Genomic DNA, 57,671 nt, shown 5'->3' on the forward strand with positions numbered 1-57,671 from the left:
CAAGAAGCAAGCTTCTTGGTTTGGGCTCTTCCCGTTTCGCTCGCCGCTACTAAGGGAATCGAATTTTCTTTCTCTTCCTTCAGGTACTTAGATGTTTCAGTTCCCTGAGTCTGCCATCAAAACGCTATGAATTCACGTTAGGATACTGTTCGATTAAAAACAGTGGGTTCCCCCATTCGGAAATCTCCGGATCAAAGCTTACTTACAGCTCCCCGAAGCATATCGGTGTTAGTGCCGTCCTTCATCGGCTTCTAGTGCCAAGGCATTCGCCATGCGCCCTTAATAACTTAACCTAATTGATTCCAATCTGCTGCGTAATACTTTGTCAGCTACACTTGTTCGAATGCTCATGTACGTATGTACACTCCGCTTCTCACTGCGTTTGCTTTCGCGTCTTACTTGCATCTTGAAATAATTTTCACATAAGTTATTAAGCCTAAAAAATTAAAACTTAATAATTCAAAATCTATAAAAGAAATTTGTGTTTGTGTTACTTTCAATGTCGTTTTATCCAGTTTTCAAAGAACAAGTTTTACTCTGCGACGAGTAATCGCAGGAGCAAGGTTTGAAGATCATTTGCATGAGCCTTCAAAACTAAACAGCAAGTAAGATAATCTGTAGAAGACCAAAGGTCTTTTCCGTTATATTCCTTAGAAAGGAGGTGATCCAGCCGCACCTTCCGATACGGCTACCTTGTTACGACTTCACCCCAATCATCTATCCCACCTTAGGCGGCTGGCTCCTTACGGTTACCCCACCGACTTCGGGTGTTACAAACTCTCGTGGTGTGACGGGCGGTGTGTACAAGGCCCGGGAACGTATTCACCGCGGCATGCTGATCCGCGATTACTAGCGATTCCGGCTTCATGCAGGCGAGTTGCAGCCTACAATCCGAACTGAGAACGATTTTATGAGATTAGCTTACCCTCGCGAGTTTGCAACTCTTTGTATCGTCCATTGTAGCACGTGTGTAGCCCAGGTCATAAGGGGCATGATGATTTGACGTCATCCCCACCTTCCTCCGGTTTGTCACCGGCAGTCTCCTTAGAGTGCCCAACTAAATGATGGCAACTAAGAATAAGGGTTGCGCTCGTTGCGGGACTTAACCCAACATCTCACGACACGAGCTGACGACAACCATGCACCACCTGTCACCAATGTCCCCGAAGGGAAAATCCTATCTCTAGGACGGTCATTGGGATGTCAAGACCTGGTAAGGTTCTTCGCGTTGCTTCGAATTAAACCACATGCTCCACCGCTTGTGCGGGCCCCCGTCAATTCCTTTGAGTTTCAACCTTGCGGTCGTACTCCCCAGGCGGAGTGCTTAATGCGTTAGCTGCAGCACTAAGGGGCGGAAACCCCTAACACTTAGCACTCATCGTTTACGGCGTGGACTACCAGGGTATCTAATCCTGTTTGCTCCCCACGCTTTCGCGCCTCAGTGTCAGTTACAGACCAGACAGTCGCCTTCGCCACTGGTGTTCCTCCAAATCTCTACGCATTTCACCGCTACACTTGGAATTCCACTATCCTCTTCTGCACTCAAGTTCCCCAGTTTCCAATGACCCTCCACGGTTGAGCCGTGGGCTTTCACATCAGACTTAAGAAACCACCTGCGCGCGCTTTACGCCCAATAAATCCGGACAACGCTTGCCACCTACGTATTACCGCGGCTGCTGGCACGTAGTTAGCCGTGGCTTTCTAATAAGGTACCGTCAAGGTACGTTCATTTCCTAACGTACTTGTTCTTCCCTTACAACAGAGTTTTACGATCCGAAAACCTTCATCACCCACGCGGCGTTGCTCCATCAGACTTTCGTCCATTGTGGAAGATTCCCTACTGCTGCCTCCCGTAGGAGTTTGGGCCGTGTCTCAGTCCCAATGTGGCCGATCACCCTCTCAGGTCGGCTATGCATCGTTGCCTTGGTAGGCCGTTACCCCACCAACTAGCTAATGCACCGCGGGCCCATCCTACAGTGACGCCGAAGCGCCTTTCAACTTCAAAACATGTGATTCGAAGGATTATCCGGTATTAGCCCAGGTTTCCCTGAGTTATCCCGATCTGTAGGGCAGGTTGCCCACGTGTTACTCACCCGTCCGCCGCTAAATCAGAGAAGCAAGCTTCTCGTCATTCGCTCGACTTGCATGTATTAGGCACGCCGCCAGCGTTCGTCCTGAGCCAGGATCAAACTCTCCATAAAAGTAGTTTGAAAGCTCATTTGCTTTGCTAGCGTTATCTTTTGATAACAATTGCTTATTCACTTAACGTGATAAGACTTGTTTGTGATTATCTTCTTGCTTGTTTAGTTTTCAAGGTTCATTCACTAACTCGCGTTAGCGACTTTAATATCTTAACAAAACTTCAAGTTGTTGTCAACATATTTTTTATTTTTATTTTTCGTTGTTTTGTTAACAACTACTTTATACTACCATTTATACTTCTAAGTTGTCAATAACTTTTTTAACATAATTTTCGAAGTATTATTTCGTTGCTTTCAACGTTGTCTTAACGACATATATAAATATAATATATGCCGTTAAGAAAATCAAGAGTTTTTCTGAAATAATTTCAAAAGTTTTTTACCATCTACTATATAAAGTAGAATACCAACAATTACAATACTTCCACCTATGTACTGTGTAGCGATTAATTTCTCTGCAAATATAAAGTAAGCTAAAATAGATGCGCCTACTGGTTCAAACAAAATAGCAATTGAAATCGTATTAGCAGATACATATTTTAAAGCCCAGTTAAATAAGTTGTGCCCCAATAAATTTGGTACGATGGCTAATAACCCAAACCAGAACCAATCCATTGGTCTTGTAACAATAAAAGTTTCCCCTTTAATCCATACATAAAGAGCTAATGTAATTGTACTAACTGTGTAAACAATCATTGTGTATGTTGTCAAACCTACTCGTCTTCTCACATCTTGTCCAAATAACATATAACCTGTTACAAATGCACATGCAATTAAAGCTAATATATCACCGTAAAAGGCTGTACCCCCTACTTTAAAATCTCCCCAACTAATTAATACACTACCTCCAATAGCAATGGCCATTGCTAAAATCCCTTTTGTACCTACTCGATCTTTAAAGAAAAAATATGTACCAAAGACAGCGAATAAAGGCTGTAACGTTACTAATACAGTTGAACTCGCAACAGATGTATAGTTTAATGACTCAAACCATAAGATAAAATGAAATGCTAACAATACGCCTGCAATCGAAGAAAAAATCCAATCTCTTTTAACAAGCTGTTTTAATTCGTGTACATGACGGTTCAAAAATAACGGTAACATAATCAATACGGACAAAAACATACGATAAAAAGCTGTAGTACCAGCTGTTGTATCTGCTAACTTTACAAAGATTGCTGAGGCAGATACAGAGATGACACCGATAAAAATAACTATTAATGGATGCACTATTGGTTTCTCCATGATGTATAACACCCACTTCCTCTATATAACTTTTTCCATTTTATAGTACAATAACCTAAAACACTCATCTATCATATCATAGGTAGTTATGTTGTACGATGCTTTATAAATACTTATTTGAAAGAGTTGATTTTATGGAGTTTTTTGCAGATACAGCTTTTGTTTTAGAATCTACATTAAAAATGGCAATCGCTGCAATATTAAGTTTAATCATCGGGGTAGAGCGTGAATTAAAGAAGAAGCCTGTCGGTTTAAAGACATCACTTGTAATCGCAACATTTAGTTGTCTGTTAACAATTATCTCTGTACAAGCTGTTCATCAAGCAACGCCAGTTCCTGGTATTAACATTACAATGGATCCTCTACGTCTCGCTGCACAAGTAGTTAGCGGTATTGGTTTCCTTGGTGCTGGTGTTATTTTAAGAAGGACTGATGATACAATTAGTGGCTTAACAACTGCTGCTATGATTTGGGGCGCAGCGGGTATTGGTATAGCAGTAGGTGCTGGATTTTATATACCTGCGATTTTATCTGTCCTTGTAGTCTTACTTGGAGTTGAAGTCATTGCACCCATCTTTACAAAGTTCGGCCCGGAACGTCTTCGCTTGCAAGACGTCCAAGTATTGATTCGTTTGGAGAGTATGGAAGATATCGAAAAAGTGATTGATTATCTGGAAAGCAATGAGTTCATTATGGAGAAGTTAAAAATTAAGGACTTAGAATATCCAGATCATGTTGTTTACCATGAAATTAGTGTTCAACTCTCATTCGTTGAAAAAACAGATACTTTTGCTGTTTATAAAAAATTCAAATCACTTCCTTTTATTAATCATATTGAGGTAACTATTCTATAAGAAGAAAGAGGTTTCATATGAAAGAAATATTCCATTTATTAAAACAAGGTAATAAACCTTCTTTACTGGCTGCTATCGTCAATTTAGTTTTAGGCATTGTAAAAGGAGTTGCTTTTTTCTTTACAGGTAACGTTGCGATGTTCGCTGAAATGATGCACTCTCTCGGAGACGCAGCCAATCAATTTTTTGTATTTATTGGTTCTGCCCTTTCAAAGAAAGCACCTACTCCAAAATTCCCAACTGGATTTGGTCGCGTTGTTAATCTCGTCTGTCTAGGTGCCGTATTAATTGTTGGTATTTTAGCTTATGAAACAATTGTAGAAGGAATTAATCATATTATTCACCCAACAACTTCTACAGGTTTATGGATTACAATCTCGGTTTTAGCAGTCGGGGTTCTACTAGAAGGAAGTGTATTAATAAAAGCTGCAACTGAGATTGCACAAGATGCTGGAGAGAAAACAAATCCTCTAACAGCTATCCCAAAAGCGCTTAAACATTTAAAAAATGCGAAGCCTGCAACGAAACTCGTCTTTATGGAAGACTCTGTTGCTACAGGTGGTGGTGTCATCGCGATTATCTCAGTTGTGATTTCTCACTTAACTGGATTTGAGGCTGCTGAAGGTATTGCTTCTATCTTAATTGGTTTAATGATGTTCTATGTTGTAGGTACTGTATTTTTAGAAAATGCACGTGGTGCAATCGGAGAAACAGATGAAGAAATGTTGAACCATATCGCTTATCTTGTATCAGATGATCCAAACATTCGTGACATTAAACGACTAGAAGTCATTAAAGAAGGTGAATTCCTACATGTGGAACTCATGGCAGAGGTTGATCCTACTTTATCTTTTGCATATGTCGATGATATTCGTGATCACTTAATGGAGATCTTACTCGCACAAAAGAAAGTATCACGTGTCACGATTCTTTTTGATGAAGATGATGGCGTAACAAATTGGCGACATATTGGCGAAAGACCTGACCAACTGAAAACGAAGGACTAGGAGGTTCATATGAGTCGAACATTATTAATTAGTGATATTCATGGTGAGTTATATCTTTTTAAAGAACTACTAGAACAAGTAAAATATGATGATGCTAAAGATCAACTTATTTTATTAGGTGACTATATCGACCGTGGTCCTGCTTCAAAAGAGGTACTCGATTTTATTATGACGTTAAAAGAGAATGGCGCAAAAGTATTGATGGGGAATCATGAGCAAATTATGCTCGATGTATTTGAAAAAGAGAATAAATACGAGTGGGATTTTTGGCTTTATACTGCGGGTGGTTTGGCAACGATGCGTAGTTATGGATTTACTGAAAAAGATTTAAAAAAAGCTGGCGATTTACATGACTTTTCTTTACACAATTTTTTATGCGAAGATCTTATCAAACATTTAGAGTTTATCCGTCATCTTGATACGTCGATTGAACAAGACAATTATATTTTCGTACATGCAGGTGTTGATCCACATATCCCTTTCAATCAAAATACGAAAAAGAGTCTGCTTTGGATTCGGGATGAATTCCATCAAAAATATGAAGGACAAAAAACAGTTATTTTCGGCCATACCCCTACAAAGCATTTACATCAAGATCGCTTGAATAATAAAATTTATTTTGGTGAAAATCGTATTATCGGCATCGATGGTGGTGCAACTTTCGGTGGACAATTGAATTGTCTAGAGCTCCCTTCTCAAAAAGTCTATTTTGTTCAAAAATAACAAAATAGTTCATTTCCCTTTTTAGTAAAATGAAAAACCGGAATCGCGACACAACGCGATTCCGGTTTTCTTATATTCATATGATTGTTTTGGGAACAATTATACCCAGCCACGGAAGCGAGATGCTTCTGCTGTTTTACGAACACCTACCATATAAGCTGCTAAACGCATATCAATATTACGTGAAGTGGCTACAGTATAAACATTATCAAATGCTTCTACCATCTTTTTAAGTAACTTTTCGTTTACTTCTTCTTCTGTCCAGTAGTAACCTTGATTGTTTTGTACCCATTCAAAGTAAGAAACTGTTACGCCACCAGCACTTGCAAGTACATCTGGTACAAGTAAAATGCCACGCTCATTCAGAATTTTCGTTGCTTCTGAAGTTGTTGGGCCATTTGCTGCTTCTACTACGATACCTGCTTTAATACGATGTGCGTTTTCTGCAGTAATTTGGTTTTCAATCGCTGCTGGTACTAGAATATCACATTCTAATTCTAGTAATTCTTTGTTTGAAATTGTATTTTCAAATAGAGTTGTTACGGTTCCAAAGCTGTCGCGGCGATCTAATAAATAATCAATATCTAAACCTTCTGGATCATAAAGTGCACCGTAAGCATCTGAGATACCAACTACTTTTGCACCTAAATCACTCATGAATTTAGCTAAGAAGCTACCTGCATTACCAAAACCTTGGATGACAATACGTGCATCTTTAATATCAATGTTACGACGTTTTGCGGCTTCTTCAATGACGATTGTGACACCTTGTGCAGTTGCTTTATCGCGTCCTAAAGAACCACCTAATACAATTGGTTTACCTGTAATGAATCCTGGAGAGTTGAATTCATCCATTCGGCTGTATTCGTCCATCATCCATGCCATGATTTGAGCATTTGTGAAAACATCCGGTGCTGGAATGTCTTTCGTTGGTCCTACAATTTGACTTGTAGCTCGTACATAACCACGACTTAAACGTTCTAGTTCACCCATTGACATTTGACGTGGGTCACAGATTACGCCACCCTTACCGCCACCATATGGTAGGTCTACAATACCTGCTTTTAATGTCATCCACATTGATAAAGCTTTTACTTCTTCTTCAGAAACATTCGGGTGGAAACGTACGCCACCTTTTGTTGGTCCTACAGCATCATTATGTTGTGCACGGTATCCTGTAAATACTTTTACTTGTCCGTTATCCATTTTGACTGGAATACGCACTTCTAGCATACGAAGTGGTTCTTTTAATAATTCGTACATGCCTTCATCATAGCCAAGTTTTTGAAGAGCTTTTTTAATTACTTCTTGCGTAGATGTGAACAGGTTTAGATTTTCTGCCATTTGATTTTTTCGCCTCTTTACTATTTAATAATTTGCAATCATATGAGAAAGTATTTTTTTGGAAATCCCATCATATTGATTCGCACATATTGTAACACAGTTTAGTTCCATTTTCTCTTATTTTGGGTTTATTTTGAAAACACTTTTTGGATTCTTTCGATTGCCCAATCTAATTCTTCTTTTGTAATGACAAGAGGAGGAGCAAAACGGATAACTGTATCGTGTGTTTCTTTACATAATAGACCTAATTCCATTAATTCTTCACAGTATGGACGTGCTTCTACATCTAGTTCTAAACCGATGAATAAACCGCGACCACGTACTTCTTTAATATGAGGGTTTTTAATTTCACGTAATTTACCCATGAAGTATTCGCCTAACTCTTGAGAGCGTTCAGCTAATTTTTCATCTTTTAATACATTTAAAGCTGCAATTGATACGGCACAAGCAAGTGGGTTACCACCGAATGTTGAACCATGTGAACCTGGATTGAATACACCAAGTACATCTTTATCTGCTACAACACATGAGATTGGGAATACACCACCACCAAGTGCTTTACCTAAAATATACATGTCTGGGTTTACATCTTCCCATTCACAAGCAAACATTTTACCTGTACGTGCAAGACCTGCTTGAATTTCGTCTGCAATAAATAGAACGTTATGTTCACGACAAAGTTCGCGCGCTGCTTTTAAGAAACCAGCTGGTGGTAATACGATTCCTGCTTCACCTTGAATTGGTTCAATCATGAATGCTGCAGTATTTGGTGTAATTGCTTCTTTTAATTGTTCGATATCACCGTAATCTACTAATTTAATTCCTGGTAATAATGGACCGAATCCACGACGATATTCAGGATCTGATGTTAATGATACAGCTAACATTGTACGTCCGTGGAAGTTCCCGTTACATGCGATTACTTCTGCCTGACCATCTGGAACGCCTTTTACATCATATGCCCAACGACGCGCAGCTTTGAATGCTGTTTCAACAGCTTCTGCACCTGTATTCATTGGAAGAACCATTTCTTTACCTGTTAATTCGCTAACAGCTTCATACCATGGACCTAATTGATCTGAGTGGAATGCACGTGAAGTTAATGTTACACGATCCGCTTGGTCTTTTAAGGCTTGGATAATTTTCGGATGACGGTGTCCTTGGTTTACCGCTGAGTAAGCTGAAAGCATATCCATATACTTGTTACCTTCTGGATCTGTTACCCATACACCCTCTGCTTCTGAAATAACGATTGGAAGTGGTAAATAGTTTTTTGCACCGATTGAGTTTGTTTGTTCAATAATATTTTGTGTAATTGTCATCTTGTTTTCCTCCTTGTTGTTTATATGTAAACGCTTTATAACAGTGGATAAAAATGAGGGGCGTAAAAACCCCTCATCCACATAAATTAAAATGCTTCTGAAACTGATTTTGATTGCATGTGTAATGTTAAGAAGTCTGGACCGCCTGCTTTCGAGCAAGTACCTGACATGTTATAACCACCGAATGGTTGGTAACCTACGATTGCGCCTGTGCAACCACGGTTAATGTATAAGTTACCTACGAAGAAGTCTTCGCGTGCACGTTCGATGTGTTCGCGGTTTGTTGAAATAACAGCACCTGTTAAACCGTATTCTGTATTGTTCGCAATCGCTAAACCTTCTTCAAAGTCTTTTGCTTTTGCAATCGCAACGATTGGTCCAAAGATTTCTTCTTGCATTAGACGAGCTGTTGGTGCAACGTCTACAACAACTGTTGGATGTACAAAGTAACCAACTGAATCATCTGCTGTACCGCCTACTGCAATACGACCTTCTTCTTTCGCTACATCGAAGTAAGAAGTGATTTTTTTGTATGCTGCTGCATCGATTACAGTTGCCATGAAGTTATCGCCATCTGTTGGATCACCGATTGTTAATTCTTTTGTTAATTCTGTTACACGTTCAACCACTTGATCGTAAACATCTTCTACGATGACTGCACGTGAACATGCTGAACATTTTTGACCCGAGAAACCGAATGCTGATTTTACAATTGCTTGTGCAGCTAATTCTAAATCCGCTTCTTTATCAACTAAGATTGTATCTTTACCGCCCATTTCAGCGATGACACGTTTAATCCAAATTTGTCCTTCATTTAATACAGAAGCACGTTGGTTGATACGTAAACCAACATCACGTGAACCTGTGAATGATACAAAACGAGTACGTGGGTGATCTACTAAGTAGTCGCCAACTTCTGCGCCAGAACCTGGTACGTAGTTCACTACGCCTGCTGGGAGACCTGCTTCTTCAAGAATCTCCATGAACTTATAAGCGATTACTGGTGTTGTTGAAGCTGGTTTTAATAGTACTGTATTACCTGTTACGACAGCCGCTACTGTTGTACCTGCCATAATTGCGAATGGGAAGTTCCATGGTGAGATGACTACGCCAACCCCTAGTGGACGGTAATCAAATTTATTGAACTCGCCTGGACGTGAAAGAACTGGTTTACCGTCTTTTAGTTCAAGCATTTGGCGTGCATAGTATTCGAAGAAGTCGATTGCTTCTGCTGTATCTGCATCTGCCTCTACCCATGGTTTACCTGCTTCAAGTGTCATCATCGCTGACATTTCATGGCGACGACGTTTTGTAATTTCAGCTACTTTGAATAGAATGTCTGCACGAACTGCAGGATCTACTTTACTCCAAGTTTTGAATGTTTCGTCTGCAACTTGCATTGCTTTTTCAGCTAATTCTTGAGTTGCTTTCGACACTGTACCTACAACTTCAGTTTTCTTCGCTGGGTTATAAGAAGTGATTTTATCTTCTGTAACGATTTTTTCGCCACCAATAATTAACGGATAATCTTTTCCAAGTTCTTGTTGAACTTTTTGGATGGCCTCTCTATATGCTTGACGATTTTCCTCTTTCGAAAAATCTGTTAATGGTTCTGTTTTGTATGGAATCATTTCTAGTCCTCCTTTGTGTGTTAAAAAGAAAGTGCAAAAAATATTTGCGTTTCTTTATCCTTTACACTTATAATAATGCAAGATAATGTTGCGTTTTTCAAGAGAAAAATTGTAATTTTAACAAATTTTTTTTACGGAGTGAGCGAAAATATGGAGAAAAACCTTGATTTAACAGTATTTTATGAATTTTTAACCGAACACTCGACAGTAGGGATTCATGCGATTAATGCACAGGGTCAAACGATTATTTACAATGAACAGATGAAAAAAATTGAAGGATTGAACTTAGAGGATATGTCAGATCGTTCCATCTTAGATATTTTTCGTTTTAATAATGCAGATGAATCAACATTACTTTATGTGTTGCAAACAGGTGAGCCTGTGTTGAATATTAAACAAACGTATTGGAATCATAATGGCCAAGAGATTACAACAATCAATGATACATATCCGGTTAAACAACATGATGAAATTGTCGGGGCTATCGAATTTGCACGTGATATTACAACACTTGAGAAATTAGTAAATCAACCTTTACAGCGTTACGGGGAACCCATTACATTTGATGTAATTACAGCTGTTTCACCTGAAATGAAGCGCGTCGTTCAAATTGCAAAAAAAGCTGCTATTGCTAAGTTACCCGTACTTTTAATTGGTGAATCGGGTACTGGAAAAGACTTGATTGCTGAAGGAATTCATTATGCAACTGTTCCAGTGCCTGATGAATTTATTACATTGTATTGCAATCGTTCTGATGAACATATGGTTGAGAAATTAACAAAGCAATTAGAAGAGCATAACAGTTGTACAATCTTTTGCGAACGAATCGAATTTTTATCGCTTGAGCAACAAAAAGGGTTACTTCAAGTGCTTGAAACATATTCAACGGAACATCTTTTCATCGCAAGTGTTGGCAATGATCCCATTGATTTAATTGCTGAACAAGTGCTATTAAAAGATTTATACTATTTCTTTGCATCTGTATCCATTACTGTACCGCCTCTACGTGAGCGTTTGAGCGATATGGGACCTTTCATTCAAGACTATTTAGCACGCTATCGTCGTATTTTCGGTAGTCAAATTAAAGGAGTCACAAATGAAGTAGAACAACTTTTCCAGCACTATGACTGGCCGGGGAATTTGAAAGAACTTGAAGTGTTATTAGATGAGATGAGTACGATGATTTCGAATGAGGAGTATATTACGTATGACTTACTACCACATCATTTTAAATTAAAGGTACAAGAATATCGTGATAGTACGCCCCTTCATGCAGAGGATTTTGTGATCCAAGCTGAACAAGAACTGATGCCTTTAGACAATTATTTACGTGAAGCAGAGGCCTATTATTTAAATAAGGTACTTGATAAATACGGTCATAACATTACAAAAGCTGCTGAGGCCCTTGGAATGAGTCGTCAAAACTTACAATATCGATTGCGTAAATTAAAAAATAATTAAATAAGGATTTAGTTTTCTTTTGAAGTATTTTACCCTATAATCAAACGAGAACATATATTCTCATTTGAAGGGGTGCTTTATTTTATGTGGAGAAAGATTGAATGCGTTGCAATTTATACACAAGATATTGAAAAATCGATTCGCTTTTATGAAATGCTCGGATTAACTAAATCATGGGATACTTTTCAAGATGAACAGAACAAGTGGAGACTTGTAGGAATGACTTTCCCTGATGGCAATTCAGAACTCGTTTTAAAAGATAATCCTGATTTACAATTTTCTGAAACCGAAATTATCGTATCGGATGTGCAAGAAACTTATGAAATGTTAAAAGACAATGAAGAAGTTATATGGATACGCACTCCTTTCCCCAATCACTTAGGGGGACATGTAGCGGTTATGCAGGCTCCTGATGAAAATGTATTTGTTTTAATCGGTAAATAACAGATTGTCACATATAAAAAGAAGAGCCCGGGACATAACAAAATGTTTATGTCTCAAACTCTTCTTTTTAATTTTGTTTAAAAACAATACTACTTTATTCTAACTCGAATAAAATTTTAGAGTAAAGTGGTTGTAGAGATGTTATTCAATTCCAGATTCTTTAATCCACTGATCGAGCTTTTCTTTTAAAGAATTAAATCCGACAGCGTCTCGTTCATTTACTCGATCTTGTAATGACTTACGCGGTGGCAATTCTTTCTTTTTCGGTGGTTTTTCTTGTAGCGCACGAATGGATAAACTAATTTTCTTATTCGCATCTTCTACTTCTAAAATCTTCACCTTTACTAAATCACCGACAGAGATGAAATCTGTAATGTTTTTGACAAAACCATACGTGATTTCAGATATATGCACCAATCCTTGCGTTTGCCCATCTAACGAAACAAAAGCGCCGTATGGTTGAATCCCTGTCACTCTCCCTGTCACCACGTCTCCTACTTTATATTTGTTTGACATCTCGTCATCCCACTTTCTAACTATTCAATTTTAAATGCTGTTATATATTCATTTAGCAGTATAGCACAGCACTGTATGTCGGGCAAAGAATCTACCAATTCACACCACTTTAGAAGATATGAATTTTCTATTTTTACAATTATATTCATGTATTTTTTCAGAATATTGTTGTAAAATGAAACAATCGTATTTATAAGGAGGATATACATCGTGTCAAAAAGGGATCAATTTGCTTCTAAAATTGGCTTTATCTTAGCTGCTGCGGGCAGTGCGATTGGATTAGGGGCTATTTGGAAGTTCCCATATATGGCTGGTACTAACGGTGGTAGTGTATTTATTATTTTATTTATATTATGTACTTTAGTAATCGGTTTACCTATACTCGTCGCAGAATTTATGATTGGTCGTCGCGGACAAAGTGACGCTGTGACATCATTTAAAAAACAAGCACCTCGTACACCGTGGTTTTTAACGGGTTGGCTTGGCTTTATCTTATCAGGCATTATCTTATCATTCTACAGTGTGGTAGGCGGATGGATTTTAAGCTATCTTGTTCGTGCAATTGGCTTCAAGCTCTCAAGCAATGACGAAAATTTCTTCGCAGAATTATTCGGAAATTTAACGTTGAATGCATGGGAAGTTGTATTAGCACAAGGTGCATTCTTACTTATCGTCATCTTAATCATCTCTAGCGGAATTCAAAATGGTGTTGAAAAAGCAAGTAAATGGATGATGCCTTTACTATTTGTGTTCTTCATCATTTTAGCAATTCGCTCGATGACATTAGACGGTGCAATGGATGGAATTAAATTCATGTTTGTTCCTGATTGGAGCTATTTAACAGGAAAAACATTATTACTTGCGCTTGGTCAAGCATTCTTCTCACTAAGTGTCGGTGTAGCAGCAATGCTCACATATGCTTCTTATTTGAAAAAAGATGTGCGTCTTGGTTCATCTGCTATGAATGTCGCTTGGATGAACATTGGGATTTCAATTCTTGCAGGTCTTGTTATTTTCCCTGCCGTCTTTGCACTCGGCTTCTCACCAGACCAAGGTCCTGGTCTTGTATTTATTATTATTCCAGCTGTATTCCAACACATTCCACTCGGTTCCATCTTTTTAATCATTTTCTTCATCTTACTACTATTCGCTACAATCACTTCGGCTATTGCAATGCTTGAAATTGTAGTTGCAACAGCAATGGGAAGTAAATTCGAAAAACGTAAAAAGTACGCTTGGTTATGTGGAATTGGTATTTTTATCATTGGGATTCCAAGTGCCTTATCATTCGGAAAGCTAGCGGATGTACAAATTCTAGGTCGCTCAATCTTTGATTTTGCTGATTTCTTCACAAACTCAATTGGTATGCCGATCGGTGCTTTATTAATGGCACTATTTGCTGGATATCAATTAAAACGTGCCGAACAATTAGAAGAACTACCTGTGAAACCATGGGTATTTACTATTTGGCGTATTCTTGTACGTTATGTTGCACCAATCGCCATCATTATTGTGTTATATCAAGGGATTAAAGGATAATACACACCAGAATAGGATAGAACAAAACATTTCAATCCCATTTTTAGAATTCGCAACGAAAAACTGGAACCGCGCTGTGGCGTGATTCCAGTTTTTTTATGCTCATGTGAGATGATATTTTACACGTATTCCCCAACCCATCCTTTTTATTTAGTTAAATCTTGTAATCAAACTGTCACTTTTTCATGAAATATAATGTTTAAAAGCTTTTTAAAACGTGAATTTATTATTATTAATACTTTTATTTTAAAAAGGATGTGTTGAATATGATGCAACAAGAGATTGCAACCCAATTACGAGTAAGTCGAGCAGAAAGAGGACTTTCACTTGAAGAATTATCGTTAAAAACGAGGATTGGTACTGAAAAATTATTACGTTATGAAACAGGTGAAGAAATTCCGACTGAACCGACATTACTCATGTTATCAAATGCACTTGAAATTCCTGTTGCAAACTTGGTGGATGGTCTACATGATGAATAGATACAAAAAAGGAGGTACAACCAATTAAATGGTGTAACTCCTTTTTCTATGTATTCATTTCGCACTACACAATACTGTATTTCACATTTTGAATATGCTACTATTAATTCGTAATACGAAATTTTATAAAATACTTTTCATTTCAAATTTAATGGCAAGTAATTTATATGAAATTTCCACACACTTTTCGAGCGGAATCCATTGTTGGAAAGAATGTTGGTAGATTTCTTGAATGCTTTTACCTAAATCAGATGGATCGTCTACTTGTTGCAACGTAGTTAAGACTTGTTCTGCTTCTACCTGATAGGATTCACGTTCTAGGTTTAAAGGATTCCACTGTTCAACCATGTGAATCACTTTTCTATTCATTTCCTTTACATCCATGTTGTTCACCTACATATTTTATTTTGATAAAGGACATGATAACATAATTACGAACAAAAGTGCACAAAAGAGCAAATGCTGACAGAAAGAAGGGGTATGAATGTTTAATTTTGACGAAACTTATTCACGTAGAAATACAAGCTCACTTAAGTGGGATTTAATGGAGAAGATTTATTCTATTCCAGATGCTTCAAAAATTATTCCAATGTGGGTAGCAGATATGGACTTTGCTGCACCTGAAACGATTACGAACGCTTTAAAAGCACGTATGGATTTCCCGCTATTCGGCTACACATTTGAAGACGAGGCATGTGCTTCTTCTGTAACTTCATGGCTAGCACGTCGAAACGACTGGCATGTACCAACAGAATCTGTACTTTATCATCAAGGCGTTGTGCCTGCTATTTCAACAATTGTTGAAGCTTTTACGAATGAAGGAGATACTGTGCTTGTGAATGCACCCATCTATCCTCCATTCTTTAATGTACCTAAAAAACTAAATCGCCAAGTAGCTTATGCACCACTGCATGAAGAAAATGGTGTCTACACATTTGATTTCGAAACATTTGAAGAACAAGCTAAAAAAGATGATGTTAAACTATTCATCTTCTGTCATCCACATAATCCGTCTGGAACCGTATGGTCTGAAGATGTTCTAAAAAGAATTGATACAATTTGTGCTGAAAATGGTGTCATTGTACTTTCTGACGAAATTCATAGTGATTTAATTCTAAACGGTACACAACATATTCCGTTCGCAAAAGCATCTTCACATGCTGACAATGTCATCACATGTGTTGCACCAACCAAAACATTCAACATTGCAGGTATCCAAGCTGCTATGATGATTGTAACCGATGCAAAAAAACGTCAAATGATTCGAAAAACAATGGAAAGTCATAGTCAAATGGGCCTTAACACATTTGCTTTAACAGCTGTACAAGCTGCTTTCTCCGAAGAATCTGAAGCATGGTTACATGCTTTAATCGATTATCTAAATGAGAATGTACGCTATGTCATTGATACCATCACACAAGAACTTCCAAAAATTAACATAAAACATCCTGATGCAACGTATCTATTATGGTTAGATATGCGCCAAACAGGTATGACTGAAAAAGAAATGATGCAAAAACTATTAGATGCAGGGGTCGCACTTGATCCCGGTACAAAATACGGTGCACCATTCGATGGTTTCCTTCGAATGAACATCGCTTGTACACGCGAAACTTTGAAAGAAGTTGTAAAACGCTTTATTCAAGCATTATCGTAAGCATCTCGTAGGTCAATAAAACTCCGATATGCTACGGCATATCGGAGTTTTATTATGCATTATTTTTCAATTACTTTGATGCTCTTAATTGAGATATCTTCTACTGGTTTGTCACGACCGTCTTTTTCTACGTCAGCCATTTCATCTACAACATCCATACCGTTCACAACGTGACCGAATACTGTATGTTTACCGTCTAACCATGGTGTACCGCCGTTTTCTATGTGTAAAGTTAATTTGTCTTCAGGATATCCAACATTTCTTAAATATGAAACGGTGTCAGCTGAAACATTTTTCGCTTGTACGATGAAGAATTGTGAACCATTTGTTCCTGGACCAGCGTTTGCCATTGATAATGCGCCGCGTAAGTTCATTAACTCAGGGTTGAATTCATCTTCAAATGTTGAACCATAAATTGATTCGCCGCCCATACCTGTACCAGTTGGGTCTCCACCTTGAATCATGAAATCTTTAATAATGCGGTGGAAAATAATACCGTCGTAGTAGCCATTTTTTGCATGTGTTACAAAGTTTTCTACTGTTTTTGGCGCTAACTCTGGGAATAATTTGATTTGAATTGGACCCATTGTTGTATCCATTTCAACTAGAATTTCATTTTCTTGTACTTCTTGGTTTAATTGTGGAAACATAATTGTCTCTCCTTTTATACGATAAGTTTATGCATTTTCTCAAAAGGGAATTTTAAGCGATACACGCGAAAATACCTTCTGAATTGTACCGTCATATTCTATCATAAAAACCATTTTAATTCAGTGTTTAACTACATTTTCATTAATATATAGAAAGAACGTGATTTTATGAGTCTTCAAAAACGCAATTTTATCATCATTTGGATTTCCAATCTCTTAGTCGCTGGAACGATGACGATGATTATGCCCTTCCTCTCTTTATACATCGAAACACTCGGTCATTTTTCAGAAGGCTATGTTCAAAAATGGTCAGGCTTAATCTTCGGAGCTACTTTTATATCTGCTTTCATCATGTCACCTATCTGGGGACGAATCGCAGATAAGTATGGCTATAAGCCGATTCTTATCATCAACGCCATCGGTCTAGCCATTAGTATTCTTCTGATGGGGTATGTAGAGAATGTTTGGCAATTCTTCTTCCTTCGTTTAGCAATGGGTGTCGTTACAGGATTCATCCCCACTTCACTCGCTTTCATTAGTACACAAACGGAGAAAAAAGAAGCAGGTAAGACACTTGGAACACTTCAAATGGGTAGTGTATCTGGTTCTCTATTTGGTCCCATTGTAGGTGGATTATTAGCCGATGCTTTTGGTTTCCAATACACTTTCTTCATCACATCTGCTTCTGTCTTACTCGCTGGTATCATCATCTTCTTCGGTGTAAAAGAAGTACGCGCAGCTGTAAGTAAAAAAGCACGTCAAATCTATTCACGCAGACAAGTACTCCGTGGTATTTTTAAACACCGCTTATTATTCAATGTCATGCTGATTACATCGCTTATTCAAATCGGGAATTTCTCCATTCAACCGCTTCTTTCTTTATATGTGGCTGATTTAACGCATGATGTCACACAAGTAACTTTCTTAGCTGGTTTAACATTCAGTGCAGCTGGTCTTGGGAATATTCTATTTGCACGTTTTTGGGGGCGTTTAGGTGATCATATTGGTTATGAAAAAGTACTGTTCATCTTACTAGGTCTCGCTGTCATCTTCATGATTCCACAAGCTTGGGTTACAGCTCTATGGCAATTAATTCTTTTACGTTTAGTTTACGGAACGGTACTTGGTGGCTTAATTCCGATTACAACAGCACTCATTCGTCGTGAGGCACCTGTTACTGTCCAAGGAGAAGTAATGGGTTACAATACGAGCTTCCGATTCTTCGGTAACATTATCGGTCCACTAATCGGTGGCTTTGTAAGTGGTATTTTTTCTATCTCTGCTGTTTTCTATGTGACTGCAGCACTATTTTTCATCGCATGGATTATTTTATACGTCGTAGACAAGAAACCTTTACAAGATTTGGACGATATAATAAAAGGTAAGTCATAAACTTACTTTTTATGCTATGCTATGACGGTATAATTTACATTGAAATCATATGAGGAGGATTGACTGTGAGAAAGGCACTCGGCATTATGCTGATTATTTGTAGCTTGCCTCTGCTCATCTTTTTATTTAATAAGATTGGTATAGAACTCATTTCAGCAAAAAATTTTAGTAAGCAATTCTCCTCCGCCATTGAAATTAAGGATCAACAACCGATTAATCCTACACTATTAAAAGACCAAGATAATGTTCTCTTTTCAGAAGAATACTCTGAATGGCGTGACCCATTAAAATTAGGCGATATTCCATCATTCGCACAGCAACTATTCGTTTTATCGGAAGATGCAGGTTTTTATGACCATATTGGATTTGATTTAACAGCAATCATGCGTGCAGTCATGGCAAATCGTTCAAGTGGTGAGACTTCACAAGGTGGTAGTACCATCACACAACAACTCGTTCGTATGCGCTATCTATCGCAAGAAAAAACGTATGAACGAAAAATGCTCGAATTATTTTATGCTTATGAGTTAGAGAAAAAAGAATCTAAAGATGAGATTTTAAATGATTATTTGAATGAAATGTATTTTGCAAATGGTGTTTATGGTGTGGGTGCTGCTTCAACCTATTATTTTAACAAGCCCTTACCAGAACTTTCAAAAGCTGAAATGGCTTTTATTGCAGCGATTCCGAATAACCCAAGTCTATATGATCCTCTTCGAAACTTTGAAAATACGAAAAAGCGTCAAGAACGATTACTAGATAAGATGGTTGAGAAAGAAATCTTAACAGAAGAAGAGGCAGCGAAGTTCAAAAAGGAAACCATTTCAATTTCAATCAAAAAGAAAACACAAAAATATCCTGAATATAGTACATACGTTATGTATGAACTCAGAAGTTTAATTTCAGAGGTAGATGGCTATCATAAACAATTTGAACAAGCGAAGACAGGCGCTGCTTTTGCAGCAGTTAATAAAGCATTAACAGAACGTGTAAATGAAGTTTTACACAATGGTTTGATTATCGAAACGAGTTTAGATCGAAAGAAACAACGTCAAGTAACAAAAGGTGCTAATACAATCTTAAGTGGTCGTGGTAAATTGCAAGCAGCTGGAACTGTTATTGATAACGAGCGTCGCGAGATTGTCGCAGTATACGCTGGAAAAGGTTATGAGAAATATGACTTTAATCGTGCTTATCAAGCAAAACGTCAGCCAGGTTCTGCAATTAAACCGATTTTAGATTACGGCCCTTATTTTGAAAACTATCGTGTAACACCTGATTCAACGATTGATGCTTCCCAATATTGTGTAAACGACTATTGTCCACAAAATTATGGTAACGAAAAGGTTGGTATTGTTTCATTAGAAAATGCATTCAAAAATTCGTATAATACAGTAGCTCTTCGTATCTTCGATCGTGTCGGCATAAAAAAAGCGTTCAATTACATGCAACCTTTCACATTTGATCGTGCAACGAAAAAAGACTTGTATTATACAGCTGCGCTTGGTGGATTCACCGATGGTATGTCCTCTGTTCAATTAGCAGATGCCTACACTTCTTTTATCAATGGGAACTATTCTCGTACACATGCGATTCGTGCTGTTAAAACAAGAAGTGGTAAACTTTTATATGAATGGCCAGATAAAAAAGAACAAGTTTGGGCTCCATCAACTGTCACATCTATTCGTCAAATGATGAAAGCAACAGCTGATTCTGGTACAGGTGTAGGTGTTCAAGCGAGCAGTAGTTATTTGGGAGTCAAAACAGGTACAACAAATGACTACCGAGATTATTGGATGGCTGGTTTGACAGGTCGTTATACAAGTGTTGTATGGCTTGGATATGACAAACCTGTTCAAATGAAAGATCTTGAAAAAGAAAAAATCCACCATAAATTATTCAATGTAATGGTGCAATAAAATATAAACAGGCTGGGACATAAGTGCAAAAAATACATCCCACATGAGCATAAGAAAAACTGGAATCGCGCTGTGGCGCGGTTCCAGTTTTTCGTTGCGAACGCTAAAAAGGGAAGTGAAATGTTTCGTCCCAGTCTGTTTTGTATTTTACGATTTGAATGGCAAACTCGAAATAATCCCATTGTATAATTTTAATCCTGCATACACAACGAGCGTTAAAATAATCGCCCATACAACAATTTCAAAAAGCATAACACCAATGGATGCACCGAATGATACATGTACACTGATTTTATAAATAATATAAACAAAATAAATAAAGACAGTTGTAATAAATATGCCACCAAGTATATAAATATTTGAAATACCTGCTGCCGAAACCAGTGCACCGAAGAAGAAAATTACATTTCCACCACGAATCACAATCAAACTTTTACCATCCATATCTTTCGAAAAGAATAGCATGCCCATCTCGTGAATGGTCTCGCCGATTAATTTAAGAGCTGAAAAAATCATGAAATAAACTGCTGCAATAACGATTAATAGGAATACACGCAGTTGAATTTCAGATAGAAACTCCCGGACCCCCGCATATACACCAATTTTTTTAAATAGGACTAAACTTTCTGTTACGGAATACAATCCGAATGTTAAACTAAAGAGAATGATGGTAATTAACGGTAGATAGCCATAGATATATGGATTCTTCATAAAAAAATTTTACCTCGATTTTCGCGTAATTTTTTGTCTGTTTCTTCATATTTATAATATCGGAAAAATAGATTCACAATCAAGCGGGAATCCATTTGCCGAACCATGCAAAGCGCTCATTTATGAGCTATACTGTTGTTTAATCCATTGATTATTATTTGAAAGGGGGATTATAGTGAATCAAGTTCTACTCATTTTCCTACCCGTTTTATTTGCACTCTTCGTGCCACTACTTTATAAAACGTTCTCACGTATACATACGGGTTGGTTTGTTTTATTGGTTCCACTTACGCTCGCAATATACTATGCGCGCTTTATTCCAAACATTACAGAAGGTCCTTATACATCTACCTTCTACTGGGTAAAGTCACTCGACTTATCCGTAACATCTTATTTAGACGGTCTTAGTTTACTGTTCTCTTTATTAATTACCATTATTGGTTCATTAGTTGTTTTATACTCGATTTTTTATTTGGATCGAAAAAAAGAACAGCTACATAATTTTTATTTCTATTTACTAATGTTCATGACAGCCATGCTTGGCGTGGTTCAATCCGATCATTTAATTAGTTTATATCTATTTTGGGAATTAACATCGATTTCATCTTTCCTACTGATCGGTTATTGGTACAATCGCGATCGATCTCGTTTTGGTGCGCTTAAATCGATGATGATTACTGTTTTTGGTGGTCTGATGATGCTCGGTGGATTTTTACTTCTTGCACAGGCAGGTGGTAGCTATTCCATTCGTGAATTGATTGCAAATGGTTCAGTGATTGCTGATTCGCCCTACTTCATTTGGATGATTGTACTCATTCTATTAGGTGCATTTACAAAATCTGCTCAGTTCCCATTCTATATTTGGTTACCAGATGCGATGGAAGCACCAACACCAGTTAGTGCATACCTTCACTCTGCCACAATGGTAAAAGCAGGGATTTACTTAGTTGCACGTCTAACACCATTATTTGCAGTGAGTGAATATTGGATTTGGCTCGTTGTTTTAAGTGGTTTGATTACATTATTCTGGGGTTCATTCTTCGCTGTAAAGCAAACCGACTTAAAAGGAATTCTCGCATTCTCGACTGTCAGTCAGCTAGGAATGATTATGGCGATGCTTGGTGCAGCGGGGATTGCATTCCATGTAGAATCTCCACAAAAGACAATTTTTGCATTTGCTGCCTATGCGGCTATTTTCCATCTTGTGAATCACGCCACATTCAAAGGTAGTTTATTCATGGTTGCCGGAATTGTTGATCATGAAACAGGTACACGTGATATTCGAAAACTTGGTGGCTTAATGAGCTTAATGCCAATTAGTTTTACAATTGCTGCAATCGGTAGTTTAGCAATGGCTGGTTTACCACCATTCAATGGATTTTTAAGTAAAGAATTATTTTTAACTTCTATGCTTTCATTAAAAGAATTTTCACTATTCAATTTTTCAACATGGGGTCCTATTCTTCCATGGGTCGCATTTGTTGCAAGTATTTTTACATTTGTTTACTGTCTATACTTCTTGTATTACACATTTATGGGCAAAGGAAATACAGGCAAATTACCGAAGAAGCCACATGAAGCACCGATTGGTATGTTAATTTCGCCAATTATTTTAGCTTCACTTGTTGTAGCAATCTTCTTCATTCCAAATGTTATCGGTAAATACTTCATTAAACCAGCTGTTCTTGCCATGCAACCACAGCTTTATGAAACAATTGATGATATTCCAATTTATGTGCAAGCTTGGCATGGTTGGACAACTGAACTACAAATGACAATTGGTATTGTTGTCATCGGGTTCTTACTCTTTATAACACTTAGAAAATGGCAACCCATTTATCGTTTCGTATCAGAGAAATGGTCGTTGAATGGTCTTTATAACCGTTTAATGCGTTTTGCGGACGTAGATAGTCAGAAATTATCGAATCTTTATATGACAGGTTCGATGCGCCACTACTTAATGTATATGTTCGCTTTCATGGTTGTCGCTGTTATTTCGACATTGTTTATGAGTAATGGATTTAACTATAGTACAGCGAATACAGCAGAGGTTGGTATTTTTGAAATTGCAACCTTAATTGTCATGATTATTGGTACATTCACGGTACTGATTGCACGCACACGCTTAACTGCGATTATCGCACTTGGCGCTGTCGGTTACTCGGTTGCGTTATTCTTTATTATTTTCAATGCACCTGACTTAGCGCTAACACAATTAGTAATCGAAACTGTATCAGTTGCGCTATTCCTATTAGCTTTTTATCATCTCCCAAAAATGTCACGTCACGAAGAACGTATGCCATTTAAAATTAATAACTTTTTAATTGCGCTTGGTGTTGGCGTCATGGTGACACTTGTTGCACTATCTGCACAGTCACAAAAATTACTTCCATCCATCAGCCAATATTATAAAGATACGGTTTATACAAAAGCAGGTGGCGGTAATATCGTCAATGTAATTCTTGTTGACTATCGTGGATTTGATACATTATTCGAAATCACTGTACTCGCAATCGCTGGTATGGCGATTCTTGGCATGATTAAATTACGTCGTCCAAAGAAGGAGAAGAAAACACATGAAACTAAATAACGTCATTTTAAAAACAACCACACAAGTTGTATTTTTCATGATTTTCCTTTTCTCCATTCATATCTTCTTTGCAGGACACTTCTCTCCTGGAGGCGGATTTGTTGGTGGACTTCTTACAGCAAGTGCACTTGTGTTACTTCTATTAACGTATGATTTAAAAACGGTACAGCAGTTATTACCAATCAACTACACAACAATGACAGCGATTGGTTTACTCCTGTCATTAGGTACAGCTGCTACGTCTGCCTTTTTGGGCGATGCGTTCTTTAAACATTATTTTGATCATTTCACACTACCATTATTCGGCGACACAGAACTACATACAGCGATGTTATTTGACCTCGGTGTTTATCTGGTCGTTGTCGGTGTCACAATGATTATTATTCAATCGATTGGAGGGGATGAATAATGGAAGTTGTCATGTCCTTTGCTATTGGATTTTTATTCATGGCTGCTGTCTATTTAATTCTTTCTAAAAGTATTTTACGTATTATTATCGGTACAGGCTTATTAAGTCATGGTGCGCATTTACTCATCTTAACAATGGGTGGTCTAGGCGGTGAAGCACCTCCTGTTTTAGCAGATGGTGTTACAAATATGGCGGATCCTCTACCACAAGCCTTAATCTTAACAGCGATTGTGATTAGCTTTGGTGTCACAGCCTTCTTCTTAGTACTTGCATATCGTGCATATCAAGAACTTGGAACAGATAACTTAGATGAAATTAGGAGGATTTTAGCAGATGATGACTAACTTTTTATTAACACCAATCATTCTTCCTTTTTTCACAGCCATTCTTTTAATGTTCGCTCCGAAAAAAGTATATTATCAACGTGTCGTAACACTTGTTAGTTTGATTTTAACGACAGCTTGTGCAGTTTACTTAATTCAAACGATTCACACAGAAGGCATCCAAGTTGTTACATTTGGTAACTGGCCGGAACCATTCGGTATTACGATGGTTGCTGATATGGTCGCAATGCTACTTGTTACGACAAGTGTTATCGTTGCACTATTTACAGTTTGGTATAGTTTCAAATCAATCGGGATTGAACGTGAAAAATTCTTCTACTATCCTGGTGTACTTTTAATGCTAACAGGTGTTAACGGAGCATTTTTAACAGGGGATATTTTCAACTTATTCGTATTCTTTGAAGTATTACTTATGGCTTCTTATTTACTGAGTGTATTAGGCGGGGAAAAAGGTCAGCTACGTGAATCCATTAAGTATATTCTCGTAAATGTTATTTCTTCAGCACTATTCGTTATTACAGTAGCCTTCTTATATTCTGTAGTTGGTACATTGAATATGGCGGATATTTCAGTGAAAATTGCCGAACTGAATCAACCAGGAATTATTACAACAATTGGCGTACTGTTCTTAATCGTTTTCGGATTAAAAGCAGCCATCTTCCCATTATTCTTCTGGTTACCGAGTGCTTATGCTGCACCACCGATTCCTGTTCTTGCACTATTTGGAGCCCTCTTAACAAAAGTTGGTGTATACGCGATTACGCGTACATATACGTTATTCTTCGTACATGATACAGGTTTTACACATACACTCTTACTCGTATTAAGTTGTTTAACGATTTTAGCGGGATGTATTGGAGCGCTTTCGACATTCAATGTTAAAAATATTATCATCTATAATATTGTGATTGCAGTTGGGGTCATCTTATATGGTGTCGCACAAATGAATGAAGATGGCTTGATGGGTGCGATGTTCTATATCGTTCATGATATGTTTATCAAAGCCGCACTATTCTTCTTAGTTGGTATTATGATTGTCGTGACTGGCACAGCCAATTTGAAAAAGATGGGTGGTATTATGCGCACCTATCCAACACTCGCTTGGACCTATTTAATCGCTGCATTTGGTCTTGCTGGTATTCCACCATTAAGTGGCTTCATCGGTAAAATGTTGATTGTAGAAGGCGGACTTGCAGCTGGAAATCTATGGTCTAGTCTTTGGATTTTACTATCTAGCTTAATCGTGCTACTATCCGTTATTCGAATCTTTATTTATGGCTTCTGGGGTGAAGCAAAAACACTCGTTCCAAAAGAATCGAGAACGCATTATAAACAACTCTTGATTCCAAGCATGCTACTTGTTTTATTAACGGTAGCATACGGCGTAGGTGCAGAATTGATTACACCGTATATGCAAGACGCCGCAGAGGTACTATTACATCCATCTGTTTATACAGATGCGGTATTAAAGGAGTGATTGACGCATGGCAATTCAAGTACTATTGAATTTTTTCCTTGCATTCATTTGGATGTTTTTATCCATTAACTTCACACCCCAAGGCTTTGTAATTGGCTATTTACTCGGGATTATTATGCTCTTCATTATGCGTAATATGTTCCCTTCTCGTTTTTACATCAACCGACTTTGGTCTGCAATTCGCCTTGCATTCTTATTTCTAAAAGAATTGTGGTTAGCAAATATTGCAGTTGTGAAAATTGCACTCGCACCTAAAATGGACATGGAGCCTGCTTTCTTCGCTTATCCGACTATTTTAGAAAAAGAGTGGGAAATTACATTATTGTCAAGCTTGATTACATTAACGCCTGGTACGATTGTTGTACATGTATCAGACGATTCAAAAACACTTTATATTCATGCGATTGATATTGATGATGTCGATGACACAATCGAGTCAATTAAACAATCATTTGAAAAAGCTATCTTGGAGGTGAGTCGCTCATGATGGATTACTTCATACTTATTCTCATCGTTCTGATCTCACTTACGATGATTCCTATTATTTACCGCTTAGTGAAAGGGCCTACTGCGCCTGATCGTATTATTGCGCTTGATGCAATTGGTGTTTGTATTATCGCTTTAGTCGGTCTATTTTCTATCTATGTGAAAACAAGTTTTTATGTGGAAATAGCATTACTATTAGCGATTCTTTCTTTCATTGGCACGACAGCCTTTTCTAAATTCTTAGAGAAGGGAGATATTATTGAACGTGACAATTCTAATTAATACCTTAATTGTTATTTCATTGGCGCTAGGAACGTTTTTTATCATCGTGACAGCAATTGGTCTACTTCGTTTCCCAGACGCTTATACACGCGCTCACGCGGCTTCTAAGAGTGCCACACTAGGTGTTATGTTCATCTTGATTGGTACTTTCATTCATTTCTGGTCTGTAGAGGGCGTTTACAATCCGAGAATTCTACTGGGGATTTTATTCTTGTTCGTTACAGGTCCTGTGGGTGGGCACTTAATGGCACGCGCTGCTTACTTTTCAGGTGTTAAACCATGGAAAGGTACAGTACAAGATGATTTAAAAGCAGAGTATCTCCGTAAAAAAGCAGAAGAAGAAGAACAAATGACTAAAAAATAATAAAGAGACCAAAACGACTCGAGAGTTCGTTTTGGTCTCTTTTACTATCGATATTTATTATATGTCAATTTCTTGTTCAGTTTGACGCATAATATAAGTTGCAAGCGAACGTACCATGACACCTGTACCGCCTTTTGGTCCTAAGTCATGCGCTGCATTCGCGTCTGATGTACCTGCAATGTCTAAATGAATCCACGGTGTATCTCCAACAAATTCATGGATAAATCCACCGCCAAAAATCATATGACCATCGCCACCTGGTGAGTTATTTAAATCCGCTATATCTGACTTACGTACGCGCTGTAAATCATTCTTTGTCAGTGGCATCAACCATGTAAACTCATTGGTTTCTTCAGTTGCTGCTAAAAATTCTTGATAAAATGCTTCATCATTTGTTAATGCACCTGTTTTATCATAACCAAGCGCTGTAATCACACCGCCTGTTAATGTAGCTAAATCAATGATTGAAGAAGCTCCCTGTTGTTTCGCATAAGCTACTGCATCTGCTAAAACAAGACGACCTTCCGCATCTGTATTTAAAATTTCAACCGTTTTGCCACTATAAGTTGTAATGACATCATCTGGCTTGAATGCACTCCCAGAAATCATATTATCTGTTGCGCCAATAATTGCCATAACATTATGGTTTGGTCGTAATTCACCGATAATACGCATCGCACCGAGAACTGCTGCTGCTCCGCCCATATCGCCCTTCATACCAACAATACCAGTCTTCGTTTTTAATGAATAACCACCTGTGTCAAATGTTACTCCTTTCCCTACAAAGGCAGTTACATTCGTCCATTCTTCTCGTGGTTGATATTTCATCGTAATAAGACGTGGTTCCTCTTGTGACCCTTTATTAACTGCTAAAATTGCACCCATTCCTAATTCTTCTAATTCAGTTTTTGTTAATATTTCTATTTCAAAATCATATGTAGCCGCAATACCTTTTGCATAATCTGCTAATAGTGGTGCTGTTAAAATATTACCTGGTAAATTCACTAGACGCCTCGCTTCATTTACAGCTTGACCATAAATTTCACCTACTTCTAATGCTGCACGTATGACGACATCTTCTGCATGCGAAATAAACTTCACTTCTTCTAAATAAATTGCAGGGATATTTTCAGAGGTGCGGTAATGGTCCATTTTATAATGCCCCATCACAATACCTTCCATCGCAATTGATGCAACATCTTCTGTCGTGATATCATCCGTTACGAATGAATCTATCCAGATTGCGAAATTTGATAGACGAAGTTGTTGAATTTCTTTCCCTACTAACCCAAAAGCTTGTCTTAGTTCTTCAGGTGTTAAATGTTTACGGTTTCCTAGACCAACATATAAAATACGTGGTACACGTGTAAGTGTTGTCGGTAGTTTTGTTCTCTTTTTTAAACCAACTGCAATATCATCTGATTTAAGCCACGTATTTGTTTGTTCACCAAACACCTCTGTAAATGTATTCCATTCACTTAAGTTTGTTTGATGCTCAGACACTCCTACAATAAGTAAATCTGCTGTTACATTCTCTAATGTCTGTTGTGTAAATTGCATACAATACCATTCCCCCATTCATTTTTTCTCTCTCTTTTATTATTCAATATTTTTATATAGAAAGCCAATCATTCATTCGAAATACGAAACATAAGCATTAAAAATATAATTTATAAGCAGTATAGCCAAAAATATTATCTTTCTCAAGTTCACCTAATCGTAATGGTTTAGCCATTAAATCTAACTCTAATAATTCTAAAATCATCAAAGAAGTTCGCTGATCTTCTCTCAATTTTTCTGGTGACATCCAGCAAGCTTCATATAGTTCATCTAATTGAGGTATAATCTGTTGTTGCGCTGAATGTGCTGTTAATAAGAAAACTGCTAAATTGTCGCTAATATCATATTTTAATACGCCTGTACGAAATCCTAAAAATCCTTGTAGTGCTGGTTTTACATTCGTTTCTTCCTCTAGTTCACGCAGACAAGCCTCATCAACTGTTTCACCTGGTTGTACAAAGCCTGCTGGCAATGACCATTTGCCATCTAACCCACCATATCTTTTCATAACCACTAGCCATTCACCTAATTCATTCACAACAAGTCCTGCTACACCAAGCCATACTCGTGTACGTTCATTCGGATCCATTCGTATCACCTCTCTCGAACAATCATTTTCCTCTACCATTCCCTTAAATTCGTTCGGTTCATACTTTTTTCTCTCGCTTTTGTAATCTGACGTTTATTTTTTATCATGAAGGAGATATTTTATGTAAAAAGAAAAAGGAGGTTTTTATATGAAACAACTCGATTTAACTTTTTTCAAACTCGGTTATCATCTTTTACAAGCAAGTGAGGAATGTCATTATTATCGCTTTCAATTAGCAGAAAATCCACTACAAGCCTCAAACTACGGTGAAATTTTCATGCCGAAAGAGGCAGAAAAGCCGAGTCGTATTATTTTTTATGATGAACACCACCAAACAGAACAATTAGATGAAACACCTTCATGGTTTATGGACTGCTTTAATATTTTAAAGCGCTCATACCATGTTTAATACATTAAAAAAATCGAGAACTCGGTCCATTCCGAATTCTCGATTTTATTTATACTTTAAACTTTCTCACCAATATTTGAAGATTTTCTGCCATATCAGATAATGATGCAGAAGATGCTGCAATTTCTTCCATTGCTGCTAATTGTTCTTCTGTAGCAGAAGCCATCTCTTGCGTCCCTTGATCTGTTTGTTCTGTAATTTGTTCTAGAATAGATGTTTGTCGTGCCATTTGTTCCGTACTCGTATTCATTACATTGAATGACTTTGTTACCTCTTGCATTTTTGTAGCAGTTTCTGCAATCGATTGTTGAATCGACTCAAATGATGTACCTGCTACTTTTACAAGTCCTATTCCAGCTGTTACTTTATTCGTAGTTGCATTCATCGAATGAACTGTTTGAGCGGTCTCTTGCTGGATAGTCGCAATTAAATCTGAAATTTGCTTTGCAGATTCTGCCGATTGTTCTGCTAACTTTCTTACTTCCTCTGAAACAATCGTAAAACCACGCCCATGTTCTCCTGCTCGAGCTGCTTCAATTGCAGCATTGAGTGCAAGTAGATTCGTCTGTTCTGCAATGGCCGTAATGGTATCCACAATTTGACGAATTTCACTCGAACGTTCACCTAAGTGTGTTACATCTTCTGATAAATTACTTACCGTCTGATTGATTTCATCCATTTGAGTCGTCATATTACTAATCGCTTTTGCGCCTTCTATCGCTTGTTCAGAAGCAATTGTAGCTGTTTTAGTTGCTTGATTCGTATGTTTAGTCATGTCATCTACAATCGCAGTTACTTGTTGCACCGTTGAAGTTGTCTCATGTAAACTTTGAATTTGTTTTTCAGAACCATGTGCCACTTCTTGGACAGTTGTAGATATTTTTTCTGTCGCATGCGTTGTTTCTTCTGAACTCGCTGTTAATTGTTCAGAAGATGCGGCTACTTGTTCAGCACTCGAGCTAACTTCTCGAATTAAAGAGCGTAACTGCTCCAACATTTGATTAAATGTTTTTCCCATCACACCTAATTCATCTTTTGTTGTGACTGGAATTTCTTTTGTTAGGTCACCTTCACCTTCCGCAATCTCTTTTAAAGAGTCTGTCATACTATTAATAGGATGTATAATTGAACGCGCAATGAGATAAGCAAATACTTGTCCAATTACAAGTAAAATGAATACTAATGCATAGAATGTGATGGATTGATTCTTTTGTGTACTCTCTAAATTCTCTTTATACACTACAATCTCTTGATTCACTGCCTCAGTCATTTTTTCAACACTTGGATCTACTAATTCTTTACGGATACTGCGCTGTTTCCCTCTATGTACCATTAAAGCTTGTCTTTTATCTCCTCGTTGATAAAATTTCATCATAACCTTAGACTGCTCAAAGTATTGATTCATATTTTCTTCAATTGTCTGTAAATCTTGTAAATTATCTTTTTCTAAATGCGGCATTTTTTTCGCCTCATTTAAATAAGTCGCAATATCTTCTTTCTTTTGTTCAATCTGTTGAGTTAACGCTTCTTCACCTGTTAATAAATAAGCTCTCTCGTCATTTGAAATACCTGTAAAACGATATTGAACTGATTTTAGTAATAACTGAAAGGCTTCGTGTTCTTGCATAATTTCATAGGCTTGCTTTGTAGATTTTAATTGATAAATCGACATACCAGCTGTAATGATTACTGCTGTTGTTAATACCAACATAACAAGCCTTAACTTCGCTTTAATTTTCACGCAAAATCCTCCATGTCTAATTTCTCTAGTTAGCATAAGACTATTGTACCTATTACTTAAGTATTAGACAATGTAAATCACAGAACTTTTTATTTTGCCCTAAAAATTTAATAATTTCGCTAATTTTGTCTGATATATTAGTTTTTCAACGATTGATTATAAACTTGAAACACATGCATGAGATTGTTGGTGAATTATCATTAACAATACGAACTATAGCCATTTTACTTTGCAAATCTCAATCTGTTAGTATGTCGCATGTCAGCAAAAAAAAGAACGACCTACATAATAGAATGTTGGCCGTCTATATATTGTTACTATAAAACGTACCCCGCCAGTACGCTTTGAACTTGATAAATATTAGTCGCTTTATTAAAGTTTTTCTGTATTGGAACGGCACTTCCAGAAACCCATATCTTTAATTCTGCATCTAAATCAAATGTGCCTGCAGTTTCAACAGAAAAATGAACGATATTTTTATATGGAATCGAATGATACGCTGTTTTCTTTCCAGTAACACCTTGCTTATCAATTAAAATAAGCCGCTTATTGGTAAAGATAAATGTATCTCTTATAACTTTGTATGCGTTCTCTATTGTTTCTCCAGATATTAATAACTCTTTTAGTTCTTCCTGTAATTTAGTTATACTCGCTTCGGATGCGTTTCCCATTAGTCCATCAAATAGCCCCATATCAAATCCCACCTTCAATTATTTTATATATCAAACTAATTTTACCATTTATTCAAGCGAATTAGAATCTTAATCCTATTACCTATTTTATGAACTTTATTTAGCTGTTCATTTCATGAATATCGGTCATAAAAAAAGCGCTCCCTTCCATATTATTTTTCAATACAGAAGAAAGTGCTTTTTATCATTAATATTCAAATATGTGATGAAAACTAACTAGCACATAGTTGTTATAAATACGTTTGCATGTCACACTACTGTTCACTCAAGAAATTAGCAGTTTTCAGGTGTTCCAGCAACTTTTGCTGTTCTGAATGATGTACCGCAACCACATGATGCGATAGCATTTGGATTGTCGATTGTGAAACCGCCACCCATTAGAGATTGTTTATAATCGATTTTTGTACCTTGTAAAATAGCTGCGTCTTCTTTTGAAACAATCACTTTTAATCCATTTTCCTCGAACTCAACATCTGTTTCTTGTTTTTCTTGATCGAAGCCCATACCGTATGTTAAGCCGCTACAACCGCCACCTTTTACAGAGACGCGTAAGAACGCTGCTTCTTCTCCATTATTCTTCATCATTTCGTGAATATGGAAAACTGCTGCTTCTGTTATCTGAACGACATTTGTCATTTGCTTCACCTTCTTTCTTTCCTTTATCATATCAATTTTTCACATCAGAGTAAAACAACAAAACTTTTCATTTTCATCGCTATTTTTCGACAAATTATGATATAATAGTCTCATACATAACGTGAGAAATGAGGACTGTTAATATGGAAATAACTCCTTATTATGATAAACAAATGACATGTATTCATTGTCAAAAGAAATTTAACACTACAAAGATTCGCAAAAGCACAGTGAAAGTTGTGACAACAGACTCAGATTTTCATCCTATCTATGAAGGTGTGAATCCTCTGTACTATAATGTATTCGTTTGTGAACATTGTGGTTTGGCATTTACAGAGGACTTTTCTACTTATTTTGCACCGGGAACGCGTGAAGCGCTTCAATCACGTATTTGCGATCATTGGCAACCGCATTCTTTTGATGGGGAACGTACACATAACCAAGCTATTCAATCGTATCAACTCGCAATTATTTGCGGTGAAATAAAAAAAGAAAAAAATGTGTTACTTGCTGGACTTGCTCTTCGTACGGCTTGGCTTTACCGTGAACAAGGAAAAACCGATTGGGAAATTCGTTTCTTGGAAAGTGCGCGCGATAAATACGTTGAAAGCTATTTACAAGGTGATTATCAAGGGCTTGGTATGGGCGAATTAAAAATCCTCTACTTAATTGGAGAACTATCACGTAAACTTGGGGATATTGATATGGCAACACGTTACTTCTCACGTGTACTCGAAAAACAACGCACCTCAAACGAAACACGCATCGTTCAAATGACAAAAGAGATTTGGCAAGAGATACGTGAGAAAAAAGAAAAAGATATTGGGTAATACCCATACATATAAAAAAAGAGCGCGTCACGTTCGACACGCTCTTTTAAGCATACGTTGATTAGAATACTTGTTCAACCTCAATAACACCAGGTACTTCTTCTAATAATGCACGTTCAATACCTGCTTTTAATGTAATTGTCGAACTTGGGCAACTACCGCATGCACCTAATAAACGTAATTTTACAATTCCGTCCTCGATGTCTACTAATTCACAGTCACCGCCGTCGCGTAAAAGGAACGGACGTAATTTATCTAAAACTTCTTGTACTTGTTCTGTCATTTGTATCGACTCCTTTCTCTAAAATCATTATAATATTTATAGGCTTAAAAATCTATTAAAGAAATCGTGAGGGGATTAAAAGTGTCAGAAACAAATGTAGAAATTGAAATCTACGGAGCTAGCGTCCAATGTGCTAGTTGCGTGAATGCACCGTCATCCATCGATACGTATGATTGGTTGAAAGCAGCGATTGGACGTAAATATCCAAACCAACCTTTCAATATCACTTACATCGATATTGAGCAACCAATTGAGAATGAGCGCCATGCCGAATGGGCAGAGAAGGTTCAAAACGACGAATTTTTCTATCCACTTGTATTAATTAATAACGAAGTCGTTGGAGAAGGTTACATTCAGCTTAAACCAGTTCTTACACATCTAGAGCAATACGGTTTCAAAGTACCAGAATAGATTGAATAAAGAGTCTAGGGGATACATCACCCATCTCTTTTAAATAAATATAAAAAAAGATCAACCTCAGTATTGTGAGATTGATCTTTTTTATGTTGCTATGTACAATCAGAAGGCTAATTTAGCCGTTTTGATTTTTGTACATCCATAGTAAACCAGATTTCATAAGACGTGCAATACGTCCTGTTACAGTACGGTCTGCTAAGTAAACGAAGCCTTGTTTCTTACCAAGCGCACCCATAAAGCCTTTTAATTTAATGTCTGGCATTTTTTCAGGTAGTGATTCATTCGCCCATACTTTTTTCAGTACCGTAACAATTTGCTCACCTTGTTCCTCTGCTAGTTGTGCAGATGGTCCAAATTGAGAAGCTGCACAGTCACCCACTACATAGATACTTGTATCGACTGGTGTTTGGTGGTATTGGTTCACAGCTACACGTCCGCAGTCCATTTCAAGCTCTAAATCACGTACGACTTTCACAGGTTGAATCCCTGCAGTCCAAACGATTAAATCAATATCAATTTGATCTTCGTGATTGTAAAGTGCTGCTTTACCGACTTTTGTAATATTTGAGTTTGCAATAACATCGACATCATGTTTATCGAACCATTTTTTAACGTATTTTGATAAGCGTTCAGGGAAAGTTTTCAAAATACGAGGACCGCGGTCAAATAGTTTAATTTTTAAGTCTGAACGGCTTTCACGTAGTTCTGAAGCTAATTCAATACCAGATAATCCAGCTCCAACAATCCCTACTGTAGCGCCTGCTGGTAATGCTGAAATTGCATCGTATGCTTTACGTGATTTTGCCATTGTTTGAATGCTATATGAATGTTCTTCAGCGCCAGGTACGTTATGGAAGTTGTCTTCACAACCTAACCCAATAACTAATTCGTCATACGGAATTTCTTTACCATCTTCTAAAAACACAGCTTTTTTATCGCGATCAATATTCACGACTTCACCATAGACAATTGATAAACGTTCATGAGTTGGGAATGTCACACGCATATGTGTTTCAGGTGTTGTACCTGCCGCAAGTGCGTAGAATTCCGTTTTTAAACTATGGTACGGTGCGCGATCAACTAACGTAATTTGAACATCTTGTGGTAAGTTATTTGGTAATAGACGTAATAAAATACGCATATTGCCGTAACCTCCACCTAATAAGACTAAATTTCTCATTAGAACTCTCCTTTTCTGCTCACAATATCGTAACATTTTCTTTATCCCTAACGAGTATAAACGATTGTGAGAAGTTTCACAATATGTTTGTGAGAAGTTTCACAATTAAAATCAACTGATTGACGAAAATCGCGAAAAATAGTACTATCCTCTTTAGAGGTGACGCAACATGAATCCATTAGTTGAATTTTGCGTCAGTAACCTGGCAAATGGTGCACAAGATGCATTTGAAGTTTTAGAGAATGATCCGAATATCGATGTACTCGAATATGGCTGCCTAAGTTATTGTACGCGCTGTTCTGAAAGTTTATATGCGCTTGTCGACGGTGAGATGGTCGAAGCCGAAACTCCAGAAGAACTGACAAAAAAAATCTACAAACACATTGAAGAAAATCCATTATTTTAAATAATAAAAAGAGAAAGCATTCGTGTTGAATGTCTTTCTCTTTTTTATACATCTATTTAAAAAAATTTTTCAACTCTTCTAATGTCTGTACATAATATGTTGGTTGTAGTTTTTGCATTCGTACTTGTTCTGTTGGTGATACGCCTGTATTCACATGGCATGTATCAATTCCAAAATGAATTCCTGCTAAAATGTCAGTCTCATAATTGTCTCCAATCATAATCATGCGACTTTTTTCTAGTTGGAATGTTTCTTGCAAGGCTGCTAACATATGCGGCTCAGGCTTACCAATACTAATTGGCTCTACATTTGATACTTCCGCTAATAATCGAACAAGGCTTCCGTTCCCTGGAACGAAACCACGCTCTTTCGGAATTTTCAAATCTCCATTCGTTGCAATGAACTTTGCACCGTTTTGTAGTTGATACCCCGCAAGTTCCATCTTCTCATAATTTAACGTCGTATCAAGACCTTGTACAACGAGTTGTGCATGGTCTTCTACAATCGGAATACCCTCTTGTTCAAGCGCCTCATACAAACCCGTTTCACCAATAATAAAAGCGGTTTCATTTGGATAGTACTTCGCAATATATTTCGCTGTCGCAATGGCAGATGTCATGATGTGATCTCGCTCTAATTCAATCCCCATACCCGATAGCTTTTCATAAATTTGCTGTTGTGTCATCTTCGCATTATTCGTTACGTAAAAAGGACGAATACCTTGCGCACGTAAGAAATGAATGAATTCACGTGCCTCCGGAATAACTGTAGAACCTCGGTAAACAGTACCGTCTAAATCAAAACAATACGATGTATAGTTTTTCATAGTTAGTCTCCTTCTGGGATGAACGCAGTAACAACAATACCTGACTCTCTTTCAACAAACTTTTCTACAGACGGCTTAAATTGTTTTAAGTTTGGTAATACTTCATTCATTGTAGCTAATAGAGCATCGATATCTACTTCTAAAATATCACGCACAAGTACACGACGGTGACTAATCAATGCTTTTAAAGGCGCTTCCATATCAGGTGTTACAACTTTTTCATCCACTAAGATATCGATAATATCATCATAACTTCCTGGATCACGCATAATAAAACCATCAATTAATGTATTCCCTACATCAATAACTGCTTCAATCAACACATTGGCAATACGAGCTGCTGCTAATTCATGAACTGTATCTTGTTTCCAATCTGTTGTTGTTTCAAATGTTTGGAGTAAAGAGTCCATATAAACTAGATTTTTCGTAATTTTTTTACTATCGATGAAATACATTTGTACTTCTCCTCCATTCAAGGAATTAAGTTTGTTGAATCTTCTCTTATATAGTAACATATCTTTAGGAACTAGAGGGGGCAAGGTATAAAATGGACAGATTTTTCTTATATGATGACCAAGAAGACACATCAACGCGCTTTGTAAGCTTTATGGGCGAGGAACAGCGCTATGATTTAGCCATCATGCAAAGTACACGTTTTTACGGAAAATTAATCGTAATGGATATGCAATATAGTCGTTTCGCCATCATCGGTTCGGATGATTTAGATGAGCCTGGCTATCTCGAACATGTATTCAATCGTTCAGAAAAAGAAGCACAGGAACTACGTGAATATTTATATGAATTAGTTCACTAATAAAAAAGTAGCCCCTAATTAAAGGAGCTACTTTTCTTTATTCGCTGACTTCATTTTCTACAACTTCTGTTTCTACTTCTTGTACGACTTCTGGTTGCTTTTCGCCTCTTTTGAGTACAAAATATGCTGCACCAAAATTACAGTACTCATATAAATAATCTTGAAGTGTACCGATTTTTGTATCAAATGTTGCCTTGGCATTTTGATCATCATAAAAACCTTTTAAACGCAATTGACCATATCCCCAATCGCCCACGATATAATCATATTTCGCTAAAATATCGCTATAACGATTGGTGAAATCTTCTAGTTTAAAAGCCTCACGATAGTCTGTCTCAAGTGTATAAAGATATCCACCTGCACTAATCATATTCATCGTCCTCCGCTTATGGAGTGATTATTGATTTGACATTTGACGTTGTTTTGTTGCTGCATTTACTTGCTCGTCCGCATGGTAACTACTACGTACTAACGGACCCGCTTCACAGTGGCTAAATCCTTTACTCATCGCTACTTTACGTAACTTACCAAACTCAATTGGTGAGTAATATTTTTTAACTGGTAAATGCTTTTTCGTAGGTTGTAAATATTGACCAATTGTCATAATGTCTACGTTATTTGCACGTAAATCATCCATCACTTCATAAATTTCTTCTTCTGTCTCTCCTAATCCTATCATAAGTGATGACTTTGTAGGAATATCTGGCTGCATTTCTTTTGCACGACGTAAGAATTCTAACGAGCGATCATATGTTGCACGCGCACGTACACGTTTTGTTAAGCTACGTACCGTTTCAATATTATGATTTAAAATATCTGGACGCGCATCCATTAAAATACGTAAATTCTCCTCGATTCCACCCATATCTGATGGTAATACTTCAACTGATGTTTGAGGACTTTTACGACGAATGGCACGCACTGTTTCAGCTAATACGCTAGCACCGCCATCTTTTAAATCATCACGTGCTACAACTGTAATAACAACATGCTTCAGATTCATTAGTACAACCGAATCTGCTACACGTTCTGGTTCTGCTAAGTCTAATTCATTTGGTAAGCCTGTTTTAACAGCGCAGAAACGACAAGCGCGTGTACATACATCTCCTAAAATCATAAATGTTGCTGTACGACGCTCTCCCCAACACTCATGAATATTCGGACAACGTGCTTCCTCACAAACTGTATGTAGGTTTTTTTCTCGCATTAATTTTTTTAATCCACGATACTCGTCATTCGTATTTAGTTTGATTTTTAACCAATCTGGTTTACGAATATGTTCTTCTTTATTTGATTTTTGATTTGTCGGTTTACATGATGACACAAATATTCAGCTCCCATCATTATTTTAAGTAATCCCTTGCTTGTGTCAATGTACCATAAACGTGCTACTGTTACAATATTCAAAACCAATTATTTCAATCTTCTTTACAGAAAAAAAAAAGAGAAACTGCATACGAGTACAATTTCTCTTTTCTATTATTCACTTAAAACATAATCTAATTCGACTTTTACAATCTCAACATCATCTTCTAATTGATATTCATATGTAGCTTTTAATAATTGATTATCTTCTTCAAAAATACGTAGACCTGGTTTATTCGGTTGCGCATGATTTTGTTTATACACGATTCCTCGACGACCATCTGATAACAAAACAACCGAACCATTTGTATAAATCGCAATGACTTTTTCAAAAGCACGAACAACACGCTCATCATACAATGTACCCATACCTTCTTTAATAATTTCCATACCTTGTGAAGGGAGCATCTTATTACGATAGACACGGTTGGATGTCACCGCATCAAATACATCTGCAACTGCTATAATTTTAGCATAGGGATGAATTTCAAAATCAACCAGTCCACGTGGATAACCACTACCATCTAAACGCTCATGGTGTTGGAATGCACAGTGTGCTGAAAGTAATGAAATCGTATGTAGATTACGCAATAAATCAAAACCATAACGTGCATGCAACTTCATCGTATCGAATTCTTCTGACGTTAAGCGACCTGGCTTGTTTAAAATCTCAAATGGAATGAGCATTTTTCCAACATCATGAAGCATCGCGCCAATACCGATTTGACGAATTTCCTCTGCATTATATCCTAATTCGCGTGCAATGGAGATGGAATAGATGGTCACCTGCAACGAATGTTGATAAATATATTCATCATAAATGAATGCATCGCTTAATACTGTTACAATCTCTTTACTCTCGAAAATATAGTCCATTAAATCATTAATGATTGATACAAATTGCTTCGAATTTTCATCTAGACAATACGTGATGTTTTTTTCTCTTGTTGCACGTTTAATGCTATTAAAAGAGTCTTGTATTTGTTGAATAGCTTTATGTCTTACTTGTAATGGTACAGTTTCTTGGACATCAATGTCTTTTGAAATAGTATCTTCAATATACACATAGTGAATATTAAGTTGTACTAAGCGCCCAATAATACGATCCGTAATCTGTACACCATCTTGCAAAAGTGGTCTTCCGGAATCATTCCAAATTGTGCGTCCAATGACCATACCTGGCTTAAGCGATTTCGTTGAAATTAGCCTCATTCTTAATCCCCATTTGCTGTTTAGTCTCTTAATTGATTTTATTATATAACATATATGGCAAATATAAGAATGGAAATTAGCCTATTTTCCAAAATATTTGTAACCATATATTGCTAAAATATCGCGTAAAAAATGTGGGAGTAAATATGTTTTTTTCATATCCTTTAATTCTGGGAAAAACCAACCAAATGTAAACATATCGAGTGTCACTACTTGAATACGCGCATCATCTTGCTTTTTCATACCATTTACATAAAGTTCATCCTTTTTTACCTCACAGTGATACTTTAGCATCTTACCTAAAATGCGCCCCCTGAAGCCCAATCCTTTTAGCTCCATTTGAGACCATTCTGCATTTTGCTCATCTATTTTTTGTAAACACGCCTTCAATTGTGTGCCTGTCATCTCAATCTTACAAGCATTAATTGGATGGGGCAGCATTTGATGTAAATCATATGCAGTAACAGGACCCTTTTTCAGTGGGGTTAAAAAGATACCTGCACTAAAAAATGCACAATCTGCCTTTGCATAGTCCATCAATGCTTCTGCAAAAAAACGTGCCAAATGACTATCGTGTTGCCATTCTAAATTATAATAGCGAGAAGCATGAAATACTTCTACACTTAATTGTTCTTTTCCCCAATTATGAAGCGCTTCGAATTCACGTGTCTCTCCCTCAACGTGTGGTAATTGACTTGTCTCGATTAACTCTGTTTCAATCTTTTCGATTTTATGGTTTTCTGCACTATATTTAATAACAGAATAACCAATATACTGTCCAAATTTTCCACCCCCTGTTAACAAGGCTTGTTCTACTTTCTTGCCATGTTTTAATACATGATGGGTATGTGAACCGATAATTAAATCAATATTTGGAATCGTACTAGCTAATATTTCATCTGAATTTAGACCTAAATGAGATAGACATATTACAATATCGGTCCTTTCACCGATTTCTTTAGCAGTTTTTTGCAAATTTTTTATAGGATCTGTGACTTTCCAACCTAACGGGCCATAATAATCATAAAAAGGAGCTGTTGCACCAATTACCCCTATTTTTATCCTGTCGTGCGTTGTATAAATTTTATAAGGGGATGCCCATACAGGCTGGGTATCATCTTGTTCTTTTAAATTCGATAAAATCACATCAAATTCTGTCTGTTCGTAAAGCGCTGCTAAAGCCTCTTTTGATAAGGTAATGCCTTCGTTATTACCAATTGTCACAGCATCATAGCCAGCTTCATCTAACAAGTGAACATTCTCTCGTCCAAGCGTTGCTTCTGTATAAAGGTCCGCTCGATCAATAAAATCTCCTAAATCAAAAATAAAACAAGCTTCTCCTTGTTGTTCGTGTATTCGACGCTGTGTTTGTAAATACTCACGCGTCCTTGCCCATGTTTTCAGATGACTATGAATATCATTCGTATGATAAATATGAATCGTTGTCATCTCATTCACTTCCTTATCTTCGTATTCGTGAAATGCTTACTCTTTATATTAATCCTACTACAATTGAACGAATTCCGAGAATCAGAAGCATAATTCTTAAAATAAAAATTACTGTATCTGACCCTAACCGTTTATTCCAAGCCGCACCAACTTTTGCACCAATATAAGCTCCTGGTATGACAGCTAATACTAAATGCCATGGAACATGCCCAAAGTAAATATGTGAAGCCGAATTAACAAGTGATGTTAAAAATACTAAAAACATCGATGTGGCAACTGCAATATGTGGTGGGAATAAAAAAAGAATGACAAGCATTGGCACAATCATAGATCCCCCGCCAATCCCAAACATACCTGACATCATACCAATTACAAATGTCATCACGAATGCAAACCAAATTGGATAGCCGTATGTATAACTTTTACCATCTAAATCTGTTTTTGTTATTTGCATACCATGATTTTTAAACCATTCAATCGGTTTAAATCGATTTTTAAAAATTAAAATGAGTGATAGTACAATCAATAATAGACCAAAGTAAAGGTTAAATGATGGCAAATCTAGCTGTTTACTAATCCATGCGCCAACGAATGTACCAGGAATACTTCCCGCGAATAAAATGAACCCAGATTTATAATCTACCGTACCTGACTTTATATACGATAAAGTTGAAGATAGGCCGATAAAAATCATCATAATGACGGATAAGCCAACAATTTTTTGTGGTGTTAGCTCTGGAATCATTCCTTGTGAAATACCAAAGTATAGCAATGCGGGTACAAGAATAACGCCCCCACCCAATCCGACTAATGCACCAATAATCCCTGAACAAAGTGAAAAAAATAAAATAATTGCGTATGTCATGTGTCATCTCCCCCAAATAAATCGAGCTGTTTTGGCGCAAGTCCATCGTAAGAAAGACCGAGCATATGAACCAGTGTTTTCGCATTTGGAAAAGCATCATAATCTGAATTATTATTAAAAACGACATATACATCTTGCACTTGTTTTTGAAGTGTCTCAATGACAGTTTTTAATTCTTGTAATTCCTCTTCATTATAATGATATAAAAAACGTACTTTTCGCCACTGTTCATTGTTCCCAGGATTACGCCATCCATGTACGTTTCGTCCATGAATTCTCACGAGTGCCTTATTCGATGTTGCCTGTGCAACAAGTGGAACACTGCCTTCTCCAACTTGCGGTTCATCACATACTGTATGAATTAGTTGTAATGATTTGAGTAATTGAAAAGTTCCTTCACGATACGGTTTGTCGTACCATGTACGATTTCGAAATTCAATCGCAACCGGAAAATCAGCTAACTGTTGTTTCACATAGCGTATATATTGTACATTTTTAAATTGGCAATCAAACCATGGTGGAAACTGTACAAGGACAGCCGCTAAACGTCCTGCCCGCTGAAAGATTTCGGCTGCCTCTCGAAAAGCTTGGAACATCTCACCTTTTGTTTCATATGGTAAATTATCACGTAGATGTCCTGTCATTCCTTGATACGCTTTTAATATGAATCGAAAGGTGGTTGGCGTATCATCCAGCCATTTTTGAATTGATTTTTCATTTGGAATCGCATAAAACGATGTATCCACTTCAACAATCGGGAAATGTCCACTATAATCGTATAATTTATCTGTTGCTTTCGTTGTTTTACTATATGCTGCTGGGTGATCTCCCCAGCCTGTTAAGCCAACATAAATCATCACTTCACATCCTTTCTTACTATGATAAAGGTATTTGCATTAAAAAAACAGCCACTAAGCTTCTAGTGGACTGCTTGATTTTCTTTAGATAAGGTTGTCTTAAAAGCAATTACGTAGCCATCTAAATCCCGAATTGCAAACTCTTTGAAACGTATACCCTCTTCATATGTATCGCGTGGATTGAATGCAAAAAGAGCACCGTTATTTCGATATGTTAAATACATTGAATAAAGTTCTTCGACTGTATCTACACATACGTATAATTCTGGTTGTAACTTCTTTGGGTGTATTTCAGTGACATCCGTTGCTTGTTTTAAATGGATTACAAATTTTTTCTTTTCATCCACAAACTTCGAACCTTCTCCTTGAATCCCTAAAATCGTTGAGTAGTAATCGACGGAAAGTTCTAAATCCGATACAAGAATTTCTTTTTCAGAATTCTGCATAGGCGACATCTAAGAATCTTCATCCTTTCATAATGAAAATATTGTGCGTGCATCACAATGAATGACTCATATGTTCTTTCTATCTAAGGGACCATCATTCTATAAGAAAGACGCATAATTAGTAGTACCCCTCCCATTTTCATTTTAAACCTTCTTTTTTAAATGAATGAAATGTTTTTCACAATTGCTATCTTGAATACTCTTTACATGTATTCGAAATATGCGCTGAATCAAAGTTTCTGTCAAAATTTCTTCTGTATTTCCTTTTGCAACAACTTTCCCACCCTGCATAACGATAACTTCATCACTAAATTGCAGCGCTTGATTTAAGTCATGTAGTACCATGACAATCGTACGATTTTCCATTCGATTCATTTTTTCAATTACATGTAAAATTTCAAATTGATGATGCATGTCTAAGTAGGTTGTCGGTTCATCTAAAAGAATATATTCACTTTGTTGTGCGAGTGCAAGTGCAATCCACACACGCTGTCTTTGCCCTCCTGAGAGTTGATGCATAAACTGATGTTGTTGGTCTATTAAGTCCGTTACGCGTAAAGCATCATCTACAATTCGATCATCCTCTGTCGTAAATCGCATCATTCCTTTACGATGTGGATATCTCCCCATCTCTACTAATTTACGGACTGTATAATTCATCGGTACATCATTTTGCTGATGAACAACAGCAAGCTTTTTCGCTCGTTCTTTTGCTGTATAAGTATAAAGCGACTGCTCATCTAATAAAAGTGCGCCACTTGTCGGTTTTAAAAGTCCTGCTAATAAATGTAACAATGTCGATTTCCCACTACCATTCGGTCCGATAATCGCTGTCACCTTTCCTTTCGGAATCATTAGCTGGTCAATCGCTAAAAAAGGAATTTTTGGATTATATGAAAAAGTAAGTTGTTTAATGTCCATAAATTGCACCAAACTTTCGAATTAATAAGATTAAGAACGGACCACCGATTAATGCCATAATAACCGAAGCTGTGATCTCATATGGCGGAATAATCGTTCTACCAATCGTATCGGCTACAAGTAAAAGCGCTGCGCCAAAGAGTGCTGAAAATGGTAATAAAAAACGATAATCTGAACCTACTAATAAGCGAGATATGTGTGGTACTAATAAACCGATAAAAGCAATTGAACCAACAATGGCTGTTGCGACACTCGCTAAATAAATTGATATAAATAAAACCGTCCATCTAACACGCATCAGTGGGAAGCCGATACTTCGAATCGTTTTCTCGCTCAATCCAAGTACATTACACCAACTCCCAACGAAAAGTGCTATGACAATTCCAACACCACTAAATAGCATTAATCCATTCGCATCATCCCACGTTTTCATACTTAGGCCTGTACTTTCCGTAAAATGAATCGCAGTCACGCCTGATACTTTAATAATGGCTGTAAACATCGCATTTAATGCAATCCCAACTAACAATACATAAATTGGTGACATTTGATATTTTTTCGTCACAGTATATAGGATGAGGAAGGCGATGATTCCACCTGCAAAAGCAAAAATTGGTGCATAAAAGAATAGATGCGGCAGAAAATTAATAACGACAATATTTCCAATCATCGCAGCTGTCGTAATACCGATAATTCCCGGATCTGCGAGTGGATTTTTAATTGCGGCTTGTAAGAGCGCTCCTGCTAGTCCTAGTGCAGCACCTGCGAATAGAGCAATCAGTACACGTGGTAATCGTAAATCAAATATAACGCCGATTTGTCCATCACGTTGGCCAAATATCCCCTTGACGAAGTCACTAATTGTCATGGGAATACTGCCTAACGTAAGCGACAGATACAAAATAACGATGAGCACGATTAACATTCCGCTATACATCCAAATGATTTTCTTCATGATTTTTTCTCCTCATACAATAGTTCATACAATGTTTGAAGGGCTTCATCTGCATTAACATTCGCTGTAATCCCAAAAAGATTTTCATCTAAGTCATAGACGCGCCCTTCTTGTGTTGCTTTAAAATTACGCCATACGGTATTTGTTTTGAATTCTTCATCAAACATCGTTTTGACTTGTTTTGGAAAGCCATGTGAAGCACGTAAAATAACATCTGGCTGCATTTTGTATAACGCCTCTGTATTTGATGCAATAAACTCCTCATCTGATTTTGTCGCTTGAATGCCATTTTCGCCACCTGCCAATTCAACTAAATTACCTAAAAATGATTTTTCTGTTGAAATGAGATAACTTCCTGGTACACCTAATAAAATTAATACTTTCGGCTTTTTCTTCTGTTTGATTTTCTTTTGAATGGTAGCGATTTGTTTGTCATACACTGCATTCAACTGCTCCGCTTCTTTTTTACGATGAAACTGTTCACCTAGCTCTGTAATCGCTTTTTGCATGCCCTGGATGGAATTATAATTATAGTAAGTAGCGGATACACCACTACCCTTTAACGCTTTTTCCATCTCTGGTTTAATACTTGTAACACTTAAAAGATGTGTTGGCTGTAGACTACGCACTATTTCTAAATTGGGCTGCTTCGCTTGCCCAATCGCCTGAACTTTCGCATATTTTTTTGGCAATACCTTTTCTGTATTTGGTACACCCACTAAATCTAAATTAAGCTTAGCAGCTGTTTCTGTTAGAGCAACAGTTGTTGCAATAATCCGTTCTCCTTCTTTTTTCGTTGGTTGTTCTTGTTTTCCACATCCTACTAAAAATAATAGACAGATTGTGACGCATAGGACGACTTTTTTCATGTTAGAACCTCCTTTATAAAAAGAGAAAACCGCAACAAATATGCGGCTTCCTCCTCAATTTTCTACCTATTTAAATACAATCTTTGTTGTGTAATGATGATCATATTTCATAGAAGGGACTTTTACATGTACTTTTACATACGCTCCCTTTTTTATATTACTTACTGGGAATTGGACTGTACGTGTATTTTTACCTTTTGCGACCACTTTGGCAGAAACATATTTACTTCCTTGTTTCACTTTAAAGCTTTTCCACCAACTTGCATTTTTTAAAGTCATTTTAACGTATGTCTTACTGCCGACTTTTTGGATAGTAGCAGGTTTTTGAACATATTGATCCATGACAGAGCGTTTACTTGTTTTATTTTTATAGACTGTAAATGATTTTTTCGTTGTTTTTGCTTTATTTGAAACTTGAACTACTTTTTTCGTAGGAATGACTTTTCCAATTTGAATATAGTTTGTATAATTTCCTTCATATTTTGGTTTTGTTGCTTGAATATGAACTGTTGATTTCACCAGCTTTTTAGGTGATATAATAGGAAATTGAACCGTACGTGTATTTTTAGTTTTGTTCGTTGAGACTGTTTTTACAGATGTCATCTTTCCATTCACTTCTGTTTTAAACGACTTCCACCAGCTTGCATTTTTAATAGTCATTTTTGCATAATATTTACCGTCACTCATCTTCGTAATCGTCATCGGTTTTGTGACGTAAGCATCTGTTGCAGACGTACTTTTCTTATTCGACTTCAAAATTTTGTAATTGTAGTTTGTTGTCGATACAACTGTTGCTGGCTTCACATATTTTGATGTGATATCTAGATACGCCGTATAAGTACCTGCTAATTTTTTAGAAGCTGTCTGTAATGTGAAATGTAGCTTTGTTGTAGCTGTTGGTGACTTCACTTGGAAACGAACTGTACGTGTTTTCTTTTTCGAATTTGTAGCGATTGTTTTTACAGCTACTTTTTTACCATTCACTTCTGCTTTGACAGATTTCCACATCGCTGCATTTTTTAAAGTCACTGTCGCATAATATTTACCTGCTTGTGTTTTTTCAACTTTCACTGGTTTCGTCATATATGCATTTGCTTTGGATGTTGCTTTTTTTGTCTTATTTTTTAACACATAATTGTATTTAGTTGTGCTGATGACTTTATTTGGATCAACGATAACTGGTGGTTTAACTGTTGGGTCGATTATGCGATTAAAATCAAAATATGTCGTGTAAGTTCCTTCGTAATTACCCATTTGAATATGCGTTTTTGCTTTTATTAATTGATTAATTGAAGGTACTTCAAAACGTACAACTTTTGTATCTGCTGTTTTGTCTTCTTTTACAGTTGTAACATCTACAAGTTGACCAGCTACTTCTGTTTGGAATCCTTTCCAAATTGATGCTGATTTCAATGTCACTTCTGCATATTGTTTTCCATCTTTTTCGACAAGTCGAGCTGGAGTACCCATATAATTTGCCATTGTCGATGCTTTTTCTTTCGCTTCATCCCATACTTGGAAAGCTTGATCTTTTACAAACTGGAATTGCCCATTTTCAATGACATGATTAAAATCAAAATATGTTGTATAAGTTGCGTCGTAATTACCTGCTTGGATATGCGATTCTGTTTTTACAACTTCATCTAACGAAGGAATCTCGATTCGTACTACGCGTGTATTCGCTGCTACATTCTCTTCCACAACAGTCGCTTCTGTTAATACATCGCCTACAAGTGATTTTAACCCTTTCCAATACTGTGCTGATTTCAAGGTAATATAAGCATAGGTTTTATCACCTACTTGAACAATTTGAGCTGGTGTTTCTACTGAACGTGTCACACCTGAAGAAATCGCATCTTTTTGCTCATTCCATACTTGGAAAGAACGTAAGGATGTTGCATCTTGTTGGAATTGTAGATACGTGGTATGTTGCATCTTCGTAGGACCTGCTTGAATTTCAATATCAGCTCGAATCGCCTGAGATGTAGAAGGTACTTCAAATTTTACAAGTCGTGTATTTTCTACTTCATTCGTTGAGATTGTTTCAACTTCTTTCATCTCACCATGGACATCTGTTTTAAATGAGTTCCAAATAGAAGCACTTTTAATCGTGACATATGCATAGGTTTTACCATTCTCCACTTGTAATTTTGAAACTAAATCCATGCTACGTCCCATACTTGAAGTTTCTTGTAAATCTGCATGTTTATATACTTGGAATGGCATGTACTGAACTTGCATTTGCGGCTCTACAGCACTACTTTCTGCCGCTTTTACAGGTGTCGTATTCACTGAAAACATCGATGTAGTTAACAGTGTTGCAGCTGCTAATGACAGAATTGAATATTTCATCGGTTTCATTCTTTTCTCCTCCTTATTTGTTTTCCTACTATCGCAACAATCAAGAAGAACACCATCGCACTAATGACATAAACCCACCAACCCATTGGCTGTTCTTTCGTCTGTTTCTTCTCGATTATTTTAATTTCTTTTACATGATTGGATTGTTTGGCTAACTTATTTTCATCCAATACAAAATCAATTTCATAGCGGTTATCATATAAAAAATCTTCACCATCCACTTTTTCATTGATATAAACAGCGAGTGTTCCTTTATGTTTTCCACTTATTTGTTTCAATGGAAATTGAATTGTTCGCATATCTTTTTCTTTATTTGTTTTTACAAGTGTTTCTTTTTTTCCATCAAACGTGACTTCTTTCGTCCAATGACTTTTTAAAATAGTAATTTCAAGGTACATCTTTTGGTTTGATACAATGAGGATTGCGGGTTTTTGAAAGTAATCATTCGCAATAGATGTGCTCGATTCTCCACTTTTTTTTACTTCATACGGTATTTTGTATGTTCCATTCTCGAGCGTCTGCGCCTTTGCATCCACAGGTAACATAAACAAACTACTCAATAAAAAAATAAAGATATATTTAGCCCACATAACCAACAGCTTCTGATGTATCGCTTTCTACAATCACTTCATAATGATCAATCGAGTTCCCTGTCACCATCTTTTGCCCGTCTGGTGTCATAGCTGGTTTTCGGTGTGCTAAGTGAAATTCTCGTGATGCAAACCAGTTCTCAAATGCTTTTTTATCTTCCCAAACTGTATGTACGAGTACTTCCTCATACCCTTTCATATTTAACTTTTTCATAACTTTTAATTCTTTAAAACCAGGCATTTCTTCAATCCCTTGGCGCACTTTAAAACGCTCTAAAATTGCATCTCCATAACCTTCTAAAACTTGAATCGTATTTGTAACCATATACATGATGTGTTTCCTCCTTTATAATTCAACTTCATTCTATTGATAACGATTATCATTGTCAATTTCAATTCCTGTTAAAAAAATGAAAAAAATACGCAAATTTCTATGTTATAAATAGAAATTTGCGTATTCATTTCGTTGAATTCATATTTTATACATTCTTTTTATATAAATAATGTAGTTTTGCCCGACTTTAAATTTAAGCAATATACCATTTGTCTATAAAAAATATTTTTAAAATGTCTTTTTATTCATTTTAAGGAACCTTATATAGCAGAAATTTCGTCTTTCAACTATAATGTGATATATCCATTTTAAGGATATTTAATAGTGAAGCGAAAGCAGAATGCGAGATGGAATGAATGACAAAAGCAAATTTTATCCAATATCTTTTAGCAAAAAAAGAAATCGAATTTTCATATGGGCGAAAAATTTTCTTTATTGCTTGGGATGAACAAAAAGGATTTATTTTATTAGATGTTTTATATGACGATACTTGTGTCGAGCTAACAGACTTTATTCAAAGTATTAAAGAGTTTTTACAACAAGCACAAATTGATGGAAAAACACTCGAATATTTATTAGAACATGAGTTAGAACAAATAAAAATAATGGGTGTTTACTAAAAACTATTATAAATAACAAGAAATTAAGTTATAAAAAAAGCCTCCCAAATCAGGAGGCTTTTTAGCATTCAATGGATTAACCGATTGAACCTTCCATTTCAAATTTGATTAGGCGGTTCATTTCTACTGCGTATTCCATTGGAAGTTCTTTTGTGAATGGCTCAATGAAGCCCATTACGATCATTTCTGTTGCTTCTTGCTCAGAAATACCGCGGCTCATTAAGTAGAATAATTGTTCTTCAGATACTTTTGAAACTTTCGCTTCGTGCTCTAAAGAGATTTGATCATTCATTACTTCGTTGTATGGAATTGTATCAGAAGTTGATTCGTTATCCATGATTAATGTATCACATTCGATATTTGCACGTGCATTTGTCGCTTTTTTACCGAATTTTACTTGTCCACGGTATGTTACGTTACCACCGTGTTTTGAGATTGATTTTGATACGATTGTTGAAGAAGTATTTGGTGCTAAGTGAATCATTTTCGCACCTGTGTCTTGGTTTTGACCACGACCTGCAATCGCGATTGATAATGTCATACCACGAGCGCCTTCTCCTTTAAGGATACAAGCTGGGTATTTCATTGTTAATTTAGAACCGATGTTACCATCAACCCATTCCATTGTACCGTGCTCTTCTACAACTGTACGTTTTGTTACTAAGTTGTACACGTTGTTTGCCCAGTTTTGGATTGTTGTATAACGGCAGTAAGCGTTCTTTTTAACAATAATTTCTACTACAGCTGAGTGTAGAGAACTTGTTGTATAAACTGGTGCTGTACAACCTTCTACATAGTGTACAGAAGCATCGTCATCAACGATGATTAATGTACGCTCGAATTGTCCCATATTCTCAGAGTTGATACGGAAGTAAGCTTGTAATGGTGTATCTAATTTTACGCCTTTTGGTACGTAAATGAATGAACCACCAGACCATACAGCCGAGTTAAGTGCCGAGAATTTGTTATCTGCTGGAGGAATGACTTTACCGAAGTATTCTCTGAAGATATCTTCGTTCTCTTTAAGAGCTGAGTCTGTATCTTTAAAGATTACGCCCATCTCTTCTAGTTCTTCCTTCATGTTGTGATAGACAACTTCTGATTCGTACTGTGCAGAAACACCTGCAAGGTATTTTTGTTCTGCTTCTGGAATACCTAATTTATCAAATGTTGCTTTGATTTCTTCAGGTACTTCATCCCAAGATTTTTGCGTTGCTTCAGATGGTTTTACGTAGTATGTGATTTCATCGAAATCTAAACCAGATAAGTCGCCACCCCATTGAGGCATTGGTTTTGAATAAAAAATTTCTAAAGATTTTAGACGGAAATCTAACATCCATTCTGGTTCTTCTTTCATCTGAGAAATTTCTTTAACAATCGCTGGAGTTAGTCCACGTTCTGTACGGAAAATCGATACATCTTTATCATGGAACCCAAACTCGTAATCACCGATTTCTGGCATGTTTTTAGCCATCATTTCTCCTCCGTTCATCGCTTAGTTTTGTCTTACTTATTTTCGTTAATTCCTTTTTCCATCGCTTTCCAAGCAAGTGTTGCACATTTAATACGTGCTGGGAATTGTGCTACACCTGATAATGCTTCCACATCACCAAGGTCTAAATCTTCATCATGTTCTTTTCCTAACATCATGTCAGAAAATACATGTGCTAATTCGACAGCTTCTTCTGTTGTTTTCCCTTTAACCATTTGCGTCATCATCGATGCAGATGACATTGAGATTGAACAGCCTTCACCTTCGAATTTTGCGTCTGCAACAATTCCATCCTCTACTTGTAAAGTTAAGTGGATGCGGTCACCACATGTTGGGTTATTCATATCAATTGAAACGTTTGAGCCTTCAATTGTTCCCTTGTTACGTGGTTTTTTATAGTGATCCATAATAACGCTACGGTATAGTTGATCTAAATTAGACATTTGCAAAATACTCCTTCGCAAATCGCACACCTTTTGTTAATTCATCGATATCTGCTTCATCATTGTATAGGTAGAAGCTAGCGCGAGCTGTTGCAACACAATTCAACCATTTCATTAATGGTTGTGCACAGTGATGTCCAGCACGAACAGCGATCCCATTACTATCTAGCGCTGTTGCTAAATCATGTGGATGTACATCATCGATATTGAATGTTACAAGTCCTGTGCGAATTTCTGGATTTTGTGGGCCATAAATTGTTAGGCCTTCAACAGTTGATAAGTTTTCAAATGCATATTTCGCTAGTTTATGCTCATGCGCAATAATCTCGTCCATGCCGATTTCGTTTAAGAAGTCAATCGCTGCACCTAGACCGATTGCACCTGCAATAATTGGCGTGCCTGCTTCAAACTTCGCTGGAAGGTCTGCCCATGTTGAATCTTGTAAGCCAACGAAATTAATCATTTCGCCACCGAATTCAACAGGTTCCATATTTAATAGATGTTCTTTTTTACCATATAAAACACCGATACCTGTTGGACCACACATCTTATGTCCTGAAAAGGCTAAGAAGTCACAGTCTAAATCTTGTACGTCTGTTTTCATATGTGGAACACCTTGCGCACCGTCAACAACCATTACAGCACCATGTTGATGTGCAACTTGTGCAATAGCTTTTACATCGTTAATTGTACCAAGTACATTCGATGCCATTGTGATTGCGACGATTTTTGTGCGATCAGTAATCGCTTTTTTCACTTCATCCATTGATAAAGTGCCATCTGCTTCTAATTCAATATATTTCAATGTGGCTTTTGTTGCTTTCGCAAGTTGTTGCCATGGAATCAAGTTAGAATGATGTTCCATATACGTGATGACAATTTCATCACCTTCTGAAACATTTGCACGACCATAGCTTGATGCAACCATGTTTAAACCTGTTGTTGTACCACGTGTGAAAATAATTTCCTCTGTGGACTTGGCGTTAATGAATTGACGGACTTTCTCACGAGCACCTTCATATTCGTCAGTCGCACGATTCCCAAGTGTATGCACACCGCGGTGTACATTTGAGTTATCAAATTCATAATACTTTTTAAGAGATTCGATGACTTGAATCGGTTTTTGAGAAGTTGCTGCACTATCTAAATAGATTAGCGGGTTCCCATTAATCTCTTGGTTTAAAATTGGAAAATAGCTACGAATGTCGTCTTTGATCATTATTTTACTTTCCTTTCGATTACCTCAACCAATTGTTTGCGTACGCCTTCAATTGGTAATTGGCTTACTACAGGCTCAAGGAATCCGTGAATGATTAGACGCTCAGCGTTTGCACGTGTAATACCACGACTCATTAAGTAGTAAATTTGAAGTGGATCAACGCGACCTACAGACGCTGCGTGTCCTGCAGTTACATCATCTTCTTCAATTAAAAGGATTGGGTTTGCATCGCCACGTGCATTTTCTGAAAGCATTAATACGCGTGATTCTTGTTCAGCGTTTGCTTTTGTTGCACCATGTTCGATTTTACCAATACCGTTGAAGATTGCGCGAGCCGCATCTTTCATAACTGCATGTGTTAAGATTTGACCGTCTGAAGATTTACCCCAGTTACGCACTTCAGTTGTGAAGTTTTGGCTTTGTTTACCGCGGCCAATGACAACTGTTTTTGCATCAGCGCGTGAACCGTCACCACGTAAATGTGTTACGTTTTCAGAGATTGTATCGCCATCATTCATTAAACCTAGTGCCCAATCTAATGATGCATCGCGTTTTGTTTCGCCACGACGGTTGATGTATGAAGTGAATCCTTCTGCTAATGTATCTACTGCGCCGAATGTTACGTTTGCGCCGTCATTTACGATGATTTCTTCTACGATATTTACTTGGCCTTTTGCTGCGCCAATTGAGATATAGTTTTCAACATATGTTACTTCTGCAAAGTTATCTGCTACAAGTAATACGTGGTTGAATAATGATACATTCTCATCATCTGTGAAGAATACAGCTTGAATTGGTTCTTTTACTTGTACATCTTTTGGTACATATACGAATAATCCACCGTTCACAAGTGCTGCATGTAACGCTGTTAATTTATGTTCATCTACTTCTACAGCTTCTGTCATGAAGTATTTTTGAACTAAATCACTGTGTTCTTTTACAGCAGTGAATAAATCCGTTACGATTACACCTTGTTCTTTTAATTCATCTGCTACTTGTAAGTAAGCAGGTGTATTGTTGTGTTGGATGTAAAGTGTTTGTTGGTTTTCATCAACGATTGCTTGAACTTCAGCTGGAAGTTCTGTTAAAGAAGAAATTGCTTTACCTTCAACTTTGTGTTCTGGGAATTCAAAGAAGTTCCAAGAATCTACATTTGTTTTGTCAGGCTTAACCATTTCTAATGTTTCTACTTTTTCAAGTGCACGTTCACGAAGCTCCGTTAACCACTTAGGTTCATTATGTGCTTCAGAGAATGAGCGTACGTCTTGAGCGCTTACCGCTAATTTTGTTTCCACAGTCATGGCTTGCTCGTCCTCCTTCTTATGCTTCTTCAGTTACTGCGTCTGTGTCTTCAATACCTAATTCTTTTTTAATCCAGTCATAACCTTCAGCTTCTAAACGTTGTGCTAGTTCAGAACCGCCTGATTTTACTACTTTACCTTGCATCATTACGTGTACGTGATCTGGTGTGATGTAGTTTAATAGACGTTGGTAGTGCGTAATCATTAAGCAACCGAAGCCTTCGCCGCGCATTTCGTTAATACCTTTTGATACAACTTTTAATGCATCGATATCTAAACCAGAGTCGATTTCATCAAGAACTGCGAATTTTGGTTTAATCATCATTAATTGAAGAATTTCGTTACGTTTCTTTTCCCCACCAGAGAAACCTTCGTTTAGGTAACGTTGGCTCATTTCTTCTGGCATTTCTAAGAAGTCCATCTTTTTGTCTAATTCACGGATGAATTTCATAATTGAGATTTCATCGCCTTCTTCACGACGTGCATTGATTGCTGAACGTAAGAAGTCTGCATTTGTTACGCCTGCGATTTCTGAAGGATATTGCATAGCTAGGAATAAACCAGCTTGTGCACGCTCATCTACTTCCATCTCTAATACATCTTCACCATCTAGTGTAATTGAACCAGAAGTTACTTCGTATTTTGGGTGACCCATGATTGCAGAAGCAAGTGTTGATTTACCCGTACCATTTGGTCCCATAATTGCATGGATTTCGTTTGTATTTAGTGTTAAGTTCACACCTTTTAAAATCTCTTTGTCTTCGATTGAGACATGTAGATCTTTAATTACTAAAGTTGACATTCCATTACCTCCATTGAATTATTAGGTTGGTTTCCCATTCCTAAATTATTATCATTCTAATTTTAACGCAAATAAAAGCCATTAGCAACTCATTTGATACTCATTATCATTTCACTATGAAATCCTTAAAAAGTCTTTACTTTATTCTATTTCCGAGGATTTCTAACATTTCCATTCTCATTTTCAATAAAGAAATCTAATTGAGAATTGTTTTCACTTCTGAAATAGTGATAACTGATTAAATTGTGGCTACTCAATGAACTCTCATCTAATAATAACAACTTTTAAAGAAAAAAAAAGACCAAATGAGAAAATTCTCACTTAGCCTTTTGGAAAAAATTATCTAACTGCGATTGCTAGGCGCTTCTTCAAAAATCCATGTACGACATCGGCTACCTCCCGTCCTTCGCGAATCGCCCAAACAATTAGGCTCGGTCCTCGTCTTGCATCTCCAGCTGTAAAGATGCCTTCTTCACTTGTTTCATATTTTTTAGTTGCGTAAATTCGATTGTTTAAAACACGTACATTGAAATGTTCACCGAGTTCTTCTTCAATTCCCTCAAAGCCAATCGCCACAAATACATAATCTGCAGGCCATACTTTTTCTGTCCCTTCTAGCTCATTAAAGTAGACATATCCTTCTTCATTGATTACCTTTTCCATCTGGATTGTATGCAGTTCTTTTAATCGACCATCAGGATATGCCACCATCTTTTTCGTTTGAATACAGTATTCACGAGGATCTTGTCCGAATTTTTCAACCGCCTCCTCATACGCATAGTCTAGTTTATATACACTAGGATCTACAGGCCATGGTTGGTCTTCTGAACGTGTCATCGGTAGTTGCGGATGCTTCCCAAATTGATGTACTGATTTTGCGCCTTGTCGAAGAGCTGTTGCCACACAATCCGCTCCAGTGTCACCTCCGCCAATAACAATGACATCCTTCCCTTTCACATCAATTGGTGCTGGTTCATTTGCTAGGATACTTTTTGTTGTCTTCGTCAAATAGTCCATCGCTCGAATAACACCTGTTGATTCGCTACCTTCTAAATGAAGTGAACGTGCGACTGTTGCACCTACACATAGAATAATTGCGTCGTATTCTTTTTGCAGCTGTGACTTTGTAATGTCACGTCCGATTTCTGTATTCAATTGAAAATGAATTCCTTCTGCTTCAAGTAAATCCACACGTCTTTGAACGACGGATTTATCTAACTTCATATTTGGAATACCATACATTAATAATCCACCCACACGGTCGTCTCGTTCAAATACCGTTACTTCATGCCCCATTTGATTAAGTTGATCTGCTGCTGCTAGACCTGCTGGACCTGAACCAACAACCGCTACACGATAACCTGTTCTAGCATTTGGAATACGTGGTTTTACCCACCCTTCTTCAAAACCACGATCAATAATTGCTCGCTCAATATTTTTAATCGCTACTGCTGGATCATGAATAGCTACCGTACATGCTCCTTCACATGGCGCCGGACAGACTCTACCTGTGAATTCTGGGAAGTTATTTGTTAATTGTAATCTTTCTAACGCTTCTTTCCACTGGCCTTTGTAAACTAAATCATTCCATTCAGGCATTAAATTATGAATCGGACAACCTGCTGCCATTCCTCGAATTTCTACGCCCATATGACAAAAAGGTGTACCACAATCCATACAACGCGCGCCCTGAATTGATAAAACATCATCTTCGAATCGACGTGTATATTCATCAAAATTCTTCACACGTTTTTTAGGTGCAACTTCATTCCCTTTTTGTCTCTCATATTCCATAAAACCAGTTTTCTTTCCCATGATGGACACCTCCTATTTTGTCGCAGACATGAATGCTTGCATCGCTGCTTCTTCTTTATTTAACCCTTCATCTTCAAATGTTTGAATCTCCTGTAGCATCATTTCATATTGCTCTGGAATTACTTTAATAAATGCTTTTTTCTTTTCTTCAAAATGATTTAAAATATCTTGTGCTTTTGTACTTTCTGTAATCAAATAGTGCTGTTCAATTAAATGATGTAAGTTCGTTTCATCTTTTTTCGTTAATACATCTGCGATACGAATCATCTCTTTATTACATGCTTTTTCGAATGCCTCACGATTTGTAGGGCAAATATAGACC

At 37.0% G+C, this 57,671-nt stretch carries 60 protein-coding genes and 2 rRNA genes (2 of these 62 cut by a window edge); 23 read left to right on the forward strand and 39 right to left on the reverse strand.

Going from position 1 to position 57,671, the window contains the following annotated elements; translation table 11 throughout:
- The 3 genes from QN089_RS11165 to QN089_RS11175 all read right to left on the reverse strand — a co-directional run.
- Positions 1-293: ribosomal RNA gene (locus QN089_RS11165) — 23S ribosomal RNA — on the reverse strand (it extends 2,636 nt beyond the left edge of the window).
- A 361-nt stretch (positions 294-654) separates the two neighbouring features.
- Positions 655-2,201, reverse strand: a 16S ribosomal RNA gene (locus QN089_RS11170).
- Together the 16S and 23S rRNA genes form the textbook arrangement of a ribosomal RNA operon.
- Positions 2,202-2,546: 345 nt before the next feature.
- Complete coding sequence (locus tag QN089_RS11175) at positions 2,547-3,446, reverse strand: DMT family transporter (RefSeq protein WP_285215324.1); 900 nt, start codon at positions 3,444-3,446, stop codon at positions 2,547-2,549.
- 134 nt (positions 3,447-3,580) lie between these two features.
- Here QN089_RS11175 and QN089_RS11180 point away from each other — a divergent pair, with 134 nt between their 5' ends.
- Genes QN089_RS11180 through QN089_RS11190 form a run of 3 tightly spaced genes read left to right on the forward strand, consistent with a single transcriptional unit; the run spans position 3,581 to position 6,030 of the window.
- On the forward strand, positions 3,581-4,300 hold the full coding sequence (locus QN089_RS11180; protein WP_068451592.1) for an MgtC/SapB family protein: 720 nt from the start codon (positions 3,581-3,583) through the stop codon (positions 4,298-4,300).
- Between the two features lie 17 nt (positions 4,301-4,317).
- A complete protein-coding gene (locus QN089_RS11185) occupies positions 4,318-5,307 on the forward strand; it encodes a cation diffusion facilitator family transporter (RefSeq protein ID WP_285215325.1) in 990 nt (329 codons plus the stop codon).
- A 9-nt stretch (positions 5,308-5,316) separates the two neighbouring features.
- Positions 5,317-6,030, forward strand: coding sequence for a metallophosphoesterase family protein (locus tag QN089_RS11190; protein WP_285215326.1), 714 nt, complete (start codon positions 5,317-5,319; stop codon positions 6,028-6,030).
- A 99-nt stretch (positions 6,031-6,129) separates the two neighbouring features.
- On the opposite strand, the gene QN089_RS11195 is transcribed toward QN089_RS11190, so the two are convergent.
- From QN089_RS11195 to pruA, 3 genes are all read right to left on the reverse strand, one after another.
- A complete protein-coding gene (locus tag QN089_RS11195; RefSeq protein WP_068451584.1) occupies positions 6,130-7,374 on the reverse strand; it encodes a Glu/Leu/Phe/Val family dehydrogenase in 1,245 nt (414 codons plus the stop codon).
- Positions 7,375-7,502: 128 nt separating this feature from the next.
- On the reverse strand, positions 7,503-8,696 hold the full coding sequence (locus QN089_RS11200) for an ornithine--oxo-acid transaminase (protein ID WP_087680050.1): 1,194 nt from the start codon (positions 8,694-8,696) through the stop codon (positions 7,503-7,505).
- 86 nt (positions 8,697-8,782) lie between these two features.
- A complete protein-coding gene (gene pruA / locus QN089_RS11205) occupies positions 8,783-10,327 on the reverse strand; it encodes an L-glutamate gamma-semialdehyde dehydrogenase (protein WP_068451578.1) in 1,545 nt (514 codons plus the stop codon).
- A gap of 150 nt (positions 10,328-10,477) precedes the next feature.
- Between pruA and QN089_RS11210 the strand changes: the two genes are divergently transcribed.
- Positions 10,478-11,788, forward strand: a complete 1,311-nt coding sequence (locus QN089_RS11210) for an AAA-type ATPase lid domain-containing protein (RefSeq protein ID WP_068451575.1) — start codon at positions 10,478-10,480, stop codon at positions 11,786-11,788.
- An 84-nt stretch (positions 11,789-11,872) separates the two neighbouring features.
- Positions 11,873-12,232, forward strand: coding sequence for a VOC family protein (locus QN089_RS11215; RefSeq protein WP_087680049.1), 360 nt, complete (start codon positions 11,873-11,875; stop codon positions 12,230-12,232).
- A gap of 141 nt (positions 12,233-12,373) precedes the next feature.
- On the opposite strand, the gene yugI is transcribed toward QN089_RS11215, so the two are convergent.
- The gene (yugI, locus tag QN089_RS11220; protein WP_068451568.1) at positions 12,374-12,748 is read right to left on the reverse strand and encodes a S1 domain-containing post-transcriptional regulator GSP13; all 375 of its coding nucleotides are present in this window, start codon (positions 12,746-12,748) and stop codon (positions 12,374-12,376) included.
- 210 nt (positions 12,749-12,958) lie between these two features.
- Between yugI and QN089_RS11225 the strand changes: the two genes are divergently transcribed.
- Both QN089_RS11225 and QN089_RS11230 read left to right on the forward strand, forming a co-directional pair.
- Positions 12,959-14,287 carry a sodium-dependent transporter gene (locus tag QN089_RS11225; RefSeq protein WP_068451565.1) on the forward strand — a complete coding sequence of 443 codons (1,329 nt, stop codon included), beginning with the start codon at positions 12,959-12,961 and terminating at the stop codon, positions 14,285-14,287.
- A 266-nt stretch (positions 14,288-14,553) separates the two neighbouring features.
- On the forward strand, positions 14,554-14,769 hold the full coding sequence (locus QN089_RS11230) for a helix-turn-helix domain-containing protein (protein ID WP_307723182.1): 216 nt from the start codon (positions 14,554-14,556) through the stop codon (positions 14,767-14,769).
- A 123-nt stretch (positions 14,770-14,892) separates the two neighbouring features.
- On the opposite strand, the gene QN089_RS11235 is transcribed toward QN089_RS11230, so the two are convergent.
- Entirely contained in the window at positions 14,893-15,138 is a 246-nt protein-coding gene (locus QN089_RS11235) for a DUF1871 family protein (protein WP_231726979.1), read from the reverse strand.
- Between the two features lie 115 nt (positions 15,139-15,253).
- Between QN089_RS11235 and QN089_RS11240 the strand changes: the two genes are divergently transcribed.
- On the forward strand, positions 15,254-16,426 hold the full coding sequence (locus tag QN089_RS11240) for a MalY/PatB family protein (protein WP_285215327.1): 1,173 nt from the start codon (positions 15,254-15,256) through the stop codon (positions 16,424-16,426).
- A gap of 59 nt (positions 16,427-16,485) precedes the next feature.
- Here the strand turns inward: QN089_RS11240 and QN089_RS11245 are convergent, their stop codons facing one another.
- Positions 16,486-17,076 carry a peptidylprolyl isomerase gene (locus QN089_RS11245; protein WP_285215328.1) on the reverse strand — a complete coding sequence of 197 codons (591 nt, stop codon included), beginning with the start codon at positions 17,074-17,076 and terminating at the stop codon, positions 16,486-16,488.
- Between the two features lie 168 nt (positions 17,077-17,244).
- Here QN089_RS11245 and QN089_RS11250 point away from each other — a divergent pair, with 168 nt between their 5' ends.
- Complete coding sequence (locus QN089_RS11250; RefSeq protein ID WP_068451555.1) at positions 17,245-18,468, forward strand: MFS transporter; 1,224 nt, start codon at positions 17,245-17,247, stop codon at positions 18,466-18,468.
- Positions 18,469-18,533: 65 nt separating this feature from the next.
- Positions 18,534-20,387 carry a transglycosylase domain-containing protein gene (locus QN089_RS11255; protein ID WP_068451551.1) on the forward strand — a complete coding sequence of 618 codons (1,854 nt, stop codon included), beginning with the start codon at positions 18,534-18,536 and terminating at the stop codon, positions 20,385-20,387.
- Positions 20,388-20,534: 147 nt separating this feature from the next.
- On the opposite strand, the gene QN089_RS11260 is transcribed toward QN089_RS11255, so the two are convergent.
- On the reverse strand, positions 20,535-21,098 hold the full coding sequence (locus QN089_RS11260; protein ID WP_087680046.1) for a DUF5366 family protein: 564 nt from the start codon (positions 21,096-21,098) through the stop codon (positions 20,535-20,537).
- Positions 21,099-21,273: 175 nt separating this feature from the next.
- On the opposite strand from QN089_RS11260, the gene QN089_RS11265 reads away from it, so the two are divergent.
- From QN089_RS11265 to mnhG, 7 genes are read left to right on the forward strand one after another with little or no spacing between them, the layout of a single operon-like run.
- Complete coding sequence (locus QN089_RS11265) at positions 21,274-23,688, forward strand: Na+/H+ antiporter subunit A (protein ID WP_285215329.1); 2,415 nt, start codon at positions 21,274-21,276, stop codon at positions 23,686-23,688.
- Positions 23,675-24,097 (forward strand): Na(+)/H(+) antiporter subunit B, encoded by a 423-nt coding sequence (locus tag QN089_RS11270; RefSeq protein ID WP_068451542.1) that lies wholly within the window; start codon positions 23,675-23,677, stop codon positions 24,095-24,097. The genes QN089_RS11265 and QN089_RS11270 overlap by 14 nt, the downstream gene beginning before the upstream one ends.
- The gene (locus tag QN089_RS11275) at positions 24,097-24,441 is read left to right on the forward strand and encodes a Na(+)/H(+) antiporter subunit C (protein WP_068451539.1); all 345 of its coding nucleotides are present in this window, start codon (positions 24,097-24,099) and stop codon (positions 24,439-24,441) included. Before QN089_RS11270 ends, QN089_RS11275 begins: the two co-directional genes overlap by 1 nt.
- Positions 24,434-25,918, forward strand: a complete 1,485-nt coding sequence (locus QN089_RS11280) for a Na+/H+ antiporter subunit D (RefSeq protein ID WP_285216431.1) — start codon at positions 24,434-24,436, stop codon at positions 25,916-25,918. The genes QN089_RS11275 and QN089_RS11280 overlap by 8 nt, the downstream gene beginning before the upstream one ends.
- Before the next feature lie 7 nt (positions 25,919-25,925).
- Positions 25,926-26,405: a Na+/H+ antiporter subunit E gene (locus tag QN089_RS11285; RefSeq protein WP_285215330.1), complete on the forward strand. Its 480-nt coding sequence runs from the start codon at positions 25,926-25,928 to the stop codon at positions 26,403-26,405.
- On the forward strand, positions 26,405-26,686 hold the full coding sequence (locus tag QN089_RS11290) for a Na(+)/H(+) antiporter subunit F1 (protein WP_068457250.1): 282 nt from the start codon (positions 26,405-26,407) through the stop codon (positions 26,684-26,686). The genes QN089_RS11285 and QN089_RS11290 overlap by 1 nt, the downstream gene beginning before the upstream one ends.
- A complete protein-coding gene (gene mnhG / locus QN089_RS11295; RefSeq protein ID WP_285215331.1) occupies positions 26,670-27,050 on the forward strand; it encodes a monovalent cation/H(+) antiporter subunit G in 381 nt (126 codons plus the stop codon). The genes QN089_RS11290 and mnhG overlap by 17 nt, the downstream gene beginning before the upstream one ends.
- A gap of 57 nt (positions 27,051-27,107) precedes the next feature.
- On the opposite strand, the gene QN089_RS11300 is transcribed toward mnhG, so the two are convergent.
- Together QN089_RS11300 and QN089_RS11305 are read right to left on the reverse strand one after the other, a co-directional pair.
- Positions 27,108-28,610, reverse strand: coding sequence for a leucyl aminopeptidase (locus QN089_RS11300; RefSeq protein WP_285215332.1), 1,503 nt, complete (start codon positions 28,608-28,610; stop codon positions 27,108-27,110).
- A 97-nt stretch (positions 28,611-28,707) separates the two neighbouring features.
- Complete coding sequence (locus QN089_RS11305) at positions 28,708-29,199, reverse strand: NUDIX domain-containing protein (protein ID WP_285215333.1); 492 nt, start codon at positions 29,197-29,199, stop codon at positions 28,708-28,710.
- Between the two features lie 148 nt (positions 29,200-29,347).
- Between QN089_RS11305 and QN089_RS11310 the strand changes: the two genes are divergently transcribed.
- Positions 29,348-29,608 (forward strand): hypothetical protein, encoded by a 261-nt coding sequence (locus QN089_RS11310; protein WP_285215334.1) that lies wholly within the window; start codon positions 29,348-29,350, stop codon positions 29,606-29,608.
- A gap of 49 nt (positions 29,609-29,657) precedes the next feature.
- Here QN089_RS11310 and QN089_RS11315 read toward each other — a convergent pair whose 3' ends face one another.
- The 3 genes from QN089_RS11315 to QN089_RS11325 all read right to left on the reverse strand — a co-directional run bounded on the left by QN089_RS11315 (position 29,658) and on the right by QN089_RS11325 (position 32,677).
- Entirely contained in the window at positions 29,658-31,349 is a 1,692-nt protein-coding gene (locus QN089_RS11315) for a methyl-accepting chemotaxis protein (protein WP_285215335.1), read from the reverse strand.
- Between the two features lie 317 nt (positions 31,350-31,666).
- Entirely contained in the window at positions 31,667-32,041 is a 375-nt protein-coding gene (locus tag QN089_RS11320) for a PH domain-containing protein (RefSeq protein WP_285215336.1), read from the reverse strand.
- Between the two features lie 273 nt (positions 32,042-32,314).
- The gene (locus tag QN089_RS11325) at positions 32,315-32,677 is read right to left on the reverse strand and encodes a HesB/IscA family protein (protein ID WP_068451515.1); all 363 of its coding nucleotides are present in this window, start codon (positions 32,675-32,677) and stop codon (positions 32,315-32,317) included.
- 143 nt (positions 32,678-32,820) lie between these two features.
- Here QN089_RS11325 and QN089_RS11330 point away from each other — a divergent pair, with 143 nt between their 5' ends.
- Positions 32,821-33,507: a DUF2225 domain-containing protein gene (locus tag QN089_RS11330; RefSeq protein WP_068451513.1), complete on the forward strand. Its 687-nt coding sequence runs from the start codon at positions 32,821-32,823 to the stop codon at positions 33,505-33,507.
- Between the two features lie 61 nt (positions 33,508-33,568).
- On the opposite strand, the gene QN089_RS11335 is transcribed toward QN089_RS11330, so the two are convergent.
- Positions 33,569-33,790 carry a NifU family protein gene (locus QN089_RS11335; RefSeq protein WP_068451510.1) on the reverse strand — a complete coding sequence of 74 codons (222 nt, stop codon included), beginning with the start codon at positions 33,788-33,790 and terminating at the stop codon, positions 33,569-33,571.
- Positions 33,791-33,871: 81 nt separating this feature from the next.
- Here QN089_RS11335 and QN089_RS11340 point away from each other — a divergent pair, with 81 nt between their 5' ends.
- Positions 33,872-34,201: a YuzD family protein gene (locus tag QN089_RS11340; protein ID WP_068451506.1), complete on the forward strand. Its 330-nt coding sequence runs from the start codon at positions 33,872-33,874 to the stop codon at positions 34,199-34,201.
- A gap of 121 nt (positions 34,202-34,322) precedes the next feature.
- Here the strand turns inward: QN089_RS11340 and QN089_RS11345 are convergent, their stop codons facing one another.
- On the reverse strand, positions 34,323-35,387 hold the full coding sequence (locus QN089_RS11345; protein WP_068451504.1) for an NAD(P)/FAD-dependent oxidoreductase: 1,065 nt from the start codon (positions 35,385-35,387) through the stop codon (positions 34,323-34,325).
- A gap of 169 nt (positions 35,388-35,556) precedes the next feature.
- Between QN089_RS11345 and QN089_RS11350 the strand changes: the two genes are divergently transcribed.
- Positions 35,557-35,793, forward strand: a complete 237-nt coding sequence (locus tag QN089_RS11350; RefSeq protein WP_068451502.1) for a YuzB family protein — start codon at positions 35,557-35,559, stop codon at positions 35,791-35,793.
- Positions 35,794-35,845: 52 nt separating this feature from the next.
- Here the strand turns inward: QN089_RS11350 and QN089_RS11355 are convergent, their stop codons facing one another.
- Together QN089_RS11355 and QN089_RS11360 are read right to left on the reverse strand one after the other, a co-directional pair.
- Positions 35,846-36,619, reverse strand: coding sequence for a TIGR01457 family HAD-type hydrolase (locus QN089_RS11355; protein ID WP_141274611.1), 774 nt, complete (start codon positions 36,617-36,619; stop codon positions 35,846-35,848).
- A gap of 2 nt (positions 36,620-36,621) precedes the next feature.
- Positions 36,622-37,074, reverse strand: a complete 453-nt coding sequence (locus tag QN089_RS11360) for a DUF86 domain-containing protein (protein ID WP_087680036.1) — start codon at positions 37,072-37,074, stop codon at positions 36,622-36,624.
- A 92-nt stretch (positions 37,075-37,166) separates the two neighbouring features.
- Here QN089_RS11360 and QN089_RS11365 point away from each other — a divergent pair, with 92 nt between their 5' ends.
- Positions 37,167-37,433 carry a DUF3055 domain-containing protein gene (locus QN089_RS11365; protein ID WP_068451488.1) on the forward strand — a complete coding sequence of 89 codons (267 nt, stop codon included), beginning with the start codon at positions 37,167-37,169 and terminating at the stop codon, positions 37,431-37,433.
- Between the two features lie 37 nt (positions 37,434-37,470).
- Here the strand turns inward: QN089_RS11365 and QN089_RS11370 are convergent, their stop codons facing one another.
- From QN089_RS11370 to QN089_RS11430, 13 genes are all read right to left on the reverse strand, one after another.
- Positions 37,471-37,803, reverse strand: coding sequence for a YutD family protein (locus QN089_RS11370; protein ID WP_068451485.1), 333 nt, complete (start codon positions 37,801-37,803; stop codon positions 37,471-37,473).
- 27 nt (positions 37,804-37,830) lie between these two features.
- Positions 37,831-38,757: a lipoyl synthase gene (lipA, locus tag QN089_RS11375; RefSeq protein WP_068451482.1), complete on the reverse strand. Its 927-nt coding sequence runs from the start codon at positions 38,755-38,757 to the stop codon at positions 37,831-37,833.
- Between the two features lie 155 nt (positions 38,758-38,912).
- The gene (locus QN089_RS11380) at positions 38,913-40,010 is read right to left on the reverse strand and encodes an HD-GYP domain-containing protein (protein ID WP_068451479.1); all 1,098 of its coding nucleotides are present in this window, start codon (positions 40,008-40,010) and stop codon (positions 38,913-38,915) included.
- An 81-nt stretch (positions 40,011-40,091) separates the two neighbouring features.
- Positions 40,092-41,459 carry a bifunctional metallophosphatase/5'-nucleotidase gene (locus QN089_RS11385; RefSeq protein ID WP_285215337.1) on the reverse strand — a complete coding sequence of 456 codons (1,368 nt, stop codon included), beginning with the start codon at positions 41,457-41,459 and terminating at the stop codon, positions 40,092-40,094.
- A 43-nt stretch (positions 41,460-41,502) separates the two neighbouring features.
- Complete coding sequence (locus QN089_RS11390) at positions 41,503-42,324, reverse strand: sulfite exporter TauE/SafE family protein (protein ID WP_068451473.1); 822 nt, start codon at positions 42,322-42,324, stop codon at positions 41,503-41,505.
- On the reverse strand, positions 42,321-43,181 hold the full coding sequence (locus tag QN089_RS11395; protein WP_285215338.1) for a DUF72 domain-containing protein: 861 nt from the start codon (positions 43,179-43,181) through the stop codon (positions 42,321-42,323). Before QN089_RS11395 ends, QN089_RS11390 begins: the two co-directional genes overlap by 4 nt.
- A 62-nt stretch (positions 43,182-43,243) precedes the next feature.
- Positions 43,244-43,636 carry a VOC family protein gene (locus QN089_RS11400; protein ID WP_068451468.1) on the reverse strand — a complete coding sequence of 131 codons (393 nt, stop codon included), beginning with the start codon at positions 43,634-43,636 and terminating at the stop codon, positions 43,244-43,246.
- 135 nt (positions 43,637-43,771) lie between these two features.
- Positions 43,772-44,548, reverse strand: coding sequence for an ABC transporter ATP-binding protein (locus tag QN089_RS11405; protein ID WP_068451465.1), 777 nt, complete (start codon positions 44,546-44,548; stop codon positions 43,772-43,774).
- Positions 44,538-45,503 carry a FecCD family ABC transporter permease gene (locus QN089_RS11410; RefSeq protein ID WP_068451462.1) on the reverse strand — a complete coding sequence of 322 codons (966 nt, stop codon included), beginning with the start codon at positions 45,501-45,503 and terminating at the stop codon, positions 44,538-44,540. Before QN089_RS11410 ends, QN089_RS11405 begins: the two co-directional genes overlap by 11 nt.
- Positions 45,500-46,372: a heme ABC transporter substrate-binding protein IsdE gene (gene isdE / locus QN089_RS11415; RefSeq protein ID WP_285215339.1), complete on the reverse strand. Its 873-nt coding sequence runs from the start codon at positions 46,370-46,372 to the stop codon at positions 45,500-45,502. Before isdE ends, QN089_RS11410 begins: the two co-directional genes overlap by 4 nt.
- 66 nt (positions 46,373-46,438) lie before the next feature.
- The gene (locus tag QN089_RS11420) at positions 46,439-48,733 is read right to left on the reverse strand and encodes an NEAT domain-containing protein (protein ID WP_285215340.1); all 2,295 of its coding nucleotides are present in this window, start codon (positions 48,731-48,733) and stop codon (positions 46,439-46,441) included.
- A complete protein-coding gene (locus QN089_RS11425) occupies positions 48,730-49,323 on the reverse strand; it encodes an NEAT domain-containing protein (RefSeq protein WP_068451453.1) in 594 nt (197 codons plus the stop codon). The genes QN089_RS11420 and QN089_RS11425 overlap by 4 nt, the downstream gene beginning before the upstream one ends.
- Positions 49,313-49,654 (reverse strand): antibiotic biosynthesis monooxygenase, encoded by a 342-nt coding sequence (locus QN089_RS11430; protein ID WP_068451450.1) that lies wholly within the window; start codon positions 49,652-49,654, stop codon positions 49,313-49,315. Before QN089_RS11430 ends, QN089_RS11425 begins: the two co-directional genes overlap by 11 nt.
- Positions 49,655-50,013: 359 nt before the next feature.
- Here QN089_RS11430 and QN089_RS11435 point away from each other — a divergent pair, with 359 nt between their 5' ends.
- Entirely contained in the window at positions 50,014-50,277 is a 264-nt protein-coding gene (locus QN089_RS11435; protein WP_068451447.1) for a hypothetical protein, read from the forward strand.
- Positions 50,278-50,353: 76 nt separating this feature from the next.
- On the opposite strand, the gene sufB is transcribed toward QN089_RS11435, so the two are convergent.
- From sufB to gltB, 7 genes are all read right to left on the reverse strand, one after another.
- On the reverse strand, positions 50,354-51,751 hold the full coding sequence (gene sufB, locus QN089_RS11440) for a Fe-S cluster assembly protein SufB (protein WP_068451444.1): 1,398 nt from the start codon (positions 51,749-51,751) through the stop codon (positions 50,354-50,356).
- Positions 51,752-51,783: 32 nt separating this feature from the next.
- On the reverse strand, positions 51,784-52,212 hold the full coding sequence (sufU, locus tag QN089_RS11445; RefSeq protein WP_068451441.1) for a Fe-S cluster assembly sulfur transfer protein SufU: 429 nt from the start codon (positions 52,210-52,212) through the stop codon (positions 51,784-51,786).
- Entirely contained in the window at positions 52,205-53,431 is a 1,227-nt protein-coding gene (locus tag QN089_RS11450) for a cysteine desulfurase (RefSeq protein ID WP_087680028.1), read from the reverse strand. Before QN089_RS11450 ends, sufU begins: the two co-directional genes overlap by 8 nt.
- Entirely contained in the window at positions 53,431-54,732 is a 1,302-nt protein-coding gene (sufD, locus tag QN089_RS11455) for a Fe-S cluster assembly protein SufD (RefSeq protein WP_068451435.1), read from the reverse strand. The genes QN089_RS11450 and sufD overlap by 1 nt, the downstream gene beginning before the upstream one ends.
- Positions 54,733-54,751: 19 nt before the next feature.
- Positions 54,752-55,534, reverse strand: a complete 783-nt coding sequence (gene sufC / locus QN089_RS11460) for a Fe-S cluster assembly ATPase SufC (RefSeq protein ID WP_068451433.1) — start codon at positions 55,532-55,534, stop codon at positions 54,752-54,754.
- 339 nt (positions 55,535-55,873) lie between these two features.
- Positions 55,874-57,349 (reverse strand): glutamate synthase subunit beta, encoded by a 1,476-nt coding sequence (locus QN089_RS11465; RefSeq protein WP_285215341.1) that lies wholly within the window; start codon positions 57,347-57,349, stop codon positions 55,874-55,876.
- A 12-nt stretch (positions 57,350-57,361) separates the two neighbouring features.
- A protein-coding gene (gltB, locus tag QN089_RS11470) for a glutamate synthase large subunit (RefSeq protein WP_285215342.1) crosses the window boundary here: on the reverse strand, positions 57,362-57,671 show its final stretch. Its footprint extends 4,178 nt past the window's final position; 310 of the gene's 4,488 nt are visible here — the last part of the coding sequence; its start codon lies beyond the right edge, outside the window — the gene reads right to left on this strand; it ends in the stop codon at positions 57,362-57,364.

The sequence above is a fragment of the Kurthia sp. YJT4 genome, assembly GCF_030219945.1.
GTDB classification, from domain to species: Bacteria; Bacillota; Bacilli; order Bacillales_A; family Planococcaceae; genus Kurthia; species Kurthia gibsonii.

Coding starts and splice junctions, on each gene's coding strand:
- QN089_RS11175 (WP_285215324.1), bottom strand. CDS start 3,446: ATGGAGAAACCAATAGTGCATCCATTAATAGTTATTTTTATCGGTGTC.
- QN089_RS11180 (WP_068451592.1), top strand. CDS start 3,581: ATGGAGTTTTTTGCAGATACAGCTTTTGTTTTAGAATCTACATTAAAA.
- QN089_RS11185 (WP_285215325.1), top strand. CDS start 4,318: ATGAAAGAAATATTCCATTTATTAAAACAAGGTAATAAACCTTCTTTA.
- QN089_RS11190 (WP_285215326.1), top strand. CDS start 5,317: ATGAGTCGAACATTATTAATTAGTGATATTCATGGTGAGTTATATCTT.
- QN089_RS11195 (WP_068451584.1), bottom strand. CDS start 7,374: ATGGCAGAAAATCTAAACCTGTTCACATCTACGCAAGAAGTAATTAAA.
- QN089_RS11200 (WP_087680050.1), bottom strand. CDS start 8,696: ATGACAATTACACAAAATATTATTGAACAAACAAACTCAATCGGTGCA.
- pruA (WP_068451578.1), bottom strand. CDS start 10,327: ATGATTCCATACAAAACAGAACCATTAACAGATTTTTCGAAAGAGGAA.
- QN089_RS11210 (WP_068451575.1), top strand. CDS start 10,478: ATGGAGAAAAACCTTGATTTAACAGTATTTTATGAATTTTTAACCGAA.
- QN089_RS11215 (WP_087680049.1), top strand. CDS start 11,873: ATGTGGAGAAAGATTGAATGCGTTGCAATTTATACACAAGATATTGAA.
- yugI (WP_068451568.1), bottom strand. CDS start 12,748: ATGTCAAACAAATATAAAGTAGGAGACGTGGTGACAGGGAGAGTGACA.
- QN089_RS11230 (WP_307723182.1), top strand. CDS start 14,554: ATGATGCAACAAGAGATTGCAACCCAATTACGAGTAAGTCGAGCAGAA.
- QN089_RS11235 (WP_231726979.1), bottom strand. CDS start 15,138: ATGAATAGAAAAGTGATTCACATGGTTGAACAGTGGAATCCTTTAAAC.
- QN089_RS11240 (WP_285215327.1), top strand. CDS start 15,254: ATGTTTAATTTTGACGAAACTTATTCACGTAGAAATACAAGCTCACTT.
- QN089_RS11245 (WP_285215328.1), bottom strand. CDS start 17,076: ATGTTTCCACAATTAAACCAAGAAGTACAAGAAAATGAAATTCTAGTT.
- QN089_RS11250 (WP_068451555.1), top strand. CDS start 17,245: ATGAGTCTTCAAAAACGCAATTTTATCATCATTTGGATTTCCAATCTC.
- QN089_RS11260 (WP_087680046.1), bottom strand. CDS start 21,098: ATGAAGAATCCATATATCTATGGCTATCTACCGTTAATTACCATCATT.
- QN089_RS11270 (WP_068451542.1), top strand. CDS start 23,675: ATGAAACTAAATAACGTCATTTTAAAAACAACCACACAAGTTGTATTT.
- QN089_RS11275 (WP_068451539.1), top strand. CDS start 24,097: ATGGAAGTTGTCATGTCCTTTGCTATTGGATTTTTATTCATGGCTGCT.
- QN089_RS11280 (WP_285216431.1), top strand. CDS start 24,434: ATGACTAACTTTTTATTAACACCAATCATTCTTCCTTTTTTCACAGCC.
- QN089_RS11285 (WP_285215330.1), top strand. CDS start 25,926: ATGGCAATTCAAGTACTATTGAATTTTTTCCTTGCATTCATTTGGATG.
- QN089_RS11290 (WP_068457250.1), top strand. CDS start 26,405: ATGGATTACTTCATACTTATTCTCATCGTTCTGATCTCACTTACGATG.
- QN089_RS11300 (WP_285215332.1), bottom strand. CDS start 28,610: ATGCAATTTACACAACAGACATTAGAGAATGTAACAGCAGATTTACTT.
- QN089_RS11305 (WP_285215333.1), bottom strand. CDS start 29,199: ATGGATCCGAATGAACGTACACGAGTATGGCTTGGTGTAGCAGGACTT.
- QN089_RS11310 (WP_285215334.1), top strand. CDS start 29,348: ATGAAACAACTCGATTTAACTTTTTTCAAACTCGGTTATCATCTTTTA.
- QN089_RS11320 (WP_285215336.1), bottom strand. CDS start 32,041: ATGGGGCTATTTGATGGACTAATGGGAAACGCATCCGAAGCGAGTATA.
- QN089_RS11325 (WP_068451515.1), bottom strand. CDS start 32,677: ATGACAAATGTCGTTCAGATAACAGAAGCAGCAGTTTTCCATATTCAC.
- QN089_RS11330 (WP_068451513.1), top strand. CDS start 32,821: ATGGAAATAACTCCTTATTATGATAAACAAATGACATGTATTCATTGT.
- QN089_RS11335 (WP_068451510.1), bottom strand. CDS start 33,790: ATGACAGAACAAGTACAAGAAGTTTTAGATAAATTACGTCCGTTCCTT.
- QN089_RS11345 (WP_068451504.1), bottom strand. CDS start 35,387: ATGAGAAATTTAGTCTTATTAGGTGGAGGTTACGGCAATATGCGTATT.
- QN089_RS11350 (WP_068451502.1), top strand. CDS start 35,557: ATGAATCCATTAGTTGAATTTTGCGTCAGTAACCTGGCAAATGGTGCA.
- QN089_RS11355 (WP_141274611.1), bottom strand. CDS start 36,619: ATGAAAAACTATACATCGTATTGTTTTGATTTAGACGGTACTGTTTAC.
- QN089_RS11360 (WP_087680036.1), bottom strand. CDS start 37,074: ATGTATTTCATCGATAGTAAAAAAATTACGAAAAATCTAGTTTATATG.
- QN089_RS11365 (WP_068451488.1), top strand. CDS start 37,167: ATGGACAGATTTTTCTTATATGATGACCAAGAAGACACATCAACGCGC.
- QN089_RS11370 (WP_068451485.1), bottom strand. CDS start 37,803: ATGATTAGTGCAGGTGGATATCTTTATACACTTGAGACAGACTATCGT.
- QN089_RS11380 (WP_068451479.1), bottom strand. CDS start 40,010: ATGAGGCTAATTTCAACGAAATCGCTTAAGCCAGGTATGGTCATTGGA.
- QN089_RS11385 (WP_285215337.1), bottom strand. CDS start 41,459: ATGACAACGATTCATATTTATCATACGAATGATATTCATAGTCATCTG.
- QN089_RS11390 (WP_068451473.1), bottom strand. CDS start 42,324: ATGACATACGCAATTATTTTATTTTTTTCACTTTGTTCAGGGATTATT.
- QN089_RS11395 (WP_285215338.1), bottom strand. CDS start 43,181: ATGATTTATGTTGGCTTAACAGGCTGGGGAGATCACCCAGCAGCATAT.
- QN089_RS11400 (WP_068451468.1), bottom strand. CDS start 43,636: ATGTCGCCTATGCAGAATTCTGAAAAAGAAATTCTTGTATCGGATTTA.
- QN089_RS11405 (WP_068451465.1), bottom strand. CDS start 44,548: ATGGACATTAAACAACTTACTTTTTCATATAATCCAAAAATTCCTTTT.
- QN089_RS11410 (WP_068451462.1), bottom strand. CDS start 45,503: ATGAAGAAAATCATTTGGATGTATAGCGGAATGTTAATCGTGCTCATC.
- isdE (WP_285215339.1), bottom strand. CDS start 46,372: ATGAAAAAAGTCGTCCTATGCGTCACAATCTGTCTATTATTTTTAGTA.
- QN089_RS11420 (WP_285215340.1), bottom strand. CDS start 48,733: ATGAAACCGATGAAATATTCAATTCTGTCATTAGCAGCTGCAACACTG.
- QN089_RS11425 (WP_068451453.1), bottom strand. CDS start 49,323: ATGTGGGCTAAATATATCTTTATTTTTTTATTGAGTAGTTTGTTTATG.
- QN089_RS11430 (WP_068451450.1), bottom strand. CDS start 49,654: ATGTATATGGTTACAAATACGATTCAAGTTTTAGAAGGTTATGGAGAT.
- QN089_RS11435 (WP_068451447.1), top strand. CDS start 50,014: ATGACAAAAGCAAATTTTATCCAATATCTTTTAGCAAAAAAAGAAATC.
- sufB (WP_068451444.1), bottom strand. CDS start 51,751: ATGGCTAAAAACATGCCAGAAATCGGTGATTACGAGTTTGGGTTCCAT.
- sufU (WP_068451441.1), bottom strand. CDS start 52,212: ATGTCTAATTTAGATCAACTATACCGTAGCGTTATTATGGATCACTAT.
- QN089_RS11450 (WP_087680028.1), bottom strand. CDS start 53,431: ATGATCAAAGACGACATTCGTAGCTATTTTCCAATTTTAAACCAAGAG.
- sufD (WP_068451435.1), bottom strand. CDS start 54,732: ATGACTGTGGAAACAAAATTAGCGGTAAGCGCTCAAGACGTACGCTCA.
- sufC (WP_068451433.1), bottom strand. CDS start 55,534: ATGTCAACTTTAGTAATTAAAGATCTACATGTCTCAATCGAAGACAAA.
- QN089_RS11465 (WP_285215341.1), bottom strand. CDS start 57,349: ATGGGAAAGAAAACTGGTTTTATGGAATATGAGAGACAAAAAGGGAAT.